The sequence below is a fragment of the Chryseobacterium sp. Leaf405 genome, assembly GCF_001425355.1.
Taxonomy (GTDB): Bacteria; Bacteroidota; Bacteroidia; order Flavobacteriales; family Weeksellaceae; genus Chryseobacterium.
The window spans coordinates 1-57,671 of sequence record NZ_LMQN01000008.1 but is presented as its reverse complement, the minus strand read 5'-3'; the positions used below and the strand labels follow the sequence as shown (position 1 = coordinate 57,671).

The 57,671-nt window shown below is 33.0% G+C and carries 51 protein-coding genes and 1 pseudogene (1 of these 52 running past the window's edge); 24 read left to right on the top strand and 28 right to left on the bottom strand.

Annotated elements, in window-relative coordinates; genetic code table 11:
• From ASG22_RS21300 to ASG22_RS05580, 3 genes are all read left to right on the top strand, one after another.
• Nucleotides 1–813, top strand: partial view of a gliding motility-associated C-terminal domain-containing protein gene (locus ASG22_RS21300; RefSeq protein WP_055981831.1) — the 3' portion only. Its footprint begins 702 nt before the window's first position; only the last 813 of its 1,515 coding nucleotides appear in the window; its start codon lies beyond the left edge, outside the window; its stop codon occupies nucleotides 811–813.
• A 35-nt stretch (nucleotides 814–848) separates the two neighbouring features.
• Complete coding sequence (locus ASG22_RS05585) at nucleotides 849–1,283, top strand: hypothetical protein (RefSeq protein WP_131726150.1); 435 nt, start codon at nucleotides 849–851, stop codon at nucleotides 1,281–1,283.
• A 463-nt stretch (nucleotides 1,284–1,746) separates the two neighbouring features.
• The gene (locus ASG22_RS05580; protein ID WP_055981827.1) at nucleotides 1,747–2,208 is read left to right on the top strand and encodes a VanZ family protein; all 462 of its coding nucleotides are present in this window, start codon (nucleotides 1,747–1,749) and stop codon (nucleotides 2,206–2,208) included.
• A 334-nt stretch (nucleotides 2,209–2,542) separates the two neighbouring features.
• Here ASG22_RS05580 and ASG22_RS05575 read toward each other — a convergent pair whose 3' ends face one another.
• Nucleotides 2,543–3,007, bottom strand: coding sequence for a MarR family winged helix-turn-helix transcriptional regulator (locus ASG22_RS05575; protein WP_055981824.1), 465 nt, complete (start codon nucleotides 3,005–3,007; stop codon nucleotides 2,543–2,545).
• A gap of 177 nt (nucleotides 3,008–3,184) precedes the next feature.
• Here ASG22_RS05575 and ASG22_RS05570 point away from each other — a divergent pair, with 177 nt between their 5' ends.
• From ASG22_RS05570 to ASG22_RS05560, 3 genes are all read left to right on the top strand, one after another.
• The gene (locus tag ASG22_RS05570) at nucleotides 3,185–4,456 is read left to right on the top strand and encodes an NAD(P)/FAD-dependent oxidoreductase (protein ID WP_055981841.1); all 1,272 of its coding nucleotides are present in this window, start codon (nucleotides 3,185–3,187) and stop codon (nucleotides 4,454–4,456) included.
• Nucleotides 4,457–4,700: 244 nt separating this feature from the next.
• Nucleotides 4,701–5,237 (top strand): hypothetical protein, encoded by a 537-nt coding sequence (locus tag ASG22_RS05565; protein ID WP_055981821.1) that lies wholly within the window; start codon nucleotides 4,701–4,703, stop codon nucleotides 5,235–5,237.
• A 15-nt stretch (nucleotides 5,238–5,252) separates the two neighbouring features.
• Complete coding sequence (locus ASG22_RS05560) at nucleotides 5,253–6,020, top strand: hypothetical protein (RefSeq protein ID WP_055981818.1); 768 nt, start codon at nucleotides 5,253–5,255, stop codon at nucleotides 6,018–6,020.
• A 126-nt stretch (nucleotides 6,021–6,146) separates the two neighbouring features.
• On the opposite strand, the gene ASG22_RS05555 is transcribed toward ASG22_RS05560, so the two are convergent.
• From ASG22_RS05555 to ASG22_RS05525, 8 genes are all read right to left on the bottom strand, one after another.
• Complete coding sequence (locus ASG22_RS05555; RefSeq protein WP_131726149.1) at nucleotides 6,147–6,503, bottom strand: hypothetical protein; 357 nt, start codon at nucleotides 6,501–6,503, stop codon at nucleotides 6,147–6,149.
• Entirely contained in the window at nucleotides 6,421–6,678 is a 258-nt protein-coding gene (locus ASG22_RS21610; RefSeq protein WP_409991363.1) for a hypothetical protein, read from the bottom strand. The genes ASG22_RS05555 and ASG22_RS21610 overlap by 83 nt, the downstream gene beginning before the upstream one ends.
• Nucleotides 6,679–7,018: 340 nt before the next feature.
• Entirely contained in the window at nucleotides 7,019–7,294 is a 276-nt protein-coding gene (locus ASG22_RS05550; protein ID WP_131726148.1) for a hypothetical protein, read from the bottom strand.
• 474 nt (nucleotides 7,295–7,768) lie between these two features.
• Complete coding sequence (locus ASG22_RS05545) at nucleotides 7,769–8,530, bottom strand: GEVED domain-containing protein (RefSeq protein ID WP_055981810.1); 762 nt, start codon at nucleotides 8,528–8,530, stop codon at nucleotides 7,769–7,771.
• Between the two features lie 99 nt (nucleotides 8,531–8,629).
• Nucleotides 8,630–9,325, bottom strand: a complete 696-nt coding sequence (locus tag ASG22_RS05540; protein ID WP_055981808.1) for an ABC transporter ATP-binding protein — start codon at nucleotides 9,323–9,325, stop codon at nucleotides 8,630–8,632.
• Nucleotides 9,319–10,665 carry a DUF3526 domain-containing protein gene (locus ASG22_RS05535; RefSeq protein ID WP_082504949.1) on the bottom strand — a complete coding sequence of 449 codons (1,347 nt, stop codon included), beginning with the start codon at nucleotides 10,663–10,665 and terminating at the stop codon, nucleotides 9,319–9,321. The genes ASG22_RS05540 and ASG22_RS05535 overlap by 7 nt, the downstream gene beginning before the upstream one ends.
• Entirely contained in the window at nucleotides 10,665–12,110 is a 1,446-nt protein-coding gene (locus tag ASG22_RS05530; RefSeq protein WP_055981801.1) for an ABC transporter permease, read from the bottom strand. The genes ASG22_RS05535 and ASG22_RS05530 overlap by 1 nt, the downstream gene beginning before the upstream one ends.
• Nucleotides 12,111–12,113: 3 nt before the next feature.
• On the bottom strand, nucleotides 12,114–14,411 hold the full coding sequence (locus tag ASG22_RS05525) for a TonB-dependent siderophore receptor (protein ID WP_238586857.1): 2,298 nt from the start codon (nucleotides 14,409–14,411) through the stop codon (nucleotides 12,114–12,116).
• A 166-nt stretch (nucleotides 14,412–14,577) separates the two neighbouring features.
• On the opposite strand from ASG22_RS05525, the gene ASG22_RS20895 reads away from it, so the two are divergent.
• Complete coding sequence (locus tag ASG22_RS20895; protein WP_131726147.1) at nucleotides 14,578–14,856, top strand: hypothetical protein; 279 nt, start codon at nucleotides 14,578–14,580, stop codon at nucleotides 14,854–14,856.
• A gap of 577 nt (nucleotides 14,857–15,433) precedes the next feature.
• Here ASG22_RS20895 and ASG22_RS05515 read toward each other — a convergent pair.
• From ASG22_RS05515 to dinB, 7 genes and pseudogenes are all read right to left on the bottom strand, one after another.
• Nucleotides 15,434–15,823: pseudogene (locus ASG22_RS05515) on the bottom strand (DNA polymerase III subunit alpha); the annotation flags it as partial.
• 109 nt (nucleotides 15,824–15,932) lie between these two features.
• Nucleotides 15,933–16,595: a hypothetical protein gene (locus ASG22_RS05510; RefSeq protein ID WP_131726146.1), complete on the bottom strand. Its 663-nt coding sequence runs from the start codon at nucleotides 16,593–16,595 to the stop codon at nucleotides 15,933–15,935.
• Nucleotides 16,596–16,863: 268 nt separating this feature from the next.
• Nucleotides 16,864–17,409 (bottom strand): hypothetical protein, encoded by a 546-nt coding sequence (locus ASG22_RS05505; RefSeq protein ID WP_055981790.1) that lies wholly within the window; start codon nucleotides 17,407–17,409, stop codon nucleotides 16,864–16,866.
• 569 nt (nucleotides 17,410–17,978) lie between these two features.
• Nucleotides 17,979–18,314, bottom strand: coding sequence for a hypothetical protein (locus tag ASG22_RS05495; protein ID WP_055981785.1), 336 nt, complete (start codon nucleotides 18,312–18,314; stop codon nucleotides 17,979–17,981).
• Nucleotides 18,315–18,328: 14 nt separating this feature from the next.
• On the bottom strand, nucleotides 18,329–18,604 hold the full coding sequence (locus ASG22_RS05490; RefSeq protein WP_055981782.1) for a hypothetical protein: 276 nt from the start codon (nucleotides 18,602–18,604) through the stop codon (nucleotides 18,329–18,331).
• 33 nt (nucleotides 18,605–18,637) lie between these two features.
• Entirely contained in the window at nucleotides 18,638–21,688 is a 3,051-nt protein-coding gene (locus ASG22_RS05485) for a DNA polymerase III subunit alpha (RefSeq protein WP_055981779.1), read from the bottom strand.
• 12 nt (nucleotides 21,689–21,700) lie between these two features.
• Complete coding sequence (gene dinB, locus ASG22_RS05480; protein WP_055981776.1) at nucleotides 21,701–22,843, bottom strand: DNA polymerase IV; 1,143 nt, start codon at nucleotides 22,841–22,843, stop codon at nucleotides 21,701–21,703.
• A 61-nt stretch (nucleotides 22,844–22,904) separates the two neighbouring features.
• On the opposite strand from dinB, the gene ASG22_RS05475 reads away from it, so the two are divergent.
• From ASG22_RS05475 to ASG22_RS05460, 5 genes are all read left to right on the top strand, one after another.
• Nucleotides 22,905–23,666: an XRE family transcriptional regulator gene (locus ASG22_RS05475; RefSeq protein ID WP_055981773.1), complete on the top strand. Its 762-nt coding sequence runs from the start codon at nucleotides 22,905–22,907 to the stop codon at nucleotides 23,664–23,666.
• A 125-nt stretch (nucleotides 23,667–23,791) separates the two neighbouring features.
• A complete protein-coding gene (locus ASG22_RS05470) occupies nucleotides 23,792–24,403 on the top strand; it encodes an alpha-ketoglutarate-dependent dioxygenase AlkB family protein (protein ID WP_055981770.1) in 612 nt (203 codons plus the stop codon).
• A 26-nt stretch (nucleotides 24,404–24,429) separates the two neighbouring features.
• Nucleotides 24,430–24,642 carry a hypothetical protein gene (locus tag ASG22_RS20890; protein WP_131726145.1) on the top strand — a complete coding sequence of 71 codons (213 nt, stop codon included), beginning with the start codon at nucleotides 24,430–24,432 and terminating at the stop codon, nucleotides 24,640–24,642.
• Nucleotides 24,643–24,775: 133 nt separating this feature from the next.
• On the top strand, nucleotides 24,776–25,453 hold the full coding sequence (locus ASG22_RS05465; protein WP_055981767.1) for a type 1 glutamine amidotransferase domain-containing protein: 678 nt from the start codon (nucleotides 24,776–24,778) through the stop codon (nucleotides 25,451–25,453).
• 623 nt (nucleotides 25,454–26,076) lie between these two features.
• The gene (locus tag ASG22_RS05460; protein ID WP_157844703.1) at nucleotides 26,077–27,210 is read left to right on the top strand and encodes an exodeoxyribonuclease VII large subunit; all 1,134 of its coding nucleotides are present in this window, start codon (nucleotides 26,077–26,079) and stop codon (nucleotides 27,208–27,210) included.
• A gap of 47 nt (nucleotides 27,211–27,257) precedes the next feature.
• Here ASG22_RS05460 and ASG22_RS05455 read toward each other — a convergent pair whose 3' ends face one another.
• The 3 genes from ASG22_RS05455 to ASG22_RS05445 all read right to left on the bottom strand — a co-directional run bounded on the left by ASG22_RS05455 (nucleotide 27,258) and on the right by ASG22_RS05445 (nucleotide 29,806).
• Complete coding sequence (locus tag ASG22_RS05455; protein ID WP_055981758.1) at nucleotides 27,258–27,575, bottom strand: hypothetical protein; 318 nt, start codon at nucleotides 27,573–27,575, stop codon at nucleotides 27,258–27,260.
• Between the two features lie 132 nt (nucleotides 27,576–27,707).
• Complete coding sequence (locus ASG22_RS05450) at nucleotides 27,708–28,889, bottom strand: MFS transporter (RefSeq protein ID WP_055981755.1); 1,182 nt, start codon at nucleotides 28,887–28,889, stop codon at nucleotides 27,708–27,710.
• Complete coding sequence (locus ASG22_RS05445) at nucleotides 28,886–29,806, bottom strand: alpha/beta hydrolase (protein ID WP_055981754.1); 921 nt, start codon at nucleotides 29,804–29,806, stop codon at nucleotides 28,886–28,888. Before ASG22_RS05445 ends, ASG22_RS05450 begins: the two co-directional genes overlap by 4 nt.
• 96 nt (nucleotides 29,807–29,902) lie before the next feature.
• Here ASG22_RS05445 and ASG22_RS05440 point away from each other — a divergent pair, with 96 nt between their 5' ends.
• Nucleotides 29,903–30,262 carry a winged helix-turn-helix transcriptional regulator gene (locus tag ASG22_RS05440; RefSeq protein WP_055981751.1) on the top strand — a complete coding sequence of 120 codons (360 nt, stop codon included), beginning with the start codon at nucleotides 29,903–29,905 and terminating at the stop codon, nucleotides 30,260–30,262.
• 67 nt (nucleotides 30,263–30,329) lie between these two features.
• Here ASG22_RS05440 and ASG22_RS05435 read toward each other — a convergent pair whose 3' ends face one another.
• Nucleotides 30,330–30,899, bottom strand: a complete 570-nt coding sequence (locus ASG22_RS05435; protein WP_055981750.1) for a Crp/Fnr family transcriptional regulator — start codon at nucleotides 30,897–30,899, stop codon at nucleotides 30,330–30,332.
• A 135-nt stretch (nucleotides 30,900–31,034) separates the two neighbouring features.
• On the opposite strand from ASG22_RS05435, the gene ASG22_RS05430 reads away from it, so the two are divergent.
• Nucleotides 31,035–31,826 carry an alpha/beta hydrolase gene (locus tag ASG22_RS05430; RefSeq protein WP_082504948.1) on the top strand — a complete coding sequence of 264 codons (792 nt, stop codon included), beginning with the start codon at nucleotides 31,035–31,037 and terminating at the stop codon, nucleotides 31,824–31,826.
• 112 nt (nucleotides 31,827–31,938) lie between these two features.
• Complete coding sequence (locus ASG22_RS05425) at nucleotides 31,939–32,349, top strand: RidA family protein (protein ID WP_055981839.1); 411 nt, start codon at nucleotides 31,939–31,941, stop codon at nucleotides 32,347–32,349.
• Between the two features lie 1,017 nt (nucleotides 32,350–33,366).
• Here the strand turns inward: ASG22_RS05425 and ASG22_RS05415 are convergent.
• Together ASG22_RS05415 and ASG22_RS05405 are read right to left on the bottom strand one after the other, a co-directional pair.
• On the bottom strand, nucleotides 33,367–33,966 hold the full coding sequence (locus ASG22_RS05415) for a DUF6624 domain-containing protein (protein ID WP_055981742.1): 600 nt from the start codon (nucleotides 33,964–33,966) through the stop codon (nucleotides 33,367–33,369).
• Between the two features lie 497 nt (nucleotides 33,967–34,463).
• On the bottom strand, nucleotides 34,464–35,456 hold the full coding sequence (locus ASG22_RS05405) for a YhcG family protein (RefSeq protein ID WP_055981735.1): 993 nt from the start codon (nucleotides 35,454–35,456) through the stop codon (nucleotides 34,464–34,466).
• 712 nt (nucleotides 35,457–36,168) lie between these two features.
• Here ASG22_RS05405 and ASG22_RS05395 point away from each other — a divergent pair.
• The 3 genes from ASG22_RS05395 (at nucleotide 36,169) to ASG22_RS05385 (ending at nucleotide 38,975) form a co-directional block, all read left to right on the top strand.
• Nucleotides 36,169–36,612 (top strand): RadC family protein, encoded by a 444-nt coding sequence (locus tag ASG22_RS05395; RefSeq protein WP_055981836.1) that lies wholly within the window; start codon nucleotides 36,169–36,171, stop codon nucleotides 36,610–36,612.
• Between the two features lie 346 nt (nucleotides 36,613–36,958).
• A complete protein-coding gene (locus ASG22_RS05390) occupies nucleotides 36,959–37,396 on the top strand; it encodes a hypothetical protein (RefSeq protein WP_055981729.1) in 438 nt (145 codons plus the stop codon).
• Nucleotides 37,397–37,688: 292 nt separating this feature from the next.
• Complete coding sequence (locus tag ASG22_RS05385) at nucleotides 37,689–38,975, top strand: DUF3945 domain-containing protein (RefSeq protein ID WP_055981727.1); 1,287 nt, start codon at nucleotides 37,689–37,691, stop codon at nucleotides 38,973–38,975.
• 498 nt (nucleotides 38,976–39,473) lie between these two features.
• Here ASG22_RS05385 and ASG22_RS05380 read toward each other — a convergent pair whose 3' ends face one another.
• A complete protein-coding gene (locus ASG22_RS05380; RefSeq protein ID WP_055981725.1) occupies nucleotides 39,474–40,616 on the bottom strand; it encodes a hypothetical protein in 1,143 nt (380 codons plus the stop codon).
• A gap of 334 nt (nucleotides 40,617–40,950) precedes the next feature.
• Between ASG22_RS05380 and ASG22_RS05370 the strand changes: the two genes are divergently transcribed.
• The 4 genes from ASG22_RS05370 (at nucleotide 40,951) to ASG22_RS05355 (ending at nucleotide 46,557) form a co-directional block, all read left to right on the top strand.
• Complete coding sequence (locus tag ASG22_RS05370; protein ID WP_055981720.1) at nucleotides 40,951–43,347, top strand: AAA family ATPase; 2,397 nt, start codon at nucleotides 40,951–40,953, stop codon at nucleotides 43,345–43,347.
• Between the two features lie 5 nt (nucleotides 43,348–43,352).
• The gene (locus tag ASG22_RS05365; protein WP_055981717.1) at nucleotides 43,353–44,351 is read left to right on the top strand and encodes an HNH endonuclease; all 999 of its coding nucleotides are present in this window, start codon (nucleotides 43,353–43,355) and stop codon (nucleotides 44,349–44,351) included.
• 152 nt (nucleotides 44,352–44,503) lie between these two features.
• Nucleotides 44,504–45,586 carry a DNA cytosine methyltransferase gene (locus ASG22_RS05360; RefSeq protein WP_055981714.1) on the top strand — a complete coding sequence of 361 codons (1,083 nt, stop codon included), beginning with the start codon at nucleotides 44,504–44,506 and terminating at the stop codon, nucleotides 45,584–45,586.
• Complete coding sequence (locus tag ASG22_RS05355) at nucleotides 45,586–46,557, top strand: HaeIII family restriction endonuclease (RefSeq protein WP_055981710.1); 972 nt, start codon at nucleotides 45,586–45,588, stop codon at nucleotides 46,555–46,557. Before ASG22_RS05360 ends, ASG22_RS05355 begins: the two co-directional genes overlap by 1 nt.
• Nucleotides 46,558–46,626: 69 nt before the next feature.
• Here the strand turns inward: ASG22_RS05355 and ASG22_RS05350 are convergent, their stop codons facing one another.
• The 5 genes from ASG22_RS05350 to ASG22_RS05330 form a co-directional block, all read right to left on the bottom strand.
• Complete coding sequence (locus tag ASG22_RS05350) at nucleotides 46,627–48,117, bottom strand: AAA family ATPase (protein WP_055981707.1); 1,491 nt, start codon at nucleotides 48,115–48,117, stop codon at nucleotides 46,627–46,629.
• 496 nt (nucleotides 48,118–48,613) lie between these two features.
• Nucleotides 48,614–49,132 carry a hypothetical protein gene (locus ASG22_RS05345; RefSeq protein WP_055981704.1) on the bottom strand — a complete coding sequence of 173 codons (519 nt, stop codon included), beginning with the start codon at nucleotides 49,130–49,132 and terminating at the stop codon, nucleotides 48,614–48,616.
• Nucleotides 49,133–49,172: 40 nt separating this feature from the next.
• Complete coding sequence (locus ASG22_RS05340; RefSeq protein WP_055981700.1) at nucleotides 49,173–49,772, bottom strand: hypothetical protein; 600 nt, start codon at nucleotides 49,770–49,772, stop codon at nucleotides 49,173–49,175.
• 87 nt (nucleotides 49,773–49,859) lie between these two features.
• Entirely contained in the window at nucleotides 49,860–51,296 is a 1,437-nt protein-coding gene (locus ASG22_RS05335; RefSeq protein ID WP_055981697.1) for a hypothetical protein, read from the bottom strand.
• 63 nt (nucleotides 51,297–51,359) lie between these two features.
• Complete coding sequence (locus ASG22_RS05330) at nucleotides 51,360–53,144, bottom strand: DUF6119 family protein (RefSeq protein WP_055981693.1); 1,785 nt, start codon at nucleotides 53,142–53,144, stop codon at nucleotides 51,360–51,362.
• A 283-nt stretch (nucleotides 53,145–53,427) separates the two neighbouring features.
• On the opposite strand from ASG22_RS05330, the gene ASG22_RS05325 reads away from it, so the two are divergent.
• Together ASG22_RS05325 and ASG22_RS05320 are read left to right on the top strand one after the other, a co-directional pair.
• Nucleotides 53,428–55,248, top strand: coding sequence for an ATP-dependent nuclease (locus tag ASG22_RS05325; protein ID WP_055981690.1), 1,821 nt, complete (start codon nucleotides 53,428–53,430; stop codon nucleotides 55,246–55,248).
• On the top strand, nucleotides 55,238–57,466 hold the full coding sequence (locus ASG22_RS05320; RefSeq protein ID WP_157844702.1) for a UvrD-helicase domain-containing protein: 2,229 nt from the start codon (nucleotides 55,238–55,240) through the stop codon (nucleotides 57,464–57,466). Before ASG22_RS05325 ends, ASG22_RS05320 begins: the two co-directional genes overlap by 11 nt.
• The last annotated feature ends 205 nt before the right edge of the window (nucleotides 57,467–57,671 follow it).

The window sequence follows — 57,671 nt, the reverse complement described above, 5'->3', positions numbered from 1 at the left end:
AACAACCAAACTAATGAAATTCTTGCTCCTACAAATTATATTGCTCCAAATGGTATTGTTTATGTGAGAGTAAGTAATGCAAACGGATGTTATAGAGTGGCAATCATTACTTTGATTGTTTTTCAGCCGGTAAAATCTACAGTTTTAGTTGATCAAGAAATCTGTATCGAAAACAGAACAACTCTGGATGCAGGTCCGGGCTTCAGCGGTTATATTTGGAGCACTGGAGCAACTACACAAATAATTTCTGACGTAAATGTAGGTACATATTGGGTTGATCTGAAGACAGGAGATTGCGTCACAAGGCAAACAGTAAATGTCTATGCTACGCAGCAGCCTGTTATTTCAAATATTGAGATAACAAACAATGGAATTACTGTATCAGTTCTTGGCGGAACAGCTCCATACAGTTACTCGACAGATAATATTAACTGGCAAAATTCTAATGTATTTACCGTTCCAAGGGGTGAAACTACAGTATATGTTAAAGATAGATTTAACTGTGCTCCAATTCAGGTTACTATTACAATTCCAAATCTAGTGAATGTAATTACACCAAATGGTGACGGAATAAATGATCTATTAGATTATTCTGCGCTTGCAAATAAATCTGATTTAGTGTTAGGGATTTTTGACAGATATGGAGTTCAAATTTTTGAAGGAAATAAAGACACTGGTTATAAATGGGACGGAACCATCAATAAGACAAAAAAAGTATCGACCGGAAATTACTGGTTCAGTATTACTTGGAAAGAAACTAAAAACAAAATACCAGTGCGATTCTCAGGGTGGATCTTAGTTAAAAACAGATAGTAAAATTATTTAACAATATCAAATATAAGTGCATCATGAAAAAAAAACTATACGGCTTTCTAATCTGTGCTTCATCACTACTGTATTCGCAAAGTGATAAAAAGGTACCATTTGTTATTTGTAATAATTCAGTAGGAACGACTACTATGTTTGACGCATATGGAAGTAAAGTTGTAAACAAAATATTTTATAAAAAAGAAAATTTACCTCAACATTTAAAAAAATTCAGTTTCTTATCTGAAAATGGGCTTACAGAAATAAAATTAAGCAAAGATTTTGGCACTCCAGATATTCTTTCTTTGCAAGCCCTAAACAAGCAACATGATTTAAAATTATCCACGCCGGTAAGTATCCAGCATTATATTTTTAATGACACTGAAACAATTATTTATAGTGAAATCATCAAAAAAATTGAAGTTAAGGAAGATCAGGATAGAAAGTATCTTTTAATTACGATTTCTGACAATTAAGTGAAGTTGATAATAAGTCCCTGCAGTTATAGTGTTGGGACTTTTTGTTTTGATTTCAAATTATTTTAGAAGGGGAAAAATATGCAAGAAGACTTTCCAAAATATTATTAAATAAATGAAATTTCTAAGTCTGTGTTATTATCTTCTAGTAATAATTTTTTTAAGTTGTGTACTCGTGAATTTTATAATTGGTAATATTAGAATCAGATTTACAAAAATTTATAAAAAGTTTTGAAATAGTAAGAATTTATTTGACTGTTAGAGTGAGAAAAATTGTAGATGAGATCTATTACATTTTTGTAAAATTATAATCATCTCGAAACAGAGTCATGTTAAATAGTCCTAATGAATTATAAACAATCTTAATAACATAATAGAAAGGTTAGATTTTTTGTTATTAAAGAATATAAAACTAATAAGCACTTCAACTTCTTTTTAATCACTAATCCCAAAAAGGAAACCTATGAAAAGATATTTTGCAGTATTTATTGCCTTATACACAATCGTTTTATTATATATGATGTTTTATGCTTCTGGCAGAGAACCTTCAGAAATTTCGTATATTCAGCATCAACCCTTCATTACCATTCAGCGTTTTTTTAATTATAGCAATATTGATCATCAAGCTTTTATTGTCAATATATTTCTCTTCAGTCCATTTGGATGGTTAGGATTATCCATTAAAAAATTTAATCGTTTTGCATCCATCGCTTTATTCTTTCTTGTAGCGATAAGTATTATAGAATCAATACAATACCTTACTGGAAGAGGCGTTGCAGATGTTGATGATGTATTGTTAAATACATCGGGAATGGTAATCGGATTTGTACTATTCAAATATGCAACCTGGAAAAATATTGCAAATATTAAGATTCATTTTGAACTCGTAGATTCTAGTAAGAAATGTGCATCATCAGCCATATAACAATCGATGAAGAACTGAGTCAAATCAAATCATAGCGATCATAATAGAATACCTCTAAGAGCCACAAATATTTCAGAAGAATCTTTTATCGCAGGAGTAAACTTTAGATTATAAATACGAAGTACACTCGATACCTTATAATTCTTAGTGAGGCTTCAGGACAATTGTTGGATTTTTAATAATGATTTAAGATTATTGACAGGATTCGACAATACATTATCAACCAACATTAAACTACCCATATAAACCTACTTAATGCCATTTAAATAGTAGTGTTCCTTATTTGTAATTACTTAAATGATTAATACAAAAAGTATTAAGATCAATTGAAAATTTATTTCTCTAATAATTGCTCATATCGGGATGTTGGTTTATCATGAAAGGAAATTATTGTAGACAGTGAATTTAATAATTCTGTGTACTTGTTTTTTCCTAATAGATTAACATATTCTTTAGTTACGGCACCAAATAATTTGCCCAAGATCTCATAGAGTTTCTTACCATCTTCGGTCAAAAAAATCATCATAGATCTAGCATCATCTTCATTTTTTGCGGTGTAAATCATTCCTTTATTTTCTAATTCTTTAACAGCTTTACTAACGCCCTGTCTTGTAACCTTGATTTCTTTTAATAGATTACAGTTTGAAATTCCCTGATGGCCGATACTCATAAAATATGGTATGTGAGTAGGTTTTATATCAGTCAAAATATTAATTTCAGTTGCTCCAAAATGATCTATTAATCTTCTATAATTATAGATGAGTTTAAATATAAGTAAATCTGACTGTACATCTTCCATCAAGCAAAGTTATTGAAATTTAATTTTTAAAAAAGAAAACAACTGTGAAATATGTAAACTAAGTTGACTATTTAAAGTAAATGATTTATCTTTGCAGCAGCATTTTGAATAAGAGATGAGATGATTTTACCATTGTTTAGCAGATTAATCAAATTTGGAATGTTTAATAATTTATCAATGAGTACTAGAAAAAGAATTGTAGTTTTAGGTGGAGGATTTGCCGGAGTTAATTTTATTAAAAAATTTTCAAAGAATACTCAGCACGAGGTCGTTTTGATTGATCAGAACAATTATCATTTCTTTCCACCTTTATTATATCAAGTCTCCACGGCTTTTATAGAAGCTTCCAATATTTCTTATCCTTTCCGTAGAATGTTTCAGGGAAAGGAAAATGTAAGATTTCATCTCGGTAAATTTCTGCATATCAATCAGGCAGAAAAGGTTGTCGTAACAGACACTGGCGAACTATCTTATGACTATGTTGTTTTTGCGATGGGCACCAAAACAAATTATTTCGGAATGGAAAACATCAAAAACAATTCGCTTCCAATGAAAACAATTGATGATGCTCTTGTCATGAGAAATAGGATACTTCTGAATATGGAAAGAGCGGTGCAGGCTAAGACCTTGGCGGAGAAAGAAAAACATCTTAATATTGTGATAGCCGGAGGAGGACCTACCGGAGTTGAGGTTGCAGGAATGCTTGCAGAAATGGGTCTGAAACTCGCTAATAAAGAGTATCCTGAGGTTAAAGATCTAAAAACAAACCTTTATCTTGTAGATGCTATGCCTGTTTTACTTCAGCCAATGAGTAAGAAATCTCAGGATGAAGCCTACGATGTTCTCAGCAAACTGGGTGTACATATCGTTTTGAATACTGCGGTAAAGGATTACGATAATGGCAAAGTGATTTTTTCAGATGGGAGCGAGATTGAAACCGAGGTGTTGATATGGGCTTCAGGAGTTGTTTCGCAGGATGTTACAGGTATATCGGAAGAGTCGCTGGGAAGGGGTAAACGGATTTTGGTTGACCCATACAATAAAGTGATTGGGACAAACAATATTTTTGCTATTGGTGATATCGCTTTAGAGATGTCAGATTCTGATTTTCCAAATGGACATCCTCAATTGGCGCAAGTGGCCATTCAGCAGGGATCTTTATTGGCAAAAAATCTGGAATTAATAATAAATAACAGTACACCTAAAACCGTATTCAGATACAATGACAAGGGAAGCATGGCTATCATATCAAAATATAAAGCGGTGGTAGACCTTAACAAAAACACGTTTTTAAAAGGTTTCTTTGCCTGGATTATTTGGCTTTTTATTCATATTATCCCACTTATAGGATTTCGTAATAAGGCAAAACTACTGTCAAATTGGTTGTGGTCGTTCATTACCAATGATCCTACTTTGAGATTAATTATAAGACCAGACGATAAAGACTAGCCTTTGATCATGTGATGTAGTAGAATAAAGAATTTTTACTCTATGAATAATAATCGTAACTTTTTGGAAATTCCTAGCGATACTTATACGTTGCGTTAATTGTCTTGAACTATTAAAATTACTTTAATCACAAATGCATTAAAATTAAGCAAATGTAAATCTGTATTAATAAAACATTATGTATTAATACTTTAATACTTTTATAAGAAAATTTCTAGATATTTTTACAGATATTAATTTGAAAATGAACGATTATTATACCAAAAGAATATCTATTTTAACTGCATTGATCTCATTTTCTACGGGTACGGCACTATTGATTTTTTATTATACTGAAATGTCAATTCTCACTATATTGAACAGTTTTTATGTGGTGCTATCTCTTATTATTATAAATGTATTTCTTTTACTATTTTTTTTATTCAAGTGTTTTCAGAATAAAATAAGTTATGGAGCTTTCAAAAAATCTGGAATAATACTATCGGCTAATGTACCTGTTGCAATTTTATATTTATTCTACGTGAATCTTTTACTAAGCATAATCAGGGTAACCGTCGTTAATCATTCTGGTCAAGATATTACAAACATAAAAGTTACAGGTTGCGAAAATAAAGCAATAGCATTTTTAGAAAATGATGCCAGTAAAACAGTTTGGATTGATATTCCTCAAGATTGTTCTGTAGACATTCATTTCCAGCGAGACGGCAAAAATAAAAATGTGAATATCATTGGATATGCAACCAGTCTTATGGGGCAAAAGGTAACTTATGAGATTAAATAATACTAAATTGTTACAATGAAGCAAATTCTAATATTACATATTCTTTTACTTATTTTTCCATCAAACAAAAATTTTGGTCAAGTTATAACGCATGATAGTGCTACAGCAAAAATTGCAAAATTAGATCCAGACACTTTCTTACTTGGAACTTTTTCTGACTACATGGGACGTTTCAGGTATGTAGATCGTGAAAGTCAAATAGACCGATATTATCCCTACGAAAAGCCGTTAGCTCATTTTGTCGAAAAGTTTATTCTTGATGAATATAAGATTAAAGCTGAAGCTAAATTTCAAGAGGGTGGACATTCTGAAATATTTAGCGTGAAGTTGGCTCAAAAGCTGCACACTCAATATTATAATGATGAGGGTGTATTACAGCTGCAAATGATTGATACAAATCAAAAAAAATATTCTTATCTCACAGGTATTTATTATCGCTACGGCAATCACTTGAAAGAAAATATCTATTCTATCAGAGTAGTAAATTCCATGAAAAATGAAGACGTTTATCAATTGCTTAAAAGACTCAGTTGTGATCGGATTATTTACAGATTTAACCGAGGCTACATTCCGGCGGCAACGGTATTCTATTTTGAGGCTACTCCAGAGATGCTGCAATATTTCAAGGTTATTGAGATAGAGAAGAAAAATCTCCAAGAATCTTATGAAAAAGTGTACGTTGATTCATTATTGAAAGGAAAAGAGGCTTTAAAATTTAAAGAAATGAGAACTCAAAATGACTCAGAACTAATTTCTAATATAGAATATTTTTTTAAAGATTGAAAGTAGTCTTTGTTATAAAAGTAAATGAAGTTTCAAAACTGATAGTCAGTATCATCAATCGTTTTGTGAGATTTTATTTGAATCATAAACTTTTGCAGTTGGCGATCAGGCAATGATTTCAGCTTACTAATAGATTTTTTGCGGATCAAAAATAAACTGATAAGTGTATGTAAATTCTTCGGTAAACTTTTTGGAATATTCTGATTTGAATTTTTCTACTACTTCATCAAAGTCACCAAGTTCAGTCTCTAATCTATTATGCCATTTTGAAGCTTCGATAACTTTCCACAGCCCATCGTAAACTTGAATGTATTCTTCTTTATCATCTCCATCATACCATTTTATAAGACTTCCTCCAACATTACAACAAACAATTTTTTTATCTATCAATATCAACCAACTAAATTCCGGAGCAATCAAAACAGTATAACTTGAACCATGAATCGCAACCAGACCCCATTGTCCGGTTGATAATTTGCCCATAAAATAATCTCTTTTCCAAGAATGAGTATCTATATGTTCTGAAAAAATAATCAGATGAGTGATCGTGATACTCCCATGAATAGTCACCCATGAAAATTTTGTAAAATTCATCAGCAATTAATGGCGAGATATAATCGTAAATTGGAGGAATTATTTCATGTCCCGATATATGAATAATTCCCCACTTTTTTTTATCATCTTTATAGTTGAAATAGCGAACACTATTATTTTTTGAATCAACGATTTTCGTAATGTCAAGTTTTTCTAGAGAATTGTTTTTTGTGCTAAATACTTCCCCCGCTTTTTAACTGAAAAATTGCACATTCTAACTCTTTCGAAAAAAACAAGTTATCGTAAAGATCAACTGGGTTTTCCATAATGATTATTTTATACAAAATCAGGTCAATGGTTTACAAGAGCCAATAGTTTAAGATCGTTTTTTTTATCAATCGAGTACTTTCGACGCTTTGCGATGGTGCACATTTCGAAGCCTAAACTTCGTCATTGATCAGTAATTATTTTTCACTAAGAATTTGCTGTAATATCAATGCAGTTGCTTTTGAATCGTCTAATGCTCTATGAAATTTAAAATCCTGTTTTACATTCATCTTTTCTAAAACTTTCCAGCGAAATTCCAGATGTTGAGATATTTTTTTTTGCAAACCAATAATGTCTATGTTTATTTCGGTTGCTTCGGCGTCCAAAGCGTTACTAATAGCTTCAAAATACACCATTTCGAGTGATGAAATTCCAAAAAACATTTTTACAGCTTGACCTAATTTAACTTTCATGACAATTAATTTCCTCGGTAAAAATCTAAAAATTATTGGTCTATAAATTTTTTTAAGTACATTAACTTTTACATATGTCATTAAAATAAAAAAAGAGATTGCCGAAAAACGACAATCTCTTCACAAAAATTGAAAATATGAAGTGCTAATTATGCTACTCTAAAGAGTGAAAATACTTGTAATTGATTCCTACAAACTCTCCATAAGAGTTTTTGACAAAATTTTCTTCAATAAATTTAGTATGATTTCTGCCATAGGCAGTCTTCAGTTTATTTAATTCCTGCATAATAATTAATAAGTAATCATGTGCATCTTTTTGACGCTGATTTTTGACAAAAATAGAATGATTATTTTCCAGCCATTCAATAGATAAGGGTTTTAAAATTACTTTATCCTGAGAATTATTTCGTAATAATCGGTGTACATGTTAGCATAGCTGAATCATTAATCTTTTTATGTATATTATTCTTACTGTTACTTTTTCAATATCTTAAATGTTTTCAAACCATCTTTAAATGTCAGCGTAACCAAATAGCGTCCTGCGGGAAAATGTATAAAATCAATTTTTATAATTTTTTCTTCTGATACTTTTTTTTCAACAAGTAATTTTCCTGCAATATCATATACCTTATATCCTGTAATATTTTTGTTCGATGATATATGTAAATCGCTATGAACGGGATTTGGATAAAGTTTTAGATCCAAATCATTAGGCATCTCATTTACCGATAGATTGTTATTGATAATTTCAACAGTATAATCTCGCGTTTCGCCGGAACCGAAACTACTGCACGCATTATTTGCAGATATTGTACTTCCGTAAGCCCTTGATCTTATTCTCATTTTAATAGTTCCGGATGGGACAGTTGCCGGTATAGCCAATGAAGTGGTATTCTGGGTATTCATCGAATTGACCAATACAGTAAACTCATTGGGTTCGAAAACATTGTTGTTATTGTAATCAAGCCATACCCCAATAATGGCTTCAGAAGATGTAGAAGTATACAAATTATACGACTGACCTGCGGTAAGTTGTGCAGTTGTATTTCCGCTGGCAGGATATTCGTGGTAAAATGCAGTTAATCCTGAAAAAGTATTATGATCCAATGAGGTGCTTTCAATTTTAAATGTGATGAAAGCTGGGTCAATATCACCTCCAAGATTGTTAGTACAGATCGATTGGGCTTGATGAAATAGGCTTACCAATAGTAAGCTGGATGTTAAAGATAATTTCATAGGTTTAAATATTATTTTTTTATAATGATGTGTGATTTTGTTTAAGTTTTTCGATGGTGCCGTTATAAAAGTTCTTATATAGGAGTACATAGTTAGCACTTAAATAGTCTTGAGATATAATTCTTGCAGTTCTGCAGCGCTGAAGGCTTTCGAAGGTACATTTTGTACCAATTCTCCCTGGCGCATAATACCAATATTTGTGGCCACGCTTGCTGCATTAAAAATATCATGAGTAGCCATTAAAATGGTACGGCCTTCTTCTCCCAGCTCACGAATGATTTCAGTGAATTCAGCAGTAGCAATAGGATCGAGCCCACTTGTAGGTTCATCGAGAAGCAGAACTTTTGCATCCTTCGCCAGAGCGATGCCTATCCCCACTTTTTGCCGCATTCCCTTGGAATAACCTCCCAAGAGTTGATCGTGTGCAGCTTCCTGTAATCCTGTTCGTTGCAGCAATTCGGAAAGCTCATTTTTAGAGTAAGTAAAACCTGCGATTTTAGAGAAAAAGTCAAGATTCTCGATTCCTGTAAGGTTGGGGTAAAGCAATACGGTCTCTGGAATGTAAGCCAGATGCTTTTTAATTTTCTGAGGTTCTTCCTTGACTGAAATATTATTAATAAAGGCGTCTCCTGATGTAGATTGAATCAATCCTAAAAGGATGTTGATTGTTGTGCTTTTACCGGCACCATTCTGTCCGAGAAGTGCAAATATTTCGCCTTCCTGAATTTCGAGATCAAGGGATCTTAGCGCTGTAAAGTCGTTATACTTTTTATGAAGATTGATTGTTTTTAACATAGTTTTCTGAATTTTTGTTGTGAAAGAATTGTTAAGAGGATAATTAAAATAAAGTAGGGTAGGAAAACCTGCAATAGATTTGATTTTTCAGCATCGCTAAACGATTTAACCGTTTGCTTGCTCCAGTCAATGACATCAGCTTTTTGTTCCGAGAAGATATACGGATAAAAGAACAACCTTTGTTTTTCGTGGAATGTTCTTAAACCTTCTGCATACTGAAGTTGATTTTCCATACCTGTTTTGGCAAGTTGACTTTGTACCAGTTGGGTATGAATAGTAGGGAAGAGATATCCCAAATACACCGAAGCATCATTTCTGCTTTGCATTTTTTTGTGATATTGCTTCGATGATTTTTGCGATTCCATGTCTCCAAGATGCTGCATGGCGTAGTACCAGACATAAGAGGAAGATATGTTTTCGTCCACTTCATATTTGCTGAACTGAGGATAAATTTGCTGAAACTTCTGCATGGTCGTTGCTTTTGCTTCATCCCATTTGTTGTGATAGCCCTCCCTTTGTTCAATTTGTGCTTTCATACCCTCATTGACAGGATATATTTTTTGGATGATCATATTTCCTGTCATCGGAATAATAAAATTCATTCCAATCCACAAGATGAGGAGTGTCAGTGCATTAGAGGCGGATGATTTCTGAAAACCGATGATCCAGCGACAGAGTATGAACCAGAAAAGAATATAAAGCAATCCTGAAATAATAAAGATGATGAAAGGCATATCAACAGGAATTTTGATGAATACTGCCGCTATGATCAGCAGCAAAAAATATAATGCAACAATCAAAATACATCTTATCAGAATTTTTGCATCGATCAGTTTCCGTAGATTATTGCTCTGAACGGAAAGCAGTTTCCAGGTTCCGTTTTCCTGGTCCTCGGAAATGAGATTGAAACAAAATGCAATGATCACCAATGGAAATAAAAAGACAAGCACAAAAGTAAAATCGAAATTTCCTACCGCTGCATTGGCAGGATTGAAAAAGTCCGAATTGTTCTTCTGTTCTTCCAAATTACGAATAGTGACCCCCTGTATGGAAGGCTTTAAGTCTCTCAGTCCAATGTTTAGGGCAGAGAGTTTTGGCGTTTCATTGACAAGATTAAATTTTACGTAATAGAGAAGAAGGCCTAAATTATCGCTGTGTGCAGCTATATTTTTTTCGAGACTTTCTTTTTGATAACGGGCACTTTTGTTAATGATGTCCTCATTTTTATCCAGGAACTTTTTCCCAGTGTACATAGAACTGAGTCCGGCAAGAAATAATATGATTAAACATATAAGATAGGACTTGTTTCTGTGAAACTGTTTATATAAGTAATGGTTCATTATATTAATTTTAAATGTTTAGCACTCAGTTCTATCATCGCTACACAGATTAATAGCCAAAATAAGACGGCTGCAAGTGTTGTGATCTGCTGCCAGATACTTTCTTTTAAGCTGGTAAATTCATATTTGAAATCAGGAAACTGTTTCCATTCTTCGCTGCTGACGGTTGCTGGTTTTTCACCTTTCGAAGGTTGATTATTGCTGATATTTTCAATCTGTAAATCATTCATGTTCTGAGTTAGCTTATAGCGGTATTCTTCAGCTTGTTTTTGAAAATTTTGGTAGGCATAATAATCAGTCCCTGCTGCAGTCATCGAAAGATTTTTGATGGCCATGACCGGATTGATAAATCCTAAAATTTCACCAAGTCTCTGTTGCTTTTTATATTGTATCTGAAGCTTTTCCAAATTGCCTTCATATATTTTAGAACTGATTTTTTCTCCTTCTTTCATTACAATTCCACTATAATTGATAGGCAGTTCGTCAGTAGTTTTCACATGATATCTGTCAAGAAGCGAATCTTTGATGTGCTTAAAATGAGGGTCATTGGGATTATGACTGTCACCGACCTTTAAAACCTCTTTTTCCACCTGTGTTTCAAAAGCGATTCGTGAAGGCGTCGGATACAAATTTTGAGAAGCAAACTGAATTCCTTTTGGTAAGAAAATTACTAGAATCAGCCAACAGCCGATAAGACTGATCAAAGATGCTGATGTGTTTTTGCTATTTGCTGAAATCAAGACCGTTAAAGTGCTAAAGAAAAAATAGTAGATCATATACGCAGGAAGTATAAGCGCCAAACGCATCAAAATATCTGTTGACGAGGTAGTTTCAGACAGTAATGCTGCTAAAAAAACAACGGGTACAACAGGAATTAAAAATAATAAGGAAAATTGCCACAAACCAAGAATTTTCCCCCACAAAATATCTCGCGCTGATGCACCTTGAACATTGAGGATCTTTAATGTTGCATTTTCCCGTTCCTGAACAACAAGTCCGAATCCTAAAAAAATAATAATGATCGGAACAATAGTCTGAAGGATGAATGCACTGCTGAACGTTCCAAAACGCACCAGAATACCTGAACTACCTGCTTCCGAAAGATTGGCAGTATTTTGTTTATGGGCTTCAAGGAAAATTACATTTCCAAGGTAATCATCCAATCCCGTATCGAAGATGGTCAAGGGATGACCTATCCTGAAGACGAGATAACCGTAATGCGCCATTCGGTGTGGATGTTTATCGGGTCTGTGTTCCCAATTCTCTCGGGTTTCCTTTCTGTATTCTTTAATATCCGAAAAGTTTTCACTGTATTTTGTAAATCCAATCGCTATACTTATAAAGCAGAAGAGAATGACAGTTATTGCAATCAGCAGATTTCGTTTCTCCTTGAAGAGATCTTGCCTGGTTTTTCGTACAATGAGTTTAAGGTTTGAAAAAGTCATAATTTAAAGTTTATAAGTTGCGGTAAATAAATAATTTCTTGGGGCACCAGGAAAAAGCCTTAGATAATTCTGTGCTCCCACCCAATATGTTGTATTGGTCATATTGTTGATGTTAAGAGCCAGCTGAAGTTTGGTTTGCGGAACGGAATAATAAAGGGCGGCATCCAAAGTGGTATATGCCGGAAGCTCAAAACTTCTGGTGTACCACGGTATCTTTTTGCTTTGATATAAAATTCCTGCTCCGATTCCGAAGTCTTTTAATGCACGAATTGCAGAAAAATTATATCTCGTCCAGATGTTGATAGAGTTTTTGGATGTATTTTCCTTCGCCAAACCAACCAGTGCAGAGTTGGAATCATCTACAACTTTTGCATCGATGTAGCTGTATCCGGCATAAAGATGCCATTGTGGAAGTATATATCCGGTCAGTTCGGTTTCAAAACCACGGCTTCGGTCAGCTCCACGCTGGATCAGCTGGTCCGGTTCTGCAGGATTGTTGGCGTTGACCAGAATGTTTTTCTGATTAATTTCATAGATTGAAAAACTGGCATTAACCTTTCCGAAGAGTTTGGTTTTGACACCCATTTCCTTCAGTTCAGAAATCAATGGTTTAAATAGCGAAGCAGAGACTGCCCCGGTAAATGATGCAGTTCCAGGCATTAGTGAAATGGTATTGGATTGTGGCTGATATCCTGTGAGAAAGGTTCCATAGATATTGGTGTCTTCACTAATACTGTACGTTAAACCGATACGGTAAAGAAGCTGCTGATTGTTAAATGAATTTTCCTCCGTTTTTTTATAATTCGTTCGATCCTGAAACCATTCCTTTCTCAGTCCTGCCAATAGCCTGAACTTTTTCCAGGTGACCAAATGTTGTACGTAGACAGCATGGGTCGTGGTCAGAGCGGTTGGCAATGGATTAATGACATTCAATATGGAATAATCATTTCCTTGATGGTTTAAAGCACCTGGGCTAAGATCAAATGGATTGACGTTGGGTTTTGGGATCGTGATACCATTGTATATCAAGGTCTGGTATAGTGCGGCATTTACAGGATTAAAAGATGCAGTGACGGTACCGTCTTTCATTAGAAAACCTCTGGCGGCATCCTGTTTTCCACCGCTTTTTTTCTCCCAGATATGGCTGTCATATCCCAACAAAGTTTGGTGTTTGAATACTCCCGTTTTGTAGCTGAAATTAAAATAAGCGCTGATATTATCTACTTCCCAGTGTTGTACCCTCTCCAGATACTGCATCATCGCAAGATTGGGAACAGGCTTATTGTTGATATCGGGAACAAAAGAATTGGTTGTTCTGGTTTCACGGGTGTCTTCATCCCAGAACTGTTTCATATAGGAGGCATTGAAGGTGACGTGATCGTTGAAATGATGAGCAAAACTTCCCATTAAAGTAAGATCTTTTGTTTTGAAAAAATCTGCAGGGGCACCAAGATTAAGGCTGATCGGTGTACTGTTGAGATTTGTTTTTCCTGCAACCGCACCAAAAATTGGTTGACCTCTGTCCAGATTTCCGTTCATCTCATTGTAGATCATTTCGACATTGAGCGATGTTTTTTCATTGGGGATAAAAGAAAGGGACGGAACAATTAAAAACCCCTTATTATTTACATTATCCCGAAATGACTGGCCATCCTGATGCGCGCCGTTGAAACGGTATAGTAGTGTTTTGCTTTTATTTAACGGACCGGTAAGATCCGTGGTCAGGCGATATATATCAAAGCTTCCACCCGATAAACTTACTTCGTACCGGTGGTTGAGCAGTGGTTTTTTGGTCACCATATTGATCGTCCCTCCCGGATCAACACTCGACATGGTAATGCTTGCCGGCCCTTTGAAAACTTCTACCCGCTCAATGTGGGACGTCATCGGCTGCAAAAAATAATATTGTCTGGTACGCATTCCATTGATGATCTGTCCTTCCTCATTCTGGCTGATCCCACGAATGTTGTACTGATTATAAAAACTTGCATTGGAAACACCGGCCACATTTTTAAGAACATCTCCCAATCTGAAGGCTTGTCTGTCATTGATCAATTCTTTAGTAACGGTGTTTAAAGTGAGGGGAAGATATTTATTCTTCATTGCGATCTTTGTAGCAGCAAATGAATAGTCGGCAACATAATCCTGAGATCTCCTTCCGACGATCTCTACCGTCTGGATGGTTGCTGAAATCGAATCTTTTTCGGCTTCCTGCGCATTGAAGTCAATGGGAAATAATAGTAAACTTAAGCCTGTTAATCGACAAGGCTTGTGGAAAATAAAATAATTTATTTTCCACAAAATACAATAATTAAGTGACATAGAAATAGGTAAAACAGGTATGAAAAACCCTAATGGTTAATGATTAATCGCTTCCGTTGCTGTAAAATATACACGCAGCGGTAGTTACAGATCGTAAAATCTATAATAGGAAATAGTTTCAGCTGAAATCATTCAGCGATAACTTATGAAAAATAGGGTGGGGCTCTCGACGAGAAATAATCAATCAGGCGACGGTATTCTACTGTCTTGGGATGTGTTATTACACTATGATCAATATCCTGTAAAGCAAAATCTAAATTCTGAATCTCAGGAAAGAGACATGAATTCATTTGCAGATGCAAAGCACACTGGCATTGATCGTCCTGTGAAAAATGAGCACCTTTCTCATCTTTGTAATTCTTTTTCTCAACATGTTCTGAGGTCAAATGCTTTGTATGTTCCAGACATACTGAGATACCGCTGACATTCGCTAAGAATATGAGCAATAAGGAAAAGACAAAAAAATGTTTAACTATTTTTTGCATAAAAGATGGGCAAATATAGTCAATATATTTTGTTGGGATTAAAAAAGGATATTAAACTTGTATAATATGGTTTTAAACCATTAATTATTTTTATTAAATGTGTAAAGTCTGTTTGAACTGTAAAACGATAATAGTAATATGCATTTTCAACTCATTTTTTATCAGTAATTTTTGAGCAAAATTGTAAAATTGTAAATTATTTTATCTAATCTTTTTTCCCATACGGAGAATTAATCTCTACAGCCTTATCACATAAAAGGTAGGTGAAGTACGACTTTTCGCCAGTCTTCTCATCTTTATAGATTCCAGTATCTCTTGTTATCTACAGTTGCCAGCTGTCCCACTTTCTCATTTTGTGGACATATGGATTTAAAGAACACTTGATTTCAAAATGCTTTTTGTTTTTATCACCCTCGAAACGTACGATGACGGAATTGTGATCGGGACTTGTTTCATCAACGATGGTCGCTTTAAGTTTCATGTAAGAGATTATTGCTTTTTTAGTAAGAATTTATTTTATATCATTTTCTGTCTTGGAAGCCCAATTTCATATTCTTGTGGATAAGGTTTTCTGGAAGTTATACTTACATCTTTAAAAGGAAACTGTCGAAGACTGTCTGGAAAATGAGCGGTATCAAAATACTGTCCGTAAGCATCAATCCAAGTTCCGAAATACATATTGTCTTTTTGCCCAGGATGACCTCTTTTTTTGATAGGAACATGTTTTCTTGAAATCAAATAAGCGAGCATTTTAACCTGTTTTTTGTGGTATTTTAATAGGTCTTTAACCAATACGTGACCTCTGTACTTAGTTTTTAGCAAATCAAAAATTGAATAAGAAACCGGAAAACCCAATATTTCAATTTCATCAAAAGCATCAAAAGGATTTCTTTCGATAACAGGTAAATCGATGCATAAAAGCTGGTTTTATTACTAATGTTTAATTGAAAAAACTGCCATTGAATTTTGCACTTCAGCCCGCCTAACGCAAAAACCATTGTTGTGCGTTTATTATTTATTCAAATTTTTCTTTTGTAATATTCCAGACATATATTTTTTCTTTAAATTTTATAAACTTTGAATAGTTTTTTTCAAAATAATCAGGTGCTGACATATAATTATCTTTAAAAGATATATTAATATTTTTCCCGGTCTTTGGCAATTCAATTATAAACTGTGATGTTACTAATTCCTCTTTTGTACTTTGACTAACAGACGTTTTACAGAATTCACCAACAAGATTATTCATAAATACATCGAAATTATTTGTGTAACTTTTTAAATATCCTGTTTTCACTTCTGTAAGTATTTTATTTCTATACTCAAAAAATTTGAAATTATTTTGAGAAAAGCCACCATTGCTTCCGGCAATAGAAGAAATAGCAATTAATTTTTTGTTTTTAATATTCCAATATGTAATTTCAAATATTTGATAACCAGATTGTCCTTCTGTATATGACTGCTCTAATCTTAAATATCCATTTTTATTATCAACATTCAAAGAATAGTACATATCATCATTGCTCAATGAACCATTTGAAACTAAGTGTTTTCGTTCAATATAGCTTAAATCGTCTAAATATTCAGCTGGAATTATAAAAAAAAAATCAGCAATGTTTTGTGCAGATAAATACTGTATTGAGATAAAAAGAATAATAAATATAGAAGTTTTTTTCATTATTAGGTTTTTAGTTCTTTCGTTTTTGTACACGTTCATTTAAAATGACGAAACTAATTTATATCCGTTATACAATAGCGCATATCCATCCAAATTCGTAGTGATATGCGCTAAATATAAGCAATCATTTTTTGAGACTTAATCTTACAATATTATAACGCTTTGTGACTTTGCGATGTTAGTGCAATCAAAGTACAAAGTTGAATAGAAGAACTACTGTTGAACTTTGCAGTTTCGCCACACTATTGCAAAATGTTGACAGTAGTTTTTATTCAGCTGTTTCAATATTCCATTTTGAATTATTTTGTACCATTTTAAATTTAATATTCTTGTTTTCGCTGTTGAAATAATCGAATATGGAAACGTAAACCGTGTCTTTATTTGCTGTAGTGAATTGAATGTCATACACTTGTTTGTCATTTTTCACTTCATCATACGTAAAATTTAAAGTATTTGAAGAAAACCTATTGTCAAGAGCTCCACCTGTAATTATAGTTTTGTTATTTATCAGATAGTTTTCTTTAAAATCTTCGCTTCCGTCAACGAAATAAGGATTTTCTAATATAAATTTTATTTCTGAAAACTTCTCAATTGGTGTTGTAAATCCATCATAGCGGTCATCATTTCCACAAACTCCAAGGCTTCTTGTAGTAACTATAAAAAGTGAATCTTTTGGATTTAACTTATTCACAGCTTCTTTAATTATTTCTTCTTTGAGTTGTTTTGAATTTATGACCTCTTTTCTTTCAATCTGACAAATTAAAATTGTCAAGACTGTCAAAGTAAGTATTATTAAGATAAGGTACTTTTTCATGCAATTTTCTTTTACATTCGGTTCTATAAAATTACTGCTAACTTTCAAATTTACGCATTGCGTCAATTTGATTTATAGAACTTTCGTAAAGTAATTTATGCCACTAATATAAAAATTTATTTTGATCGTTTTTATGAGATTGCAAATGAAGTACTATTTATCTTTTATTTTTGAAAAATAATGTTTCGCTATATTAACACTTCCAGAGATTACTAGACCTCTTACAAATGACCAGAACAATATTTCGTTTAATTTACTTGTCGTGTAATTAGTATCATCATAGAAGTTAATTTCCATTAGAAATATAATTAACGTCATTATAAGCGCACCTAATAAAATTTTTTCTATTCTTCGTGAGTCCATATTATAAGTTTTTTGCTATTTCTGAGCTAATATATCGTTTTTTGAGATTTGTTTTTCTTCAATCCTTTTTCATTACTAGTCTGAGATTTTAGGTAAAATGAAGAAAGAATTAAAGAAGGGAAAAATTAATTTAAAGAATAATTTTTCATTTATTTAGATGCTAAAATTTACATGTTGACCAGATAGCTTTTATACTAAGCTTGTTATTATTTAGTATTAAGGCTTTTCAGTTCGAAATAGCAGTCTTCACAGATCAACTTAATCTTTGCAAACTCTTCAGACTCATCATTCCATCCATTAGATTGTAACCGCACTTTTTCACATTCACTACACCAAGCTTGAAAATCATCATCTTCATCCAGTTGCATGCCTCTATATGTATCAAATGCTTCTCCAAAGCCTTTATACTGTTCTAAATTCAGATGCTGGCAAACAAAAGCAGCTCTCGAATACCTGCCGGCATTATTTTTTCTTTTAAATTCTGGTGTACATAAACTGGCTGTAGCTCCACTAACATAATTCAAGACAATAATGGACGACATAAAAGTCTGCGTTATTAATCTTTCTTCCCATAAGGAGAATTAATCTCAATAGCCTTATCACAAAGAAGATGGGTAAAATACGATTTTCCACCTGTCTTTTCATCTGTAAATATTTCACTATCCCATGTAATCATTAGTTGCCAACTTTCCCACTTCCTCATTTTATGGACGTAAGGGTTGAATGAGCATTTGATCTCAAAATTTTTCTTGTTTTTGTCACCTTCGAAACATACGATGACAGAATTGTGATCGAGACTTGTTTCTTCAACGATAGTCGCTTTGAGTTTCATGTAAGAGATTTTTGTTTTGAGTAAGTATCTATTCTAAATCATTTTCTGCCTTGGCAAGCCGATTTCATGCTCCTGCGGATAAGGTTTTCTTTGCGTCATGCTGACATCTTCATGCAGTGTCCTTGCTGCTTCCAAAGACTTTTCTTTATCCATAGAATACCTGGGATCCGGAATGAAGGGCATCTTGGCCATTTTGTGAATAGTAATAGTAGGAAAATGAAAATCCACTTCAACAGTTCCCAATAATAAATAACAGCCTCCACCCTGAAACGGATATTCTTCAAGACAGTTCGGGAAATGTGCCGTGTCAAAATATTCTCCCTCGGCGTCGATCCAGGTTCCGAAAAACATGGCTCCTCTTTTCGTAGGGACGTGTTTTCTTGAAATAAGGTAAGCGAGCATTTTGATCTGCTTTTTATGATGCTTAACTAAGTCTTTAGCCATTACACTGCCGCGGTATTTAGTCTGCAGCAGATCAAAAGGACTGTATGATACAGAAAATCCTAAGATCTCAATTTCATCAAAAGCATCTTCAAAAGGATTTCTGATAATGGTCGGAAGTTGATATTCTTTTTGTGGTTCATCCAGTAAGGTGGGATGTCTGAATGCTGACTGATCATTCCCAAACAGAAATCTTGCCTGAATCAGAAGCTCATGTTTTTGCTTTCCGGTAAACCTGAACGCCCCGATAAAAATAAGGATCTGCAGGGTTTCAATTCCAATTGGTATTCTTTTGACAAAGTTCTCCAGCGAAGTATACTCCCCGTTATTTCTCCTTTCTTCAGGAATCATCATGGCGATTCTCCCTTCAACTTTCTCAATATGCATCATTCCTAAATAAACATCATTTCCATAGACTGTAGTCTTGTATTCACTGAGATTGACGCATGGGTTTTTGATGGTTGCTCCTGACATTTTAGCTTCATGTACATAGACTTCAGTCCTGTAAAATCCACCGCCATTGTTGATGGCACACACCATGAATTCAATAGGGTAGTAGACTTTCAAATACAAACTCTGATAACTTTCTACAGCGTAAGAAGCCGAGTGTGCCTTACAGAAGGAATATCCTGCAAATGATTCGATCTGGCGATAGACTTCTTTTGACAGTTGCTCAGGATGTCCCAATTCTTGACAGGATTCAAAAAAATGATCTTTGACTTTCTGCAATGCGGATAGTGATCTTCCTTTACCACTCATCGCTCTTCTTAAAACATCACCGTCAGCGGCTGACAACCCTCCGAAATGCAAAGCAATTTTGATAACATCTTCCTGATACACCATAATACCATAGGTCTCACCCAGCTCTTCTTTAAATACATCGTGAAAGTATTCGAACTTTGTAGGATTATTATGTCGGAAAATATATTCCTTCATCATTCCGCTCTGTGCCACTCCGGGACGGATAATGGAGGAAGCCGCAACCAAAACTTTATAGTCTTCACATTTTAATCTTCTGAGCAAGCCCCGCATCGCAGGACTCTCAATATAAAAACAGCCGATGGTTTTACCTACACTGAGGTAACTATTGCATTTCTCTTCATTTTTTGAAATCGTTGTGTCTTTAATGTCCACCGTAATCCCTCTTTTTTCTTTGATGAGTTCTACCGTATCCTTAATGGTTCCGAGCCCTCGTTGAGAAAGGATATCGAACTTTTCAAATCCGATGTCTTCAGCCGTATGCATATCAAACTGGACAATAGGAAAACCTTTGGGAGGCATTTCCAATGCTGTGAAATTGGTAATGGGTTCTTCCGAAATTAAAATTCCGCAGGAGTGCATGCTTCTCTGATTCGGAAACTTTTCCAAAAGCTTCCCGTATTTGTGCACCAATTTAAAAACGGAGTTGGTATCATGTTCATTCATTGGTTTAGTCGCTAAGACATCCAATTCTTCCTTCGGTAAACCGAAAGCTTTTCCAACTTCCCTGAAAATAGATCGGTACTTAAATTCGACATTTGTTCCGCAAAATGCGACGTGTTCTTTACCGTATTTAGTAAAAATATATTCAAGGATGGTATCTCTGGTCTGCCAGCTCCAGTCGATATCAAAGTCTGGTGGGGTTTTCCGATTGAGGTTCAGGAATCTTTCGAAATAAAGATCCAATTCCAACGGACAGATATCGGTAATTCCCAAACAGTAACTGACAATGGAGTTGGCACCGCTTCCTCTTCCCACATGCATAAAACCCATCCTGTTGCTGTATTGAATAACATCCCAGGTGATCAGAAAGTAACCGCTGAATTTCAACTGATCAATAACTCCCAGTTCTTTTTCAACTCTCGCTTTTGCTTCAAGATGATTTTGTCCATATCTCGTTTCCAAACCTTCATAAGCGAGTTGGGTCAACAGTTTAAAATCATTCTCCCGACTTTCTGTGAAATGTTGCTTGTTTTTTGGAGTTGAAAAATCATAATCGAAACTACACTGGTCAACAATATCCGCTGTGTTTTGGATGATCTGAGGATAATGGCGGTATTGATCCAGCAGTTCCTTTTTACTGACAAATGTTTCGGTGTTTCTGCAATAATCGTCATCTTCTAATTTACTGATCAATGTGTTGTTATCAATTGCTCTTAAAATCTTATGTAAATTATAATCCAGTTTGGTTGTGACGGTAACAGGATGTAAAATCACCATTTTATTGATCAGCTTTTTCAAATCAGGCTTTACGAGATGGTTCAATTCTTCGGGTCGAATTCCAATATACTCGTGTTCCTGCAAAACTTCAGGAATGTTATGCAAAGGATAAATGACAATGGTATCTTTAAGGATTGGATTGTGTTTTGGAATTTCAATTCCATCACAATTATAATCCGTTAGCAGTCGGTTAATCTCCCCAACACTTTTTTGATTTTTAGCTAGACATATGTAGAATTCACTTTCGACTCTGATTTCAACTCCAACAATAGGTTTAATGTCATTATCATTGCAGAGTTTGAAAAAATCATAGATTCCTGTAATAGTATTGATATCCGTTAGCGCAAAGGTTCTGACCTGATGATCTACTGCCTGCTGCACCAGATCTTGAAGTGAAATGGTTCCGTACCGAAGGCTGTGATAGGAATGGCAATTGAGAAACATAACTTTTTTACTTTATCTTAATAATCCGGACGCTCTGCCCACACTAGCGGTTCCAAACCTGTTTTTAATTTTATCCATGGTCTGATATAAAGAAATCAGTTCCTCGGTATCTTCAAAAAGATCCATTTGATGGCAACCGTGAACGAGTCCCGTGAACTTGACACCGATTAGACGTATTCGCATTCTTCGGGTATAGACTTTTTTGAAAAGCTCCAATACGTATTTCAGAAGAGTATGGTCTGCTGATGTGTAAGGAATTCTACACTGCTTGGTTTCTGTATCGAAATTGGAATATCTGATTTTGACAGAGATGGTTGACGTCAGCCATTTTTCCTGTCGCAATTGAAAAGCCAATTGTTCGACCATTCCTGATAAAATGCTTCTAAGGTTCTGAATATCGATCGTATCCTGAGAAAAGGTATTTTCGGTAGAAATTGATTTTCTTTCTGAATACGGAATAATGGGCGTATCATCAATGCCGTTGGCTTTTTTCCAAAGTTCGCTTCCGTTCTTACCAATGAGTTGATGTAAAACTTCAACGGGGGTTTCAGATAAGGTTTGAATCGTTCTCACTCCGAGTCTTGATAAAAGCTGAAAGGTCACGTTACCGACCATCGGAATCTTTTTGACAGAAAGAGGATTTAAAAAGGGTTTGATATTCTGTTCCTGAATTTCGAATCTACCCGTAGGCTTAGATTCTCCGGTACCAATTTTTGCAACGGTTTTATTGGTTGATAAAGCAAAGCTTATCGGTAAGCCGGTATTTTTGGTGACCGCATCTACAATTTCATTGGTCCACTGGTAGCATCCAAAAAATTTATCCATTCCTGACAAATCGAGATAAAATTCATCGATGCTCGCTTTTTCCAAAACAGGTACTTTTTCCTGGATTACTTCAGTTACCAGATGGGACATATTGGAATACATTTCCATATCCCCTTTGATCACTTTCGCTTCAGGACATAATCTTAATGCCATTTTGATAGGCATGGCACTTCGTACGCCGAAAAATCTTGTTTCATAAGAGCAGGATGCTACCACACCACGGTCTCCACCTCCTATGATCACAGGCTTTTTCTCCAGTTCGGAGTTTTTTAACCGTTCACAGGAAACGAAAAACGTATCCAAATCCATATGCACTATCGCTCTTTCCATGGTGTAAAATTATCACGTTTTATTACAAAATATCGTATATTTGTTGCTATAATTTATAGCAATGTCAATTTTTTCAGAAAACATCAGGTTTTTAAGAGACAAAATGAAAGCATCCCAACAGAAGGTAGGTGATGAAATTTCGATCACGCGCGGAAGGTATGCGACTTATGAAGATGGAAGGTCAGAACCCCCGATTGAAATTCTTGTAAAACTTTCGAAATACTATAAAGTGAGTATTGATTTACTGCTGACTGTCGATTTGCGAAAGTATCCTTTAGAGGATATTGTCAATCTTCCAAACAACAGGATATTGTTACCAATGAAAGTGGATCATACCGGAGAAAACCGTATTGAAATCGTTCCTCAAAAAGCAAGTATGGGATATCTCAGCGGATACAATGATCCTGAATTTGTAGAGGGGCTTCAGCATCTGTCACTTCCTTTCCTCCGAAATGGAAAGTTCAGGGCTTTTCCTGCAGACGGTGATTCGATGCCGCCTTATAATGATGGAACTTATATTGTGGGAAAATATGTTGAAGATAAAAAGGATTTGAAAAAAGGCAAAACGTACATTTTCATTACAAAAGACGGTATTGTTTATAAGAGATATTCCAAACAAAATGATTCCGGCAGTTTTGTCAGCTCTGATAATTCTTTCTATGAGCCTTATGAAATCAAATGGTCAGAAGTTTATGAAATATGGGAATTTGCCTGCAGCATCAATACTCAGGAACTGCGCATTGAAAACCTGGAATATCAGGAAATCAGAAGTATGTTTGAGGAGCTTCGATCAGAGATCAGAAGTTCTAGTAAAAACATATAGTAAAGAATTTATTTTCTAGTACGTATCAAAAAAGCTTTCCTGTTGGGAAAGCTTAAAAACACAAATGATGAAAAAAAATCCCATTGTGGGATAGGGTAAAATTAATAAAAATAGTTAATAAAACAATGGGTCAACTCAGTTTATTTAGCGCAGAAGAATTCTATGATTTTCCGAAGGACTTGTTAGAGTTCAGGGAACATTTTCTGACAGCAGAAGAATCAGATCGGCTTTTTACTCAACTTTTGGAACATACTCCTTGGAAACAGAGAACTCAGACCATGTATGACAAAAAGGTTCTGACTCCACGTTTAACAGCATGGTATGGTGACAGTGAGAATTCCTACAAATTAGGAGGAAGTGAATTTGAAGTGAATGCATGGACACCTGAACTGCTATCTTTAAAGAACAAAATTGAAGAAGCTTTTGGACATCAGTTTAATTCAGTTTTGCTCAATTTATACCGAGACAATAATGACTCAGTTGCATGGCATAGGGATAAGGAAAGCCGATATGGTGACCGCCCTGTCATAGCATCACTCAGTCTTGGACAAACCCGGAAATTTGATTTTAGAAAATTGGATCACCATCAAAGCAGATACATTATCCCGCTTCCCCATGGATCATTGCTTTTGATGAAAGGTGATCTTCAGGAACACTGGGAACATCGTATTGCTAAGTCTGCTTCGCAAATGAAAGAACGTATTAACCTGACGTTTCGGTTGGTGAGTGAACTGTAATATCATAAAAAATAAATAATAGTTATATGTCTATTTCGTACTACGATTTTAAAAATCTACCCATGCAATCTCAATATGAATTGGCTTTGGCCGAAGGAAGGGTTATTAGTGAAACCTTTAAGGATGGACTAAAGTTTGTATTGTATCAGCTGTCGAGTTTTACCGTTGAGATTGTATATAAGACCATTAATGACAAGATAGAAGGTCTTAATGTCTTCCAGAATACAGGAACTCTATGACATATAAATAATTTTCATTTGTCTGCATAGCAGAAAAAGTGTGATCCGGATCACACGAAAATAGTGATTGAGATCCTGTGTTTAAAACCAGATAAATTCCAACTTTGTAGTAATAAATTAAATAGATATAAAAATGAGCAAAAAAGTTTTATTCGTGCTTACGAGTCACGATGAATTAGGAAATACCGGTTTAAAGACAGGATTCTGGACAGAAGAATTAGCAGCTCCTTATTATGCATTGTCTGATAAAGGAGTGGAAATTACACTGGCATCTCCAAAGGGTGGTCAACCACCGATAGATCCGAAAAGTGAAGATCCTTCATCTCAGACTGATGCTACACGCAGAATGGATGGTGACCAAGCATTAAAGGACAAATTAAAAAATACACATCAGTTATCGGAAGTTAAAAGTGAAGACTTTGATGCGGTATTTTATCCGGGCGGGCATGGTCCTTTGTGGGATCTTGCTGAAGATAAGGTTTCACAGCAGCTTATCGTTGATTTTTATACCAATGATAAACCTGTAGCATTTGTATGCCACGCTCCCGGGGTTTTGAAAGATGTAAAAATAGACGGCGAGTATCTGGTAAAAGGTAAAAATGTTACTGGATTCACCAATACTGAGGAAGAGGCGGTACAGTTAACTGATGTTGTTCCGTTTCTGGTTGAAGATATGCTGAAAAAGAATGGGGGAGTGTACAGTAAGATCGAAGATTGGAGTCCTTACGCGATAGTTGACGGAAGATTGGTTACGGGACAAAATCCTGCCTCTTCTGAGAAAGTGGCTGAGGAATTATTGAAACTTATTTAGTTTTTTTTGCAAGAGGAATCATGTGCCTGATCTTCGACTGTAAAATAATTCATTCTTTTTAGGAAAAATTAGGATAATCAAGGCTATTTTAAAATATAATTAACACCATTGATCGTCTTCAAATGTATTGAGTTTCCATAATTTTGTAGAGGAAATACTTGTAAAAAGGTTTTCATGGTTATTAGTTTTTGTCCCCATATCATTTGGGGATTTTTTGTTTCTATAGCAACATAATATCTTAATTGCTGCAATAAAATATTTGAAGTTATATTGTATATTCTTTTTTAAGGATTGGTATGTAGACATATGTTATTTCAAAACTTATTTCGCCAAGATATTATTAAGAACGCTGTTTTATTTTAGTTCAATTAGCAATATCTTTGGAATGCTTTTTTAAAAAGACAGTCAATCATATGGACGATCAAGAAGTCACATATCCGATCTATTCACCAGCCTCAGTTATTGGGATCTTCAGCAATGCCCTGAAGCTAAATGCTACGGTCAATCTGATCTATCTGAAAGGCAGGTATGCTTTTGGGGGTGGTAGATCCTATGGAAACTACTATTATGACCTTCTGTTTTCAGAAGGTGATCACACTTCGATAGGGATTCGTATTTCTTCATTGTTAAGGAGCAAGATCACCAATAATGAGATCTATACGCTCAGAGGCTTTATTGAGAAAAGCATTAAGAATTCTTCGATTGAATTACGTTTTGTTGTGGACGAGATCGTTCAGCAGGAAGAGAGATCGATATCTGAAGAGGAACTGGAAAGGTACGCACTGATCCAGAAAAAACTCGAGACAGGGTCAAAAGATCTTGAGACCCTTATCAGGGATAAGATGCTGAAAGATGAAAAGGTAAGGGTCGCTAACATTTATGGAAATAATGCGATTGTACAGAAGGATTTTTTCGAAGGATTGGATGTTTCCCGAAAATATTTTGATATTTCAGATCACAGCTGCAATATCACTTCCTCTACGGCGATCATTTCCAAACTGAATGAAATTTCAGCTTTGGATTATGACATTGTTGCCTTGGTGAGGGGAGGAGGTGACCGGCAGAGTATGGAAACCTTCAATAATGTAACCTTATCAGAGTTATTCATCAAGATGAACATGGTTACTGTGACGGCCATCGGCCATACGGTAGATGAGACCTTACTGGATAAGCTGGCTGACAAGCGTTTTCACCTGCCTCATGATTATGGCGCCGGATTGCATGCGATAGTAGAAAAATTATCCCATGAAAGATCCAATTCAAGGGCTCTTCTCATAGATGAGGTCAAAAAAGATGTCACCAAGCAGTTTTCGGAGCAGGTAGAAACTTTAGAAAAACAACTGAAAAAGAAGAATGAGGAATTTACAGAAGCCCAGAAAACATACAAGGAGCAGACTGAAGCCCATAACAAGACCTATGCTGAACAGCTGAAAGTCCGAAATGAAGAATTCCAAAAGCTACAAGTATCTTCCACAAAACAGGTGGAAGATCTGCAGAAAAATTTCCTAGAACAACAGAGGCAGCGTCAGGCAGAAATGGATAGTTACAAAAAAGAGATTGCGGTCCTGCATGAAAAGAATGTACAGTCTGCCATCAATGAAAAGACCGCTTCTTTAAAGGCCAATCTTGAAACACTTACTCAGGATAATATCAGACTGAATCAGGAAGTTGAGAGCAATAAAACCGATTATGTAAAGATTATCATTGCATTTGTTTTGGCGCTGGTCGTGGGCTTTGTATTGGCAAAAGTTCTTTAAGGAATATCATCGTAGCCACAATCTTATTTGTTTTCACAGATCGTCAGTCACTGCGTTATAAAATCACCATAAGAGATTTTCAGCCCAGCCCATTTTGGATCATCCAGCCAGATCTCTTCAACATCGCTGATGGCGGGATCATTATGAGATGCTCCTTTTGCTGATCCATTGAGAGCATACACCTTCCCATTGCTTGTTTTGCCATAGATCTCTTTATAACCGGAACAATACACTTCGATCTCATTGACAGAAAAAGGCCTTTCACCAATGTAGTCCTGTTTGGTAAACTTGAGGGTATTTCTTGCCGAAGGCGCACTGCAAGATAAAATAAAGAATAGAACTGAAAAGATACAAATATTTTTCATAGATAAAAATTGGTTATTGGCAAAAGTAGCGATACTATCGAAGAATATTTTAAGGATTTTCGTAAAACGATATAATCCCGATTTTACTGGGATTATATCATTATGATTTATGAGAAAGTTATTTTACAAAGATTATGTTTTCATTGAAGGTGTTATCCCTTGCAATTTTTTCTTTTTGGATTTTTCCAAAAAGCTTCTCAAGCCAATCATTATAAATGCCAGGGTACCAAATATAATTCCTACCAACGGATTGTAAGAAACACCTTTTGAAATGATGATCAAGCCACCGATCGTCGTTCCCATTGTCACCCCTAAATTTCCAAATGAAGTGGCAAGGCTGTTTCCAAATTCCAAACTGTCAGGCACAGCTGAGACCATATAAGTTGATGCATTCAAGAAGCTAGGGGAATATAGAAACCCCCAAACTCCAATGACCATTATTGTTGCAAGCGTATTTCCGTCTGAAAAGTATAAAAGGATAGGAATCAAGATGGTTCCGGAAAGAAAAAATGAAGTGGTTTTCGCAACACTCTTATTGAGCATCTTGCCTGCTATCCAATTCGCAAAAACACCGATAACTCCAAATAGAAAAAGCATATAACTCACCATTGTTGTGTCCATTCCTTTTGCTTTGTTCAGATATTCGGCAAAATAACTGTAAGTGGAAAACCAGGCTGTGATCATAAAAAAGTTCATTGCCGTACTGATGATGAATGTGGGTTGCGTAAGTATTTTTAACTGACTTCCGTAAGATTTTTTCTCTTTGACAGGCATTGGTGGCAGGACAAAATAAATACCTATCAGTGCAATCAGACTTACCACAGTTTGCACCATAAAAGAATATTCCCACGACCATAAACTGGCCAGCCAGGTTGCAAAAGGAACAGTTGTAACCATTGCAATGGCAACACCACTAAAGACAATGCTCATCAATTCATTTTCCCGTTTCTTATCTGCTTGTGAAACGGCTACGGCCAAAGCTGTTGCGATATAAACAGGTTGTAAAAAAGCTGGCAGAACTCTTACCAACATCAATAACCAATAAGGAGGCGATAGGGAGGAGACAATTCCGGTGATTAAAAAAATAAAAATTGCCGTAAGCATCACTTTTTTACGGTCATAACCTGATGCCAGCAAAGTCATAAAAGGACCTGTTAGTGCTATAACTAAGGCGAAAGCGCTCAAAAGATAACCTGCTTTGTCTATGCTGATTTTGTAATGTTCTGCAACCTGCGGCAAAATGCCAATGATGCCGAATTCTGTGGTGATGACTGCCAAGAAGCCGAGACAACCGATGTATGCAAATTTTTTCATGATAGAGAATTTTGAGTTTTAATAAATTCTGCGATATCATGCATTAGAATTTTTGTATCATCGATAAAACCTCCCATTTGAAAGAAGCCATGGGTAGTTCCTTTGTACAACTTCTGTTGCACATCGACTCTATTTGCTTTTAGTTTTTCTGCATATAATAGGCCTTCATCTTTTAAAGGGTCAAATTCTGAAACAGCGACAAAAGTTGGAGGGAAACCTATTAAATCATCTGCCAATAGAGGCACAGCATCTGGATTATTCCGGTCTTCAATATGCGGTAAATACCAATCCCAAGCTTGGATGGCACCTTTTAGATCCAGCAAAGGCCCATTTTGAAATTCGTCCCAGGACGATGTTTTCATAGAATTATCTGTGACAGGATAGATCAATAATTGAGCAATTACAATACTGCGAAATTTTCTGGTGATTGTCGCTGCTAACGCACCTCCGGCACTATCGCCTGCTATTATTATTTTTTTCAGATCAATATTAAGTGTTGAAGCATTTTCTATGATCCATTTTACGGCAAACTCACAATCATATAATCCTGCGGGGAAAGGATATTCCGGTGCCAGGCGATAATCGACAGCAATAATTATTGATTGTGAAAGGTTTGATAACTGGCGGAGCGGTGTGTCGTGGGTTTCCAGATTTCCGGCATTGAACCAACCTCCATGGAAGTAGATCATCAGTGGAGATTCGACATTATTATTTGGTCGGTATATCCTTATTTTAAGCGAATTGCCTTCATTTAGCAATTCCTTTTCAGTGATATGAAAAACGTTTTGTTTTTCTCCAGCCAATGGTATGAATTTTTCGTAAAAGTTTCTTCCTGCTTCCCAAGGGCTTAATGTTTCCGACACCTCGATGTTTTGAATATAGTTGAGTGTTTTTTCGACTTGTTCTGATAACTTCATTTTATATTAATTTAAAATAGGATGCAAATTTATTGGGTAATCTGTAATTTTGCACTGTACACATTCAAATGTGTGATACTAACAAATTTGTAAGTAATGGGAATCAGAAAAGAAAATTCGACCAATATGCAGAACGAAAAATGCATAATGGATGGGTGCAATTTGACCTATGCGGTCTGTAAAATAGGAGGTCGCTGGAAATTGATAATCCTTTGTAAATTGGAAGATGGCAAATTGAGATTTAGCGAGATCAGAAAGCAAATTCCAAATATTACAGAACGTATGCTCACTCTGCAACTGCGTGAACTTGAAAAAGAAGGTCTTGTTAAACGTACCGTTCATGCCGAAGTACCTCCACGGGTTGATTATGAAATGACTGAAATAGCCAATGAACTCATTCCTATCTGGCGTCAGCTGGAAAGTTGGGGCTCCAAGCACAGAGAAGTGGTGAAATAATTTTCAGTTTCCTTGACACAACTAAATTGTATTTGTGTAGTCGTCAATATTGTAGACAGGCTATACTTTAAAGTTCGGCTCTGATTCTACTCAGCTGAGTAGGAGTAACTGCCAGATAAGAGGCTATCTGATGAAGTTTTAATCGGGAAATCAGCTCAGGATGATCTTTTTCCAACTCTAAATATCTTTGTTTGGCCGTAGCGGATTTAAGCGTGATCTCGGCAAATTCTTTTTCAATGACCCAATGGCGTTCTAAATAGCTGATGTAGAAATTGGCGATATCATTATACTGTGTTATCAGCTTTCTGAAATCACTGAAAGTATAGCTGATGACTTCCGTATCCTCCAAGGCCTCAATGGAGAAGGATCCAGGTTCCTGCTTTAACAATGCGCTTGTAGAAGCAACAAGGGAGTTTTCCGGAAAAAATCTTTTAATTATTTTTTCACCTTTTTCATTAAGATAATAGTAGGAAAGCAGTCCTTTAACTACATAGCTGATGTCTTTCGGAATTGCACCCTGTTCCAAAAAATGAGTTCCCTTGGCTATTTCGGATGTTTTTAACAAAGCAGACCAAGCCTTTTGTGATTCCTCCGAGATCGAGGAATAGCGGTCTATAAATTCCCAAAATGCTGTCATTGTATAAAGATAAAGTAAAATAAAAATACTGTGATACGAATTTTCAGAAATTGAAATATTTTCTGATCCCTCAACATATGTAAAGATTTTTGAGGATCCTGACTTTTAACTTTGCTCCTACAAAAATCAATTACAATGATAAAATCATTATTTGCATTGGTCGTTACCTGCATTGGAACAGAAATGTTTTCTCAAAAAGTCGACTCACTGAATATTTATAGTACCTCTATGAAAAAGGAAATTAAAACCCTTGTGGTACATCCCTCGAACGAAAAGAATGAGAAACTGCCAACGGTTTATATACTCCACGGATACAGTGGCTATCCCAAAAGAACATTAACACAGGATATTCCTTCCTTAGCAAAGCTTAGTGAGGAAATGCAGATGATCTTCGTGCTACCCGACGGAAATTATGACAGCTGGTATATAGACAGTCCCAATTTAAAGTATGAGACATTTATTGCCCAAGAATTGACAGGCTTTATTCAAAAAAAATATAATTCTGATCAATCGAAATCCGCTTTGATGGGGTGGAGTATGGGTGGACATGGCGCACTGTATATTGGTGAAAGACATCAGAATACTTTCAGTGCTATCGGAAGTGTATGCGGCGTCATCGATTTTGTTCCTTTTGGAAAGGAGTATGGTGTTCCTAAATTATTAGGAGAAAATCCTGAAAAATGGACTTCTTACACAGCCATCTCGCAGATAGACAAGCTTAAAGACAGCCGACAAAAAATCCTGATCAGTTGTGGAATTGACGATCCGTTGATTTCACAAAACAGAAAATTTCACGAGCAATTAATCAAATTGAATATTCCTCACATTTATGAAGAACGTCCCGGTGCTCACGATGCAGCCTATTGGTCCAAGGCTGCTGTTATTCAAATATTTCAACTCAAACAATTCTTTGCAAACCATGATTAATTTTAAATATTTTACAGATAAGATAAAAAATGTTCTTATCTCTTCATTCTTCATTTTATTGTTTACAGGTTGCTTTAAAAATGAAAACAATCCACTCCCAAATCCAAAAAATATGTCAAATGTCCAATACAAAAACCCAAAAGGGCTTTTCGATCCCACACTCTATGCATTTTCCCATTCTACGACTGCCTCCGGTAAAGGAAGTTATGTTTTTATCTCGGGACAAAGCGGTGGAGAAGGTTTAGATCATCAACTTTCTACGGATTTTAGAATGCAGGTCAAAGCTGCTCTGCAAAACCTGAACACTGTTCTTAAAGCATCAGGTCTGACGACTGATGATGTGCTTAAAATAACAATACTGATCGTAGATCATGATCAGGAGAAACTTAAAATTTGGATAGAAGAAATGAAAAAGGTGTGGGTTAAAGATCAGTTTCCGGCAAGTACTTTAATTCCAGTTCCAAAACTGGCGCTGGATGGGATGCTCATCGAGGTTGATGCTGTTGCGTTTAAAAAGTTGTAAATGTTTAGCTTTTATTAGTGTGAAATTTATTTTGTGAAGCGTTTTCAATGTAGATCTTAAAATTATCAATTATGCCAAAGTTATAGGTTTGGAAGCTCTTAACCCAAAGTCGAAGATTGACTTCCTATGCAGTGGTTGACGGAAGGCTGGTTACAGTACAAAATTCTGCATCTTCTGAGAAAGTGGCGGAGGAGATGCTAAAACTCATCTAAAAATATTCAAGATATCAAATTATATTAAAAAAGCGGCAAAAGCCGCTTTTTACATTATTAACTTATGAATTCTTATTTATTTGTATTAGAAGATCGTAACGCGTTGATCTTGTCAATTCGGTCATATCCTCTTTCAGCAACCATCTCTACAAGCTTAGCAAGGTTTCACTTTGCTTATAAAGCATTTCTATAGGTACTGTACCAATTATATTGGTTGATTCAACTTTTCTTCCAGCAATTCCAGAACTTGTTAAGGGGTAACAAGTCCTCCGACAAAGTCAATTGTTTACCACTAAAGTTCTTATAATTCTGCAATATGATGTAAAAACTAAGTTAGTGGGCTTATAATTTTGATCTAAAATAGTCAATTACATTGCAAATAGATTGCCCCTAAAAAGTGTCTAACTTTTTAGGGGCAATCTATTTTTGGGAATATTAAAAGTCAGTTTGGTTTTTAAGAGTAGGATTGTGGATAAAATTCTTCGGAGTCATATCATAAATAAATCTGTAAAAGAATAATAAGCGTTTGATAAGACTATCGTCGCTTTTCCTACTTAACTGGTTTTTGTCTGATAAAGCATGGCTTTATTTTTAACAAAATATTCTCTTGAGATGTCTAAAAATGAAGCAATTATTCCATCGTTTTTTGAGATTTTAACAGCAATTAATAACGTCCTGTGGCTTTGCGACTGTTGCGGCAATTGGAACTGAGTTCGCTCGGCTGGACAAAACGAAATTAGGAAATTAAAACGTAATTTCATAACTTAAAGCAGCAATAGCGCAAAACCGCTGTTAGTGGCTGTTTTTACTTTGTCCACCCAACACTCTTTTTCCATTTTTCAATTTCCTGTTTTCGTTTCTCAAAGTTTGCTGGTGGCGATTGATTTTCAGTTTCCACTCGTTTTTTTATAACTTCTGTTTGCTCTTCGAGTGTGTTAAGTCCGATTGATTTTCTTCTTTCATTAACTTTACTTAGATCGTCAAAATAATTTGGACTTAGATTCCCATTTTCGTCCCAATCAAATTGAGTTCCATAAAGTTGCGGTTTGCCTTCTAAAACTGATATTCGGTCAGTTAGATAAGCTAAACTTTTTTGGTCTGCTTTATTTTCTATAACCGCGCTTTCCAATAGTTTTGCACTCTTTTTCATAAATTCAGGTTGTCCGATTGAGTGTTGAATTACTAACCAAGTAGCTTCGTTCGCTTCTTTACCAACTTTGTCTATTGTTGGATAACCTATTGTGTCTATTATGTCATTTAGTATTTTAGCATTTCTATTGTGCAACTCTTTCATTTCTTCGTTATATCCTTCGCTAAGTTTTCCGCTTTGAATGAGTTTGTCCCTTAATGCTAAGTCCGCATTTTTTAGGTCAATGATATTTTCAGCAATGCTTTTATAATCCATTTGATGTTATTTTGTTGTTGCCTACTGTCGTCCTAAAATAGCACTAACTTATTTATATCCGTTATACAATAGCGCATATCCACCCAAATTCTTAGTGATATGCTCTAAATATAAGCAATCGTTTCTTGAGATTGTTATTACCAAATGTTTTCGGTTTCGTTTTTCATTAAGGATAAAGAACTCTTTATGAAAGCAAATGTAACAGCAAGAAGTAAAAAAGTAATAATTAAGTAGTTTTCTGATTCTCCTATACCAAAAATATTGACCATAAATGAAGCAAACATTTTAGTAACTGAAACATAAATCATAAAAAGAAAAAGTCTCAACAAAAATTTCATCGAAAATCTTTTCTTAAAAATTAACATTGCAAACATTGCTAAACAAGCAATTAAAGCAGAATATAGAACGATGTTAAAAATTAAATTGAAATCCATATTTTAAAGCTTATTTTATTGTTTTTTGAGATTTTAAGAGGTCATGTATTTTGAGTATTTTTATCAGTTCTGATTGTCCAGTTCAAATTTCACCCTGTCTGCCTCTATCAAATTTTTCAGTTCTTTTTCGTCAGGAAGATATGTTCTGTATTTACTTGCGAATAGCTTCTCATTTTCTGACATTACGGAGTATTTTACTACAGTTTCATCTTTTTCAGTACATAAAATAATTCCTATTGTGGGATTGTCATCTAATCCTTTTTTAAGATCATTATACATTCTTACATACATATCCATTTGCCCAATGGCTTCGTGAGTCAGCTTATGAGTTTTAAGATCTACAAGCACAAAGCATTTTAGGTAATAGTTATAAAAGACTAGATCTATATAGAAATCTGATGTATCAGTAACGATATGTTGCTGTCTGGCAACAAATGCAAACCCTTTCCCTAACTCCATTAAAAATTGCTGAAGGTGAGTAATTAAAGCTGATTCTATTTGAGTTTCAGTTTGTGATATGTCTGAAGGAAGTCCTAAGAATTCAAATATATAAGGGTCTTTAATATAATTGGATATTTCTTTGTTTTCTGCTTCCGGAAATTTTAATAATCTACCTAAATACTGGCTGTCAATGTTTCTTTGAAGTGTCCTGGTATTCCAGTTTCCTTCAATAGAATGTTCTATATACTGTATTCTATGTTCAGAATTCTCAATTCTACTAATAATTCGGTAGTGAGTCCAGCTCAATTCGGTACGCACTGCGTTCCAAATTGGAAATGCGATGAAAAAAGCTCGCATATTATTAAGGTTTCGATCGTTAAATCCCTTTCCAAATTCTAATGATAGATGATTAGCAAGATTCTTCAAGATTGATTTACCATACTTTGCACGAAGTTCACCATTTTGTTCATCCTCAATAATAAGCTGTCCAATTTCCCAATACATTTTCAGCAATATAGTATTACTGTTTCTATAAACTTGGTCTTTGGCATCAACAATAAGTTTTGCAATGGAACTGTAAAGGTCTTGATTAAATTCTGGTATCTTTTCTATCATTTATCAAAATTACAAAATTTACTATGGTTAGTTTACCTAACCTCAAAGACATTTTTCAGATTTAGTAATTTATATAACACACCAAACATTCAGCAATTTAATAAATCCAAGATAGCAATACAACCATTTACCGAAAAATTCATGTCAACTAGTAATACAATTTACGCAGGGTATCATATTAAGATTTCAGGATACTTATCACATTGTATTTTTAAGATAACTCGGCATTGATAAATTTTAATGGTAGCAGTTGCCTTTGAGGTAATCCGATTTTCTATAGCAAATATATTCCGTTGTCCCTGCGGAAAAAAATCTTTTTGGGTATCCGGGATCGTAGATCCCAAACCCTCCACAAAAATATTTCAAGCTTTCATCAATGTTCTTTCTTATTGCTTTCAAGGAATTGATTGCAGTTTTCCTTGTGCCTGCCTGAATGGTAATCTGCATAGAAAAGTCAGAAACCTCACAAGATGCAAATGCAGTTCATTGAAATTTTGATCCTTAATAATCTCCTTGTAGAAATCAGTTGATCTGATGAAATTATAAATCAGTTTGTCTGATAGAATACTATATAAGCTCAATACATATTACGATGAATTAAAAGAATAGAAAAGGTCAAAATTTCCTTCAATCTGCAATTGACAGAATCTACGGTTTTTTTTAAATGTAAGTGCGGGAAAAACAGGTCTCCGCCGTACTCGGAGCAAACAACATGAAATTCAATATTGTAAACGAAATTAAATTGAGTTATTCAAGAAAAGGGAATTGTGAAAGATTGATAACATCGTCACGGGATGCGGTGGATATTTTCAGGGAGCATTTTGATGCGGATGAAATGGATTACAGAGAATCTTTCTTTGCGCTGTATCTGAATCAGGCGAATAAGGTATTGGGAATTAAGAAAATATCTGAATGCGGAATTTCTTCGACTTTGGTTGATGTACGGATTGTGATGCAGGCAGCACTTCTTTGTAATGCTTCAGGGATTATTGTTGCTCATAATCATCCATCGGGAAATCTGAATCCTTCAAGTTGTGATATTAAAATGACGGCACAGATTAAAGAAGCTGCAAAAATTCTGAGTATGAATTTGTTGGATCATGTGATTTTGACTTCGGATTCACATTTTTCATTTGCTGATGATGGGATGATGTAGTGATAGGTTAATTGGAAGTTTTGAGGCATCATATCATGTGACAACGGATTCGCAAGTTTCGTTTGCGGAATAGAGGATGATCGGAAATAAGAAAATGGGATGTCGTAGCGATCATTTATTGAGGACATTGGTTTATCGTTTTTGGTTTGCTACTGATGGAATGATGGAAAGATTTAGTGATATGATGATTGGATGTTCTACGGGATCATGTCATTTGATATTGGAATTGCGTTTTCGTTCGCAGTTAAAATATGTTGTGATGATGTAATAATGGATAATAGGAAATGTTTAGGGGCTTATGCAAGGAGTCTCTGTTTTTTAGCTCTACAAGAAATAATTAGAAAATATGAAAGGTACAATCAAATTTGAGATTGAGTCTCTGTTGTTTGGGATTGAGAATCCTAAAGGGAAGATTGAGCAGGTTTTGTTTGCCAGAAAAATGGCAGAGTATGAAGGAATGCCGAATTGCAATCGGTTGGCTCAACTGATTTTTAATGATCGTACGGTGAATAAGGCACTGGCGGGTGCGGTGCCTTTGGATGAAACTTTGGTTCTCGGGTATGAAGGATGGAACGACAGTATATTGCATCTGAGTATCAGAAGTGGAAGAAATGCGGTCAGAATTGCCACGGGTCGTTTTCCAGGTCTGGACATAGAGATGTATAAGGATTATAAGGAAGCAATTCTTTTAAATAAACTTTCTGAGAAACAGATTGAAGAGATTTTTAATGAGTTGTGGAACAATATGGATTTGATTCAGCCTAAGCCCAAATTTTATGTTTAAAGAATAGTAAAAGAGGTAAAACTGTAATTATTCAAAATTCCGGACACTGTCCGGAAATTTAAGTTGAAATTTTCGAACGTTTCTAAAAAAAGAAATAAAATCATATTTCGCAATCGTAACTGAATTATGACAGTCGTTTTTCAAAATGCAATTGTAAGCAAAATACTGGAGGTATCATCAAAAAAAAGCAATTCAAAGATAACTTGATTTTAAAAGTGATCATTCAGATGAAGCCTGATTCCAGGTTGTAATACTGATATAAAATAAATTTTAATTAAATAAAATAATCATCATGAACAAAATAGAAAACCATACAGCACATTCGGAAGTTAGTAGTTTATTGGTACTTCGTCACCGTACCCAATCCGTTGGAATTGTGCAGTCTGTCAATCAATTCGGAAATTTGATAGACGTTAAGCCTGATCGTGAAAAAGTTGATACGGTCATACGGATTGATTCTTCATCACGTTCTTTTATGGACTTCTATGCAGATTTTTATTATCAGCTGAATAATCCTGCGGAGTATTCGTTTTTTAAAGTGAGGGAGTATGAGGCGCAGGAAACAGCGAGAGGTTTGCAGGAGTATATTGATGGTTCTTCGGAGGTTGAGAAGCGGGATTTAAAAGAGTTTGAAGTTTCCATCGAGGCGGTCGATGCGATCAGAAATAGTAGTTATGCTGACAGGGAGTCTTCTGTTGTGAAGAATGGTTTTAATGACGAGTCAGCGGTTATTAGTCATAGTTCTCAATATCGTTTTCAGATTGAAGATGTTCCTTGGGAATCGTTGGCGGAGATAGATCTTGATTGGGAAAAGTTGGAAAGTATAGGTGCGTTGGAATCTTTGTTGAAAGGTTATAAGACTCCAATGTTGATTCCGATACCGCTGAGTGATGGGTATTCAGTAAGTATGGTCGATGCACGGTTGCAGTTAAGGTTGGATGATCGTGGTGAAGTAGTTGTCCGTATTCACAGGGTTCTTGAGAAATGGGATTTTAAAAAGAAGTTTATGGGGCATGAGTTTACGAAGGAGGATGAGTTGAACTTGTTGAATTCAGGGAATATGGGCAGGGTAGTCGGTCTTGTTGATCCGTGGACAGAGCAGGTTGTTCCTTCGTTGATCAGCATGGACAGGCTGACGAATGAATTGATTCCTTTGAGGATGGAGTTTGTCAGAATTCCTGCGGTGATTTGTGGAGTGACTTTGAATTTGGAGCAGGTGAAGATTTTGCGTGATGGGAAACCTTTGTTTATTGAAAATATGTTATCGAAGAAAGGAATGCTTTTTTCTGCAACGGTGCAGTTTAATACGGATAAGCAGTGGATTGAGTTTTTGTTTAAGAAGAATTTGAAAGGTTTTAATGGTAAGATTTTACATTCTAATTTTGAAAAGCAAGTTCCTACTGTTTTCAGAGGGAAGTATCTTCGTAAATGGCAGATGGATAAGTTGAAAGCAGGGGAGACAGCTTATATTAATGGGTTGGTGAATAAGAATGGGAAGAAGTATCAGGGATATTTGAGTTTTGATTGGAGGACGGGAAAGATTGAGTTTTCGTTTAAGAATCTGAAGAAGAAATTGTAGAGTGTTTAAAATCTTTTGCGCACTCTGGAGGAAGGGAAAGTAACTTTGAATATATTTTTAGTAACCTGCAAAGTCTATCGACTTTGCAGGTTCTTTGGTTTGAGTTTCAAAAATTAGCTGGTTGGTGAAAATCGGGTCGCAAAAATGCAATTCCTCCCTTTGGTCGGAAACGCATTTTTGCAGGATTTGGAGTAACCTTTTTTCTAAAACATTCTTCTATGTTTTAGAAAAAAGGTTGAGTATTTTACAATTTTTATCTTTTGAAAATCTGTATATCTCGCTCTGAAATAGTCTACTAAAAAGTGGCTAATGCACATCAAAAATTTGGGATTGATTTTAAACCAATTTAAACTTATTTTTAAAAATAGGCTCAGATTATAAAATCCCAGCCTAACTTATTAACTTACACAATTTGTGGGATAGTGTCATTGACTATCATAGTTCTTCATTTAAAAATAATTGAGATTATGTACTATTTATGTAGGTAGTGTAGTGTATTTACTTCTTCCAGAAATTACTCAAATTATAACCAAATCCAAATCCCATCCATATCTTACTATTATAATTCCAATTTTTCGCATCGGATCCCAAGCCAAAATCACAACCACCGAAGAAGCCTAATTGAAAGTTATAGATAGAGTACATTATGCCGATTCCCGGAGATACTACTCCAATTGTTTTTTTGTTATCACCAACAATCGGATTCTCGCTAGCTGTAGTACTTGTTTTATCTAATGCTGATGTCGAAAAACTTAAAAATCCACCTATCGTTGCTGATGAACTTGTTGGTAATTGTGTAAATCCCTCACCACGCACGTAGCGTGCTCTATACTTTCCTATTTTTACGCCTGCAAATGCACCTAAATTAAAATCACTGCTAAATTCTTGATCTACAGAAATACCGTTCCTTTTAAATCCTGGTCTTATTTTGATGGGAATAGTTACAGGACCAAATTCAACACCTGTCTCTTTAAAATGAAGAACCGTTCTATTATCAATTTGTACTGTGTAATCAGCATCTTTGTCATATTTATTAACTAAATAACTTTTTATTGTTTTACCATCTTTTTCGTACACCTCAATTACTACATTACTATGTTTCAAATAATCTGGATCAGACATCATTTCCTCATTTGTAATTTGCCACAAGTTGTAATTCGTATTAATATTTAATTCTTGCGTTTTTGAACTCTCTTTTGAATAGGTTCTATCACAAAGAAGTTTTTGGGTTATTGTTTTAATTTTTGTGCCAGTTGGCAAAGTGATTATGTCATTGAGCCAATAATTTATATGAATCAAAGAATTATCTGCCTGATCAACAAAAATATTAGCATCCCCAGTAAAGGATTTTATATCTTCTGTAATTATTTTGTCCACAAAAATAATCGAAGCTGAGTCTGCGATCTTTTCTGTTGTTACTGAAATAAGCTCTTCATTTTCCTTGGAAGTACGTTTATAATTCAATGTACTTTTAATATTAGAGCCTTTAGCGACACTTTGTGAACAATTTTGCACGATCGTTTTCTTTTTAAGAATAAAGCCTTCAGTCATATGTACCTTATTTAAAGCTTTGTAAGATTGTGCAAGTAGTAAGGTGTTGTAATTAATTAGAGTGATTACTAATAGGATTTTTGTTCTCATGGTTTAGTTTTTTTTGTTAACACTTAATGCGATTACCAATAATTACATTGATTAATTTGAAGTAAAGCTATCGAATCATTCTGTTTTTTCAAATCACCTTTTTGTGGTATTTTATATAAATAATCAAACTTTCCAATAAATAAGTGTTCCCGTAGTTGTGAAACAATTATTTTCAATATATTTGAAAAATAGCGTTGTGATTTATTTTCCAGCATAAAAAAACTAACAACCTGAAACATCACTGACTTATCTTGAAATTAGCTCCTTCATCGAAGGCAAACAGTAAAATTTCTGTGGCAAATATATAACTTAGGTAAACCATTAAAAACATCATATGAACTTTAAATTATTAGCAATTCGTCCCTTAAAAGATTGCGATTCTTCGTTTCTTAAAAATTTAAAAGAAAACTGTTTTTATAGGTTTTATAATGAATACGATTACGAACATATCAAAACAGATAATACTGAAATTTCTTTAATTGATCTACAAAACAAAATTCTGCAAAGTAATGTCAATGATTTAAGTCAAAAAAAAATAGATTTTCTTGAAGTAACACAGATAAAATACATTCAAGAAGTTCCTGATTCATTTTATGAAGAAAATATAAACGTTTCGGCAATCGTTGGGAAAAATGGAAGCGGAAAGAGTAGTATTCTAGAATTTTTATATGCATTCATATTCAATATCAGCAAAAAGTATAAAATATTAAAGTTTGGAGAATCCACTGTAAATTACAATAAGATTAATTTGGAAATTTATTATTTCTATCATGACAGCTATTATAAAATTTCGCATAAAACTTTAAAATCCACAATCAAGATTGAGGTCTTTAAAGCTTCTGCTGATTCAAAGTTTTTAAAAGTTATAAACATTGATGAAATTTTATTCAAGTTTTATTCTTTAGTAATTAATTATAGTATTTACAGTTTAAATAGTAAAGTTTCAGGAAAGTGGGTTAAAACATTATTTCATAAAAATGATGGATATCAGTCGCCGATTGTAATCAATCCGTTTAGAACTGACGGGAATGTTGAAGTTAATAATGAATATGATTTAGCACAAGCAAGACTAATACTCAATCATTTCGTAATAAAAAATGATACCTTAATCGAAGGTATTCAACTTAAAGAAGTTAACTACTATTTAAATATTAAAAAATTACAATATATCCCAGACGATGAAAATGAAGGTAAAAGCGATAAATTAATTATTGATGACATAATTACTTTCCTTAATCTTAATAATTTTGGATTATCAGAAAATTTGTCAAGTTTGGTTGATATTATTTTTGTTAATAAAAAGGCTGCTAATTCAATTAAATCACTGAAGCGATTCCTGAGAACTGAAAATATAGGAAAGGACTTTTTAGTGAAAAACTTGTCAACTGATTTTAAAGAAAAAATCAGCTACTTATGTCTCTTGTATATATTTAAAAAGTTAAAAAGAATTTCGTACAATTATGGGGAATATGAAAAATACCATTTTTTATTTGGGTCGACGGTAAGTGAAGAAATTCTTAAAAAAGATATTAGTCCATTTAAATTAAATTTTAAAAAATATATACGCTATAATAATGATGAGCAGTATATTAATTTTGGAAAATATGTTGATCAGCTTTTTGAATTTTTCAGATCGTATCTTAAAACCCATCCTGTTCTGAACATTTTGAATGAAGATGTATATGGCAGGGTTAAGGAAATTCTTTTTTCATCTCAATTTGATAATAATTCGGATGTTAATAATGTAATTGATTTCATATTTGATACTTTAACAACATTAATAAATGATAATAGAGTTGATCTATTTTCGCAATATATAGCTCAGCTTAATCGAGATAAAACTCATATTGCCTTCAAATACAAGCAAGCAATAAACTATTTTCAAAAAAATATTTTTGGTTTGATAACAGTAAAACCTGTTGTTGATGAAAATGGTCAGAATATTCCTGATCTATATAAAATAATTATTGAGAAAAAGTTTTCTGGAAATGATATATATAATATTCCAATATCATTTTTTGAACCTGAAATATTAATGTATAAACAAGGAGAAACATATACATTTAACAGGCTTAGTTCAGGTGAACAGCAGATGATTCATTCAATGCTGAATATTACCTATCATCTATATAATATTAAGTCGGTTCAACAAAAAGGTCAAAAGAAAAAATACAATCACATTAATATCATTTTTGATGAGGTAGAATTATATTTTCATCCTGAATTTCAAAAGAATTTCATTAGTAATCTGCTTCAAAATTTGAAGAGCGAAGAATTTAAGAATTTTTCATTTAATATCATCTTTTCTACACATTCACCATTCATTCTCTCAGACATTCCGACTCAAAATATTTTAAGATTGAATGAAGGAATTCCATTGATCGATTCTGATGGAATTAATTCTTTCGGTGCAAATATTCATGATTTATTAGCAGATGAGTTTTTTTTGGGCGGGAATACTGTTGGAAAATTTGCTAGTGATAAGATTGATAAAATTATAAATTTTTTGTACTGTCGATATAAAATCAAAGAAATTAATAATGATCTAGAAAAATTATATTTCTCATCCGGGACTAACCATAGTTTAATTAATTTGAGAAAAGAATTAGAAAAAGAATTAGAAACTTTTCCCAAATATGAAAGTGAAGAAATATCTAAAATCATTTTTATGATTGGCGAACCTTTAATAAGTGATAAATTGACCGAATTGTTTAATGAAGTTTTCAAATAGTCTGTATGCTCTATATAAATGAATATTCCAATGCCTTAGATTTTTACAAAAAAATTGTTCCATGTTGGCTTAAAATAAAGATTCATGGAGTTTCACGAATTAAAGAAGGTGATCAGATCAAATGTACATATTGTGATACAACAGAATGTGAAAATCTAAAAACTAAAAATCATAATCACTCTTTTGATCAATCAGTTAAAGATTTATTGAAGGTGGATTTCATCGACAAGCTATTGCTTAGTGAACCAAGAGATTTAGTGATTTTAACACAGGAGATAGATGCTGTTGTCTTGGAAGAGAAAGAAATTGTTGCTCTGGAAGATCTTTTTAAAAAATCAGGCTATAAAACATTTTTTCAGACAAATAATGGAAAAGAATTTTTGAATCATTTAAACAGATCAACCTGTTCATACTGTAATAGAAACTACACTATAAACATCACTTCAAAACATGCATCAGCCCAATTGGATCATTGGTTTCCTAAAGACAAGTTTCCTTTTTTAGCTTTATCATTTTTTAATCTTATTCCATCTTGCTCATCTTGTAATCATATGAAGGGTAATTCTGATAAAGATAAAGATTGGTGGAGTACTACAGCACTCGATGAATTACTACATCCATATTTTGAAGAAGCAGATCACAAATTTAAATTTGATTTCAATTTTGAGAAAAGCACAAATAATTTTTTTGTTCTCTTTAGAGATGTAGAAGGAGACAAAACTATTAAAACTCTAAAATTTAATCTTACAAAAGAAATATATCAAGCTCATTCGGAATTAGAACTTAGAGATCTTTATGATTTGAGAAAAAAATATTCAAAAAATTATTTAAAGTATTTATTGAAAATACTACACAAACATGAACCCTCCGAAGCTGAAAAATATAGAATGCTTTTCAATGTGGAAAAAAATGAGAAAGATTATCATAAACGACCATTTAGCAAATTTAAAAATGATATTATTGAAAAATTATTAAAAATAGATAATAAGAAATCAAACTTATAAAAGATAATACGTCAAGTTTTGTCGCATTATGAAAATACCTTTGATATTTAATTCTGGCTAAGTATATTATTATATAATATTTTGATGAATTTTAGATTTGGCCAATTGTTTTTTAATAGGTAATTTTGTAAACAAATTTAGGGAGTATAATTATGAAAGTAGTGTCTTTTTTTGCAGGTGCAGGGGGCTTGGATTTAGGTTTTGAGCAGGCTGGTTTTGATGTTGTTTGGGCAAATGAATATGATAAGGACATTTGGGCAACATACGAGAAGAACCATACTCATACAATTTTAGATAAGCGAAGTATTGTCAATATACCTTCAGAAGAAGTTCCTGATTGCGATGGCATTATTGGGGGACCGCCTTGCCAAAGTTGGTCAGAGGCAGGTTCTAAGAAAGGTATTGCTGATAAAAGGGGACAGCTTTTTTATGAATTCATGCGAATTTTAGCAGATAAAAAGCCTAAGTTTTTTTTAGCTGAAAATGTGTCAGGTATGTTATTACCTGCACATAAAGAAGCTCTGGAAAACATTAAACAAATGTTTACAGAAATAGGATATGAATTATCTTTTGAACTTTTGAATGTATCTGATTATGGTGTGCCGCAAGATCGTAAGAGAGTTTTCTTTATAGGGTACCGCAAAGATTTGAAACGAAAATTTGTTTTTCCTAAAGGGACTACCATAGAAAATAAAGTGACTTTAGACAAGGCGATTGGTGATTTGAAAAATACTGTATTGCCTGCTAAAGAGGGGAATTTTACCAATGGTACAAAATGTAAAGTCCTTAACCATGAATACATGATAGGTGGTTTTTCTTCCATTTATATGTCTAGAAATAGAGTAAGATCATGGGATGAAGTTTCATTTACTATTCAAGCTGGAGGGAGGCATGCTCCACTTCATCCTCAAGCACCTAAAATGACTCTGGTTGCACAAGATGTACGTGAATTTAAGAAAGGTAAAGAGAAATTATACCGTAGATTAAGTGTTCGTGAATGCGCACGCATCCAAACATTTCCGGATAATTTCAGTTTTGAATATACAAGTGTAGTGGCCGGGTATAAAATGATTGGAAATGCAGTGCCTGTGGAAATGGGTAAAATATTGGCAGAAAAAATCTCTTCAGACTTAAGTAGCCTAAAAATGAAGGAAGGATTAAATAAGTTATCAAAAGTTAACGGCAATAATGTCATAGAAAAACTACAGGAAATAGTTAATAAAGTAACCGCATAATGGCAAAAATCGCAACTCAGACTATCAATGGAAAAGCATTTGAATATGCGTTATTACTGGAATTTTACGAAAAATTAAAATTAGTAACTAAAGTTTCAATAGTCGACAATGCTTCCTATAAAACAGCTTTAAGTTGTTTTGAAAGTTTTGATGAAAAAGAAAGAAGCCAATATCGGTTAAACGCTAGTTTTTCAGTCAATTTTTTATTAGATCTAGAACCCAGACTTTCAAACGGTATCAATGAGGATGATATTTTGGAACTTGAAATTGTTGCTGATAAAGCAGGGCAGTCAGGGGATGTTCGTGATGTCTTAGCAATAAGATCATTACAAAAATGGGAAATTGGAATTTCTGCTAAAAATAACCATCGTGCGGTTAAACATTCGCGACTATCAAATGATATTGATTTTGGCGAAAAGTGGTTGGGAACTCCTTGTTCAGAAAACTATTTTACAGTGATTAATCCTATTTTTAATGGGCTGGCGCAATTACGAAAAGAGAGTAAAGCTACTAAGACTTGGGCTAGTCTTGGAGATTATCATTCAACGGTCTACCTACCTATATTAAACGCATTCAGAGACGAATTGATCGCATTAGACCGGGATAATCCAGGAGTAGTCGCACAGAAATTAGTTCAATATCTCATCGGAAATCAGGATTTCTATAAAGTTATTAAAGGAAAAGGAAAAGTCGAAATTCAAGCTTATAATCTTCAAGGAACTTTAAATTTACCATTTGGTAACGTTAAGCCAAAAGCTAAAGTTCCCAAATTAAAACTTCCGACCAGACTTATTGAAGTGGTGTATCAAAATAATTCTACAACAACATTGTTAGTGACGTTGAATGAAGGTTGGCAGATTTCATTTCGAATACATAATGCCAGCTCTAGGGTAGAACCATCTTTAAAATTTGATATAAATTTGGTTTCTTCTCCACATACTTTGTTTGTGAATACGTTATTTTTGGGATGATAAAATATATTCTTTAAATCAAAAATAAATATCTATTACAGTTTACTGTGAATTTCACATCAACTGTTTTTAGATAATTTTTCTCAAAGAATTAATGAAATTTTCAACTTCTAACGGATGATCTTTTTTCCATCTATTTAGTAATTTTGAATAGCCAGTACCAAAGTTTTTTTTATTAATTGGGTCACTAAACCAATTTTTATGAGTGCCTTTTCCTTCATGAGTATAATCTTTAAAAGAAGTAATTTTTGTGAAGTTTTTGTCATCATCCCAAAATTCATCGGTATCCGATAGATTTTTTACGAACTCATAAAATATTGTTTCAGGTCTGTCTTTAAAAGGTAAAAACACTGCCTTATTAGGAGCTTTTTTTTGAGTAAACTTTCTTTTTACATCACCATCTAAAATAAAACGAACATTTTTAAAGATTGTATGCTTGGACTCAGCCATACCGACAATAGTCATATCTGGAAATGGACCTTTTTCAACTTTAATCATTTTTTTTAAATCAGATCCATTAATGAGGTTTTTAATCCAATATTCGGCTACATCATCTTCACATACAAAATTTATTTTATCGATTGTCTCCTCTTCAGCAACTTCACTTTTGATCTTTCTTCTAATGTACTGAGCTGAAGGATTGATCAAATTTACAACCTTACTATTTTGTATGTTAAAATAGTTAATTTTCGTATCTGAACCTACTTTGCTCTCCAAATAGTCTAAAATCTCTAACGAATGTGTTGTAAAAACAATTTGAATGTTTAATTTTTTAGCATATCTAAATAAAATGTCAACTAATTTGAATTGTGCGGCTGCATAAAGTGTGGCGTCTAATTCATCAATTAACAAAATCCCTCCTTTAAATTTTGCACCTAATTTTTTCTTAAGCATATCAAAAGAGATTAATGCAGAAATTATTTGCGAGACATTATCCTGTCCAGCTGAATTTCCTAAATGGCTAAATTCCGAAGTTTGTAAAGCTAATACTTTTTTATTGTATGATTTTATGGGTTCGGGTCTAATATGTTCTCCAACAACAGCGAAAATTTCTTTTATTAAACTAGAATAAAGTTTAGAGTATTCTTCTAAATTTTTTAGATGTAATGTTGATATTGAGTTTTCTGTTGCTAAGGGAATTAATCTTTTTAATCCGAGATAGATAACAGGATGGTCTAATGCTTTTCCCCTTCCATCAAAATCTGTTCTATACCTTTCCGCTGAAATTTCAGTTTTTTTTAGATGCCTTGTCTTAATTCTTTTTTGTTCTTCAAGTAATGATTCTGATGGATTTTCGTAATGAAAAGTAATGTCATACTCTTTATTATAATCATTTATGGGGCAAAATCTGAAAACGTTTCTAAAGCTCTCTTTGTAATAACTATCTAATACTGTCTTATCTTTACCTTTATAATCGCAGAGCTGTGCAATCCATCCTAGAATGGATGATTTGCCCGATCCATTAAGACCAGTTATAATAGTCATATATTGACCAAATTCTAAATTCTGTTTTTCTATATGTCTGAAATTTTCAATATAAAGATTCTTTAGTTTTATCATTCGATTTATTTGTATAAAAGAAAGGCAAACACGAATGTACAAAATTTTGATATTTACTACACATTTTAATGAAAATTATAATAAAAGACACCGTGATAGAGGATTAGGAGGATATTTAAATACAATCTAGTGTAAAAATATATATGGTGTTTTAAAATAATAGCTCTAATACTTTAATTTAATAGCACTTCTTCAAAACATTCTTATTAGCACATTCGTAATAATTACAGAATAATTATAAAATTATTTACGAGACTGCTCTATAAATTATTTTGAGATCATCTCAAAATAATCCAGCTATGTACTTTTACAATTTAATAAAATTCTAAGAAAGATCCTCAATCACTTTTCAACGTTGGAATTCAAGGTCATCCAAAAAATCTTTATTTTTTTGTTGCCCATAAAACAGCATCTACTTATTAATTACTTGTTCTAAAAAAGTATTGATATAATATAGTTATTAAGTTTTAAAAAGAAAATATTGAAGATATTATTTTTATAGCAATCTTTTTGTCAAAGTAACGTTCAATTTATCTACATTAAGATCCTTTCTAATTACACTGATAACATTTCTCAAACTCTGTTCAAGCTTATTATGTTCCTCAATTGTGAGATCTTCGTTATTATCAAATGTTAAGGTAATAAAGTTTGTTGAATCCTGACCAAATCTAATAAGTTCCTTGTAAATATCGCTTGGAATCATTGGAAGAGCTTTAAATATAGATTTGTAATAGTCTGCAACTAAATTGTCATAAAATTCAGATTCTTTATTTAAAAACTTCTCCCATTTCTTATTTGAACCCTCGTGGTCAATCATTTCATCCATCAAATCAAAGAACGATTCAAAAATATAATTTACATGAAAAAGTAATTCTTTATATGCGAGAACTTTTTCTTGAAAAAGAAAATCTTGGTTTGACTTATTGCGATCCCTTCGATAACTTAGAGTCGCTACAATAAGTGCACAGACTGAAATTATTACGGTAAGTATTGCGAGTAGGTCTGATGGTTTCATAGGCTAAAATATTTTTTTAATACATAACAACTTCTGATGCTCAACTATTAGCTGTTATAATTAATGATGTGATCACATCAAAGTCCGAAATTTTATAATCATCATCGAAAAAAAGTCCGTTAATATATCTTTTAATAGGATAATAAAGATCTTTAGGGTATTTTCCTCCTTGCATAGTCTGGTAATCATTGGCAATACTGAATAAACCATTGTACTTGCCTCTTCCTGTATTTAAAAAACCAATTCGAGATAAATATTTTGTTATTCTATGTTTTGAAATTCCTGCAATGGGTTCCTGGGTAATGATATAATAATCTTTCACATAAAATGTTCTGATATTACCAATTTGATTACAAGAATTATCTTTAAAAGTTTCTAAAGTCGGTTTCTTATAGTAACTAACTTCTTGCAGACTACATTCTGATTTTACAACTTCTTCGAGATTTACGAAATAATCCCCATCTACTAAAAGATATTTCTTATCCCGATAAATACCTAAAATCATTTCATTAATTTCTCTTTCAGAATAATCATTAATATTCTCAGATTTCCCATATAATTTATAAGCCAAACCACTTTTTTCTGGTTGGTTGTAAATCTTATTAATTTTCGATTTTTCGATTTTTTTTATTTTTTCCATAATATATTATTTTAATAAAATATGAACTCAGATTATTTATTTGACAGAGCCCTTATTCATATTATTTATCCATTATATAATTAGTTATTAGATACTTTCAAAATATTCTTCGTCCGTTCTGAGATTCATAAACTTTTCTAAATACTTTGATTGATTATAAACATATCCTTCATAACAGATACTTTTTAAAATGAGTTTACTAATAAGCGTAAATAGTTTAGCTGAAACATATGTTAGGTATAGATTTGTTTTACTTTCATCTTGTATCGTATGTGTCTCAAGTAATATATTACCATGTAATAAATCATTCCTATGTTCAATAATTGTAATGTCATGAAAAGTTAATTTGACGCCTAGCTGTTCAAAGGGCTTTGTGAGTTTTTCATTATTTGTTAAATGTTCCTTATTAATGGGCTTATTGATTTCGTTGAGCCTTCTCTTTAATTTTAGAATACTATCATTATTCAAATAATTAGTATGATCATCAATAATAACATTGAGTTCCTTAATTATTTTCTCCTGCAATTTTTTGCTGGTTATTGGTCTTTCTAAACCTAATTCTTTAATACTAAAATGTTTAGAAAGCTGTTCAATGATTACAGCAAATGAGCTTGGAATTATTAGTAAAGATTTTATTGATGTTGCTTCTAAAATAATAATAATGGCTACAGAAAATTCTGGTTCCGTATGTATTTTATGAACTAATTTTGATAAGTTTTGTAAAGAAACTCTTGTGAGCTGATGTTTCTTATAAAGAATATTCGCAGTTTTCCTATCTATTTCTAAGCGTGAGTATGGGTTTGTAATGATTGGTCTATACAGACCTTTTATCATAGGTCTAATATTGTTAGTATAATAAAAACCACCAAAGCCATCAAATACAAACTTTTCGTCTCCTATCATGAGGCAATTAATAAATCCTATGGCTTGTTGTATAGAAAAGCAACCTTTTGAAAACTCTTCATAATTCTGTTTCTGTAAATTTTCAATAATATAATAACCTTCATTATTACTTTTTAATTGCGTAACATCATATTCCGTCTCCTTGATTTTTATGCGAAGACAATCGTAAAAATATTCTACTTCATCCCTCACGTGTGTTATGGTGTCAAATTCATTATGGAACGTGTTAATTTCGTTCAAACCAACTTTAAAAAATGCTTTGAAAATACTGTTGGTTTTAAAACCTTCAGAATGAAATTCTTTCAGCTCAATTGTTGTTTTAAAATTGATATGTTTATCTACTTTTATATTAGTACTGGAAGAAGTATTTCCAAACTTTTTCGAAACTAGAACGGTATTGTCTAAGATAAACGAAATCTTATGTTCCTCTTTTTCTCTTTGTTCAAATATTGCTTCTTTTTCAAAATTAAAAGTTTTACTTCCTCTCGAAAAATAAGCTGCATCTTCATTATTATCAATAATCTTTACCTTATATTTGGAAAGAGAACATATTTTTTCAATAAATTGTAATTCTGATTCAAAATTTTTTTTATTTTCAATTCTTGTTGTAGAGATGCTCATTTATAATTTTAATTTTAAAAAAGATTTATTAATTAATTTTGAAGATCAATATAGATATGAATCTTATTTGATTTGTGAAATGTCAATTACGTTAAATTTAAAAATATTGTAATTTAATACTTCTTTAGCGGTCTGAACTAAAGAAAATAAAGCAATATTTGATGCAGTTTTACTTAGTTTTCCTAAAGCATCATCATTGACATAGGAGTAATTGTTATATGCCATCACAAAATTAATAGTTAAATCTTTTTCTCTTATTTTCTTCAAAATGTCATCTGAATTTAAATTTTCGCCATCTGTCTTATCATTATAAATAGCAATGGTATCTTTAAGATATGTACTTCCGTCGATATTATTTATATCGTGCCATAGCCTTTGGGAAGACAGTACAATTTGATTATATAAGCTTCGCATATTTGTATTAAAACCATCTTTTACGTGTATTAAATACATGGTGCTTTTGTCATAGTACATGATGTCGCATAACTCTATATTGTCTATGAATTTTTTATCAAAAACGTAATAGTTCTTTTCACTATGATTAATATTGTAAAGATCCTCGTTGGCTTGATTCCACGGTTTTAAAATTCTTTCTTTTAACTCATAAAGCTCATAGTTGTTGATGGCTTCTTCTCTAATTTGTGACAGATAGTTATTGTCGAGTTTAAACCATGTATTATCAGTTCTAAAATATTTACCGTCATTTAACGTAATCTCAGTAACAAGATGATTATAAAAGTTATCAAATGTCTCTTCTTTAGAGTCTATTATACCTATTATCGACAGTTGATTGATTTTATCTACTATTTCTTTTCTGTCCGAAATGTTTTCTAAACTATTATAGATCTGCTTCGTAATATTAAAATAAAGCTCATCACGAGATGTCAATTGTAGATCAGTCTTTTTTTTCTTGCGGAAAAAATGTAATCTGAATGTATTACATTCATAAAATTTTTCGATCTGCTTACTATTTACAACCTCTACAATATCATATTCAGATTTTTTTATATTTTCTGGTTGATCGTGCATTAAAATATGTTCAATTATTTTTTCTAGTAAGCTATTGCGAAGGTCTTCTAATATATTAGAATCTTTAACCCTGTTAAACAAACTAAGATTTTTATAATTGCTGGTATCTCCTAAAATCTTCTCAATGGTAACGATCAATCTTTTAAGTTCTTCAAAATTTATTTTTTTTCTCAAACTAAAATATGAACCTAAATCCATTATTGAACTTTCATCATCAAGATTAAATTCTCTGAAAATTCCATCTCGCAATTCTTTTCTTATAACAACTTTTAATTTTTTCGGTATTTCAGAATATAAAAGTGAATCTTTTATTGATTGACTGTAATTAAATGTGTTACTTCTTTGCGATAGGTTTCCCGTGACTCCTCTAGTATTTATAGAGATGGTAATATCATCATTCAGACTAGCGAAATGCTGGTATAATTCTATACCAAAATAATTATCCAAGTATTTTTTAATTACTGTAATTCCTGATCCACTAGTAACACAATACAATTTGTTTTTATAACAGATAAAAAGAACATGAGAAAATTCGATTAAATCAAAATTTTGATCTTTTGCTAGCTCTTCAGGTAAGAAGTATTTCCAGTAATTTTGATCCTTAGTTTGATTATAACAGTAGCTGTAAAAATAAAAATCTTCATCTTCTATTTCTTGTAAAGGATATTTAAATTGTTCAAAATCTTTATCCGAAGCGTGTAAATGGTTTTTATGATTTTTAGTGATAATTTTTATTACATTATCTAAATCTTTATTTCTTAGTTCGTAATGCTGGAGATCAATAGAGAAAATTTTTAAATTAAATTTTAAATCTATCATGATAGTGATAATTAGATGTTTATTAGTTTTACGTACAAATTAAACTTTTTTTTTGAATTGGTTTTACGTCATCCCGTAGATGTTAATACTATCGCCAAAATTTACCTATTTATTGAAGTGAAGATTTGTCAATCTAGAATGCTCTTCAATACTTTTAGTCGTTTATAAATGTAGGCTATGCTGTCCACACAAATATATTTTAGTAAATCTCACCTTCTTGAAAAACTCTATTGTTACATCACATATATTTTGTAATTTTCCTTTGTAACCAGAAAACTCAACAATGTATATTTCAAATTTAAAGCTTTGGAACTTCCGAAAGTATGGATCTCATACTTTTGATATTGACACTCCTGATTTAATTGTTTCATTTAACAGAGGATTGAATATTCTTATTGGGGAGAATGATTCGGGAAAATCTGCAATAATTGATGCAATCAAATTAGTACTAAAGACTCATGCGTATGAGTGGATAAAGGTGGAAGAGAGTGATTTTTTCATTCAAGGAAATAAAATTTCTGAAGTATTAAGAATCGAAATCGAATTTTCTGGAATTACTAACAAGGAGGCAGCACGTTTTACAGAATGGTGTGGTACAGCTGATGAAAAAGTTATAGTTGGTGATAATGAGCAAATATTACGCAGACCTAAATTATTTCTTATATATCAGGTTCAAATAAAAGATGGGAAAATAATTCCGACTGATGTGAGAGCTGGAATGGATGGTCATGGTAACACATTGACTGCAGAAGCGAAGGAGTATATCAAGTGTACTTATCTTAAAGCTTTAAGGGATGCAGATAGTGAATTGACTGCCAAAAAAAATTCTAGATTGTCTCAAATTTTAAAAGAACACAAAGAATTCAAAATAAGGCAAACAAATGGATTACATGAATTTGAAGAACTATTTGATGTTACAAGTCATACTATACGTGAAAAGTTTAAAGAGGAGGGCGTAGGTTATAATATAAATATAAAAAAAGTTGTTGACGATTTTGTTTCTGCATTCATTGGAAACTCTTCAAAGTCATCTTTTGACTTAGGTCCAACCAAAATTAGCAATATTCTTGAAAAGATATCTCTAGGAATTGCTGATTCAAATAATTTGGGACTCGGTACAATGAATCGTTTGTTTATGGCAGCGGAATTGTTGCATCTTAAAAAAGCTAATTGGAATGGACTAAAATTATGTATGATTGAAGAATTAGAAGCACACCTTCATCCTCAAGCACAACTTAAAATCATAAATAGATTGAAAGAAGAACCAGATATACAATATATTCTTACAACACACAGTCCAAATATTACTTCACAGGCGTCTTTAGAAGATATTATAATATGTAAAAATAATAATGTTTACCCGTTAGGAGAAAAGTTTACAAAATTGGATAAGGACAATTATAAATACTTAAAACGCTTTTTAGATGTTACTAAAAGCAATCTTTTCTTTTCAAAAGGGAACATTATTGTGGAAGGTTGGTCAGAAGAAATATTGCTACCTGCATTAGCAAAAAAAATGATCTTTGATTTAACAAAAAATGAAATATCAATTGTGAATGTTGCTTCTACAGCATATTTACATTTTGCTAAAATATTCCTTAGACAGGATGGGCAGAAAATGAATGTACCTATTTCGATTGTTACAGATTTAGACAACAGACCAGATGAAAATGGAGTTTTTAAAACCTTAGATGAAGAAAGCGAAAAGGTCAAAACAAAACAAGAAAATCTTGCTATTTTAAAGACAGGATTTAACGAAACTGACATAACCTTAGAAATTGCTAAGGAATGGACTTTAGAATGGTGCTTATATAAATCATGCTTATCAAAAATTTTCAAAAATGCTGTTAGTGAAGTTCATTCAGGAACAGATGAATTTAAAAAAGATCTAAACGATAATTTTAAAGATACTTTTGAGGGAAAATTCATTAAAAAACTCTTAAAAAAAGATGGTAATTCTCCAATAGATAAGGTGGCAGTTGCAAGTGTATTCGCAGAATATTTGGAAAATGATAAAACTATTTCTAAAGAGCAAATAGAAAAAGATGAATATCTAATGTATTTAATCAATGCTATTAAAAATGTCTGCAAAAATGGAAATTAATCCTAATGATATTAGAAGGGCTGAAGAAATATTAATAGGAGGAGCTGAGTTTGATCAAGAAAGAAGAGAATTCATTCACTGTATGGAAACTCTAGATTTACTAGCAGTTCCTGGAAGTGGAAAAACAACTGCACTGTTAGCAAAACTATATTGTATTGCTCAACAGATGCCTCTCGAGCATAATCAGGGAATTCTTGTTTTGGCACATACAAATCATGCTATAGAAGAAATAGAGAAAGTACTAAAGCCTATTTGTCCTCAACTTTTTTCATATCCAAATTTTGTTGGAACCGTCCAAAGTTTTGCAAATAGATTTATTGCAAATCAAGCTTGTTTTGAACTATTTGGGAGTTATATAAGAAAAAATGATGATGAGGTCTCGAATGATGAGCTGAAAAACATGTTTTATAATATAAATTATCAATCTAAACTTAATGGATTTATTTTTAATCAATTATATTCACAGTTTTCAGTTATCAAAATAGAATATCTTATCAAATATTTCGGCTTGACACTTGCAGAAGCCAAAATCAAACTTCTTTCTTTAAAAAAAGAAAGAAAAATTAACAAGAATGGGTCATGTAATTATTTAGCTATTAAAAGTATTGCAAAAAATGATATAGATCCAATAAATTCCTTTTTGAGAAAGGTGCATGATGAATCAATTACAAAATTTAAGAATGAAAAGCAGACTTTTTGTTTAAGATATAAAATTGATTTTATAAAAAGCAAGTTCACATCAAATTCTGGGGATTTAAGTTTTGGGTCTGAATCAGGAACTGAATTATTAAGTTATTTTACAAAAGCATTTAAAAATGGTATTTTGCGATACAGTGATTCAATAGCACTCTCTCTTTATTATCTAAATGTAAATAAGGAGTTAATTTCCATCTTACAAAATAGATTTAAGTATGTTTTTATAGACGAAATGCAAGACCTAGATCAAGATCAAGTAGATATGATCGAAAATATTTTTTTTAATGAAAAATCAAATACTGTTATTCAAAGAGTTGGTGATAAGAATCAAGCAATTTATTCAAATGTATCTGTCGTAGATGAAATTGTTTGGAAGACTAGGAAAGAAATATCACCTGAAATATTTACTAAAAATTTCAGTCTGAATAATTCGTATAGGCTTTCTCCAATTATTGCTAATCTCGTTGATGGCTTCGTTTTAGATAGGGAAGAAGGATATAAAGTTATAGGAATATCTAATAATCAAAATTTAAAACCATATTTACTGGTTTATGATAATGAATCTGATGCAGATAAATTAAAAGATAAATTTATTTCTTTAATAAAGCATCATGGATTAGAACAGAATTCAAAAAATGTGGAGCGAGGTTTTCATATTGTTGCATGGACGACTGATAAGGAAGAGGATTCTGATAAATGGTATTTACGAAAATTATTTCCTGAATATTCTAAAGAAAGTAGACAGAAAAAAGAAGATTTTGATTGTCTAAGGAAATATGTTTTTTTATTTGATCAAAATAAAAAAACTCTTGAATCAATCAGAAAATCACTCTTAAATGGCATTATTAGGATATTACGTATCGAAAAGATTTATATTCATGAAAAAACTGAGAAGCATTATCGAAAATCAAGTCTTATTAGGGTTTTAAAAGATACTAATGAAACATTTTATCAGTATTTCAATCAAAAATTATTTGATTGGAGTTATTCGATTGTTGTTCATAAAAATTATGAAGATATCTTTGTTCAATATTCTACATTTATAGAAGATGAACTCAGTAACGTTTTGTCCAATTTTTCAATTATAAATTCAAGTAGTTTTATAAATATGGAATATGATTATGTTGCTACAGAAAATTTCAGCAATAATAAAACTTGCATAGGTGAACTTCAAATTAAACTAGGATCAATACATTCAGTGAAGGGTCAAACACACTGTGCTACAATGTATTTAGAAACTGATTATTACAATGTTGAAACACATAAACTGAATGTTGAAATAGTTTCTAAAACTAAAAAAAGAAAACAAGTTTTGGGAAGAAATCCTTTGTTTTTTCAAGAGCAAAATTTTTCTCACTTAAACAAGGCTCGTTCAAACGAAACTTTAAAAATGATGTATGTAGGTTTCTCCAGACCAACTGATCTTTTATGTTTTGCAGTAAGGAAAGAAAATGTTGTAAATGATTTAAAAAAATATAGAGAATCAGGATGGAATATTCAATTTGTCGACGATGACCTGTAGTAAGCTATTATTAGGGAATGAGAAATATTTAAATGAGAAATATTTATAGCCGTGCTACAAATTAAATTTAACTGTGTTGTAAAATGTACTAATATGTAAATTCCAGTGATATTGACCACCCAATTCCAATTCAAAGTGACCAGGTAATTTCGGTTTAAATTGACCACCCTTAATTTTGATAAAAACTCTTGCTTTTCATGTGTCA

What these genes read in the sequence shown, in the direction of transcription:
- ASG22_RS05585 (WP_131726150.1), top strand. Translation starts at nt 849, where the DNA reads ATGAAAAAAAAACTATACGGCTTTCTAATCTGTGCTTCATCACTACTG.
- ASG22_RS05580 (WP_055981827.1), top strand. Translation starts at nt 1,747, where the DNA reads ATGAAAAGATATTTTGCAGTATTTATTGCCTTATACACAATCGTTTTA.
- ASG22_RS05575 (WP_055981824.1), bottom strand. Translation starts at nt 3,007, where the DNA reads ATGGAAGATGTACAGTCAGATTTACTTATATTTAAACTCATCTATAAT.
- ASG22_RS05570 (WP_055981841.1), top strand. Translation starts at nt 3,185, where the DNA reads ATGAGTACTAGAAAAAGAATTGTAGTTTTAGGTGGAGGATTTGCCGGA.
- ASG22_RS05565 (WP_055981821.1), top strand. Translation starts at nt 4,701, where the DNA reads ATGAACGATTATTATACCAAAAGAATATCTATTTTAACTGCATTGATC.
- ASG22_RS05560 (WP_055981818.1), top strand. Translation starts at nt 5,253, where the DNA reads ATGAAGCAAATTCTAATATTACATATTCTTTTACTTATTTTTCCATCA.
- ASG22_RS05555 (WP_131726149.1), bottom strand. Translation starts at nt 6,503, where the DNA reads ATGGGCAAATTATCAACCGGACAATGGGGTCTGGTTGCGATTCATGGT.
- ASG22_RS05550 (WP_131726148.1), bottom strand. Translation starts at nt 7,294, where the DNA reads ATGAAAGTTAAATTAGGTCAAGCTGTAAAAATGTTTTTTGGAATTTCA.
- ASG22_RS05545 (WP_055981810.1), bottom strand. Translation starts at nt 8,530, where the DNA reads ATGAAATTATCTTTAACATCCAGCTTACTATTGGTAAGCCTATTTCAT.
- ASG22_RS05540 (WP_055981808.1), bottom strand. Translation starts at nt 9,325, where the DNA reads ATGTTAAAAACAATCAATCTTCATAAAAAGTATAACGACTTTACAGCG.
- ASG22_RS05535 (WP_082504949.1), bottom strand. Translation starts at nt 10,665, where the DNA reads ATGAACCATTACTTATATAAACAGTTTCACAGAAACAAGTCCTATCTT.
- ASG22_RS05530 (WP_055981801.1), bottom strand. Translation starts at nt 12,110, where the DNA reads ATGACTTTTTCAAACCTTAAACTCATTGTACGAAAAACCAGGCAAGAT.
- ASG22_RS20895 (WP_131726147.1), top strand. Translation starts at nt 14,578, where the DNA reads ATGAAAAATAGGGTGGGGCTCTCGACGAGAAATAATCAATCAGGCGAC.
- ASG22_RS05510 (WP_131726146.1), bottom strand. Translation starts at nt 16,595, where the DNA reads ATGAAAAAAACTTCTATATTTATTATTCTTTTTATCTCAATACAGTAT.
- ASG22_RS05505 (WP_055981790.1), bottom strand. Translation starts at nt 17,409, where the DNA reads ATGAAAAAGTACCTTATCTTAATAATACTTACTTTGACAGTCTTGACA.
- ASG22_RS05495 (WP_055981785.1), bottom strand. Translation starts at nt 18,314, where the DNA reads ATGTCGTCCATTATTGTCTTGAATTATGTTAGTGGAGCTACAGCCAGT.
- ASG22_RS05490 (WP_055981782.1), bottom strand. Translation starts at nt 18,604, where the DNA reads ATGAAACTCAAAGCGACTATCGTTGAAGAAACAAGTCTCGATCACAAT.
- ASG22_RS05485 (WP_055981779.1), bottom strand. Translation starts at nt 21,688, where the DNA reads ATGTTTCTCAATTGCCATTCCTATCACAGCCTTCGGTACGGAACCATT.
- dinB (WP_055981776.1), bottom strand. Translation starts at nt 22,843, where the DNA reads ATGGAAAGAGCGATAGTGCATATGGATTTGGATACGTTTTTCGTTTCC.
- ASG22_RS05475 (WP_055981773.1), top strand. Translation starts at nt 22,905, where the DNA reads ATGTCAATTTTTTCAGAAAACATCAGGTTTTTAAGAGACAAAATGAAA.
- ASG22_RS05470 (WP_055981770.1), top strand. Translation starts at nt 23,792, where the DNA reads ATGGGTCAACTCAGTTTATTTAGCGCAGAAGAATTCTATGATTTTCCG.
- ASG22_RS20890 (WP_131726145.1), top strand. Translation starts at nt 24,430, where the DNA reads ATGTCTATTTCGTACTACGATTTTAAAAATCTACCCATGCAATCTCAA.
- ASG22_RS05465 (WP_055981767.1), top strand. Translation starts at nt 24,776, where the DNA reads ATGAGCAAAAAAGTTTTATTCGTGCTTACGAGTCACGATGAATTAGGA.
- ASG22_RS05455 (WP_055981758.1), bottom strand. Translation starts at nt 27,575, where the DNA reads ATGAAAAATATTTGTATCTTTTCAGTTCTATTCTTTATTTTATCTTGC.
- ASG22_RS05450 (WP_055981755.1), bottom strand. Translation starts at nt 28,889, where the DNA reads ATGAAAAAATTTGCATACATCGGTTGTCTCGGCTTCTTGGCAGTCATC.
- ASG22_RS05445 (WP_055981754.1), bottom strand. Translation starts at nt 29,806, where the DNA reads ATGAAGTTATCAGAACAAGTCGAAAAAACACTCAACTATATTCAAAAC.
- ASG22_RS05440 (WP_055981751.1), top strand. Translation starts at nt 29,903, where the DNA reads ATGGGAATCAGAAAAGAAAATTCGACCAATATGCAGAACGAAAAATGC.
- ASG22_RS05435 (WP_055981750.1), bottom strand. Translation starts at nt 30,899, where the DNA reads ATGACAGCATTTTGGGAATTTATAGACCGCTATTCCTCGATCTCGGAG.
- ASG22_RS05430 (WP_082504948.1), top strand. Translation starts at nt 31,035, where the DNA reads ATGATAAAATCATTATTTGCATTGGTCGTTACCTGCATTGGAACAGAA.
- ASG22_RS05425 (WP_055981839.1), top strand. Translation starts at nt 31,939, where the DNA reads ATGTCAAATGTCCAATACAAAAACCCAAAAGGGCTTTTCGATCCCACA.
- ASG22_RS05415 (WP_055981742.1), bottom strand. Translation starts at nt 33,966, where the DNA reads ATGGATTATAAAAGCATTGCTGAAAATATCATTGACCTAAAAAATGCG.
- ASG22_RS05405 (WP_055981735.1), bottom strand. Translation starts at nt 35,456, where the DNA reads ATGATAGAAAAGATACCAGAATTTAATCAAGACCTTTACAGTTCCATT.
- ASG22_RS05395 (WP_055981836.1), top strand. Translation starts at nt 36,169, where the DNA reads ATGAAATTCAATATTGTAAACGAAATTAAATTGAGTTATTCAAGAAAA.
- ASG22_RS05390 (WP_055981729.1), top strand. Translation starts at nt 36,959, where the DNA reads ATGAAAGGTACAATCAAATTTGAGATTGAGTCTCTGTTGTTTGGGATT.
- ASG22_RS05385 (WP_055981727.1), top strand. Translation starts at nt 37,689, where the DNA reads ATGAACAAAATAGAAAACCATACAGCACATTCGGAAGTTAGTAGTTTA.
- ASG22_RS05380 (WP_055981725.1), bottom strand. Translation starts at nt 40,616, where the DNA reads ATGAGAACAAAAATCCTATTAGTAATCACTCTAATTAATTACAACACC.
- ASG22_RS05370 (WP_055981720.1), top strand. Translation starts at nt 40,951, where the DNA reads ATGAACTTTAAATTATTAGCAATTCGTCCCTTAAAAGATTGCGATTCT.
- ASG22_RS05365 (WP_055981717.1), top strand. Translation starts at nt 43,353, where the DNA reads ATGCTCTATATAAATGAATATTCCAATGCCTTAGATTTTTACAAAAAA.
- ASG22_RS05360 (WP_055981714.1), top strand. Translation starts at nt 44,504, where the DNA reads ATGAAAGTAGTGTCTTTTTTTGCAGGTGCAGGGGGCTTGGATTTAGGT.
- ASG22_RS05355 (WP_055981710.1), top strand. Translation starts at nt 45,586, where the DNA reads ATGGCAAAAATCGCAACTCAGACTATCAATGGAAAAGCATTTGAATAT.
- ASG22_RS05350 (WP_055981707.1), bottom strand. Translation starts at nt 48,117, where the DNA reads ATGATAAAACTAAAGAATCTTTATATTGAAAATTTCAGACATATAGAA.
- ASG22_RS05345 (WP_055981704.1), bottom strand. Translation starts at nt 49,132, where the DNA reads ATGAAACCATCAGACCTACTCGCAATACTTACCGTAATAATTTCAGTC.
- ASG22_RS05340 (WP_055981700.1), bottom strand. Translation starts at nt 49,772, where the DNA reads ATGGAAAAAATAAAAAAAATCGAAAAATCGAAAATTAATAAGATTTAC.
- ASG22_RS05335 (WP_055981697.1), bottom strand. Translation starts at nt 51,296, where the DNA reads ATGAGCATCTCTACAACAAGAATTGAAAATAAAAAAAATTTTGAATCA.
- ASG22_RS05330 (WP_055981693.1), bottom strand. Translation starts at nt 53,144, where the DNA reads ATGATAGATTTAAAATTTAATTTAAAAATTTTCTCTATTGATCTCCAG.
- ASG22_RS05325 (WP_055981690.1), top strand. Translation starts at nt 53,428, where the DNA reads ATGTATATTTCAAATTTAAAGCTTTGGAACTTCCGAAAGTATGGATCT.
- ASG22_RS05320 (WP_157844702.1), top strand. Translation starts at nt 55,238, where the DNA reads ATGGAAATTAATCCTAATGATATTAGAAGGGCTGAAGAAATATTAATA.